At 63.3% G+C, this 57,671-nt stretch carries 41 protein-coding genes and 1 tRNA gene (2 of these 42 only partly in view); 16 read left to right on the plus strand and 26 right to left on the minus strand.

The features are described from left to right. A protein-coding gene (locus tag BUS42_RS34630) for a TolB family protein (protein ID WP_074314749.1) crosses the window boundary here: on the plus strand, positions 1–1,163 show its 3' portion. It extends 127 nt beyond the left edge of the window; 1,163 of the gene's 1,290 nt are visible here — the last part of the coding sequence; its start codon lies off the left edge, out of view; it ends in the stop codon at positions 1,161–1,163. Positions 1,164–1,229: 66 nt separating this feature from the next. Here the strand turns inward: BUS42_RS34630 and BUS42_RS34635 are convergent, their stop codons facing one another. Next, complete coding sequence (locus tag BUS42_RS34635; RefSeq protein WP_074314751.1) at positions 1,230–1,685, minus strand: winged helix-turn-helix transcriptional regulator; 456 nt, start codon at positions 1,683–1,685, stop codon at positions 1,230–1,232. A 232-nt stretch (positions 1,686–1,917) separates the two neighbouring features. On the opposite strand from BUS42_RS34635, the gene BUS42_RS34640 reads away from it, so the two are divergent. Further along, complete coding sequence (locus BUS42_RS34640) at positions 1,918–3,186, plus strand: MFS transporter (RefSeq protein WP_410001732.1); 1,269 nt, start codon at positions 1,918–1,920, stop codon at positions 3,184–3,186. A gap of 174 nt (positions 3,187–3,360) precedes the next feature. On the opposite strand, the gene BUS42_RS34645 is transcribed toward BUS42_RS34640, so the two are convergent. The 4 genes from BUS42_RS34645 to BUS42_RS34665 form a co-directional block, all read right to left on the minus strand. Then, positions 3,361–4,620: an MFS transporter gene (locus BUS42_RS34645; RefSeq protein WP_074314758.1), complete on the minus strand. Its 1,260-nt coding sequence runs from the start codon at positions 4,618–4,620 to the stop codon at positions 3,361–3,363. Between the two features lie 370 nt (positions 4,621–4,990). Further along, positions 4,991–6,700: a group II intron reverse transcriptase/maturase gene (gene ltrA, locus BUS42_RS34650; protein ID WP_074314761.1), complete on the minus strand. Its 1,710-nt coding sequence runs from the start codon at positions 6,698–6,700 to the stop codon at positions 4,991–4,993. A gap of 376 nt (positions 6,701–7,076) precedes the next feature. Beyond that, positions 7,077–7,265 (minus strand): hypothetical protein, encoded by a 189-nt coding sequence (locus BUS42_RS34655; RefSeq protein WP_074314763.1) that lies wholly within the window; start codon positions 7,263–7,265, stop codon positions 7,077–7,079. Between the two features lie 549 nt (positions 7,266–7,814). Further along, positions 7,815–9,215, minus strand: coding sequence for a carboxypeptidase-like regulatory domain-containing protein (locus BUS42_RS34665; RefSeq protein WP_074314772.1), 1,401 nt, complete (start codon positions 9,213–9,215; stop codon positions 7,815–7,817). 318 nt (positions 9,216–9,533) lie between these two features. On the opposite strand from BUS42_RS34665, the gene BUS42_RS34670 reads away from it, so the two are divergent. Continuing rightward, positions 9,534–10,433 (plus strand): hypothetical protein, encoded by a 900-nt coding sequence (locus BUS42_RS34670; RefSeq protein WP_074314774.1) that lies wholly within the window; start codon positions 9,534–9,536, stop codon positions 10,431–10,433. A 437-nt stretch (positions 10,434–10,870) separates the two neighbouring features. Here the strand turns inward: BUS42_RS34670 and BUS42_RS34675 are convergent, their stop codons facing one another. Beyond that, positions 10,871–16,798: a cadherin domain-containing protein gene (locus tag BUS42_RS34675; protein ID WP_074314776.1), complete on the minus strand. Its 5,928-nt coding sequence runs from the start codon at positions 16,796–16,798 to the stop codon at positions 10,871–10,873. Positions 16,799–17,113: 315 nt separating this feature from the next. Between BUS42_RS34675 and BUS42_RS34680 the strand changes: the two genes are divergently transcribed. The 4 genes from BUS42_RS34680 to BUS42_RS46780 all read left to right on the plus strand — a co-directional run bounded on the left by BUS42_RS34680 (position 17,114) and on the right by BUS42_RS46780 (position 24,033). Then, positions 17,114–17,797, plus strand: a complete 684-nt coding sequence (locus BUS42_RS34680) for an RNA polymerase sigma factor (RefSeq protein ID WP_254053984.1) — start codon at positions 17,114–17,116, stop codon at positions 17,795–17,797. Continuing rightward, positions 17,794–21,441, plus strand: coding sequence for a protein kinase domain-containing protein (locus tag BUS42_RS34685; RefSeq protein WP_074314780.1), 3,648 nt, complete (start codon positions 17,794–17,796; stop codon positions 21,439–21,441). The genes BUS42_RS34680 and BUS42_RS34685 overlap by 4 nt, the downstream gene beginning before the upstream one ends. Positions 21,442–22,312: 871 nt before the next feature. After that, the gene (locus tag BUS42_RS34690; protein ID WP_074314782.1) at positions 22,313–23,866 is read left to right on the plus strand and encodes a serine/threonine-protein kinase; all 1,554 of its coding nucleotides are present in this window, start codon (positions 22,313–22,315) and stop codon (positions 23,864–23,866) included. 5 nt (positions 23,867–23,871) lie between these two features. Continuing rightward, a complete protein-coding gene (locus BUS42_RS46780; RefSeq protein ID WP_410001723.1) occupies positions 23,872–24,033 on the plus strand; it encodes a hypothetical protein in 162 nt (53 codons plus the stop codon). Between the two features lie 181 nt (positions 24,034–24,214). Here the strand turns inward: BUS42_RS46780 and BUS42_RS34695 are convergent. The 9 genes from BUS42_RS34695 to BUS42_RS43245 all read right to left on the minus strand — a co-directional run bounded on the left by BUS42_RS34695 (position 24,215) and on the right by BUS42_RS43245 (position 31,675). After that, positions 24,215–24,297 (minus strand) — tRNA-Leu (locus BUS42_RS34695). Between the two features lie 218 nt (positions 24,298–24,515). Continuing rightward, the gene (locus BUS42_RS34700) at positions 24,516–24,854 is read right to left on the minus strand and encodes a hypothetical protein (protein ID WP_074314784.1); all 339 of its coding nucleotides are present in this window, start codon (positions 24,852–24,854) and stop codon (positions 24,516–24,518) included. 29 nt (positions 24,855–24,883) lie between these two features. Continuing rightward, on the minus strand, positions 24,884–25,834 hold the full coding sequence (locus BUS42_RS34705; RefSeq protein WP_074314786.1) for a type II secretion system F family protein: 951 nt from the start codon (positions 25,832–25,834) through the stop codon (positions 24,884–24,886). A gap of 5 nt (positions 25,835–25,839) precedes the next feature. Beyond that, positions 25,840–26,808: a type II secretion system F family protein gene (locus BUS42_RS34710; RefSeq protein ID WP_074314788.1), complete on the minus strand. Its 969-nt coding sequence runs from the start codon at positions 26,806–26,808 to the stop codon at positions 25,840–25,842. Between the two features lie 26 nt (positions 26,809–26,834). Next, positions 26,835–28,331 carry a CpaF family protein gene (locus tag BUS42_RS34715; RefSeq protein ID WP_074314790.1) on the minus strand — a complete coding sequence of 499 codons (1,497 nt, stop codon included), beginning with the start codon at positions 28,329–28,331 and terminating at the stop codon, positions 26,835–26,837. A 53-nt stretch (positions 28,332–28,384) separates the two neighbouring features. Next, positions 28,385–29,569, minus strand: coding sequence for an AAA family ATPase (locus BUS42_RS34720; protein ID WP_074314792.1), 1,185 nt, complete (start codon positions 29,567–29,569; stop codon positions 28,385–28,387). Between the two features lie 138 nt (positions 29,570–29,707). Next, positions 29,708–30,583, minus strand: coding sequence for a Flp pilus assembly protein CpaB (gene cpaB, locus BUS42_RS34725; RefSeq protein ID WP_074314794.1), 876 nt, complete (start codon positions 30,581–30,583; stop codon positions 29,708–29,710). Positions 30,584–30,626: 43 nt separating this feature from the next. Then, a complete protein-coding gene (locus BUS42_RS34730; RefSeq protein WP_074314796.1) occupies positions 30,627–31,169 on the minus strand; it encodes an A24 family peptidase in 543 nt (180 codons plus the stop codon). A 317-nt stretch (positions 31,170–31,486) separates the two neighbouring features. Next, positions 31,487–31,675 carry a hypothetical protein gene (locus tag BUS42_RS43245; protein ID WP_143206612.1) on the minus strand — a complete coding sequence of 63 codons (189 nt, stop codon included), beginning with the start codon at positions 31,673–31,675 and terminating at the stop codon, positions 31,487–31,489. Between the two features lie 638 nt (positions 31,676–32,313). Here BUS42_RS43245 and BUS42_RS34740 point away from each other — a divergent pair. Continuing rightward, a complete protein-coding gene (locus tag BUS42_RS34740) occupies positions 32,314–33,231 on the plus strand; it encodes a prenyltransferase/squalene oxidase repeat-containing protein (RefSeq protein WP_074315720.1) in 918 nt (305 codons plus the stop codon). Next, entirely contained in the window at positions 33,224–34,225 is a 1,002-nt protein-coding gene (locus BUS42_RS34745; protein ID WP_074314801.1) for a DUF362 domain-containing protein, read from the plus strand. The genes BUS42_RS34740 and BUS42_RS34745 overlap by 8 nt, the downstream gene beginning before the upstream one ends. Positions 34,226–34,447: 222 nt before the next feature. On the opposite strand, the gene BUS42_RS34750 is transcribed toward BUS42_RS34745, so the two are convergent. Continuing rightward, the gene (locus BUS42_RS34750; RefSeq protein WP_074314804.1) at positions 34,448–34,813 is read right to left on the minus strand and encodes a hypothetical protein; all 366 of its coding nucleotides are present in this window, start codon (positions 34,811–34,813) and stop codon (positions 34,448–34,450) included. 551 nt (positions 34,814–35,364) lie between these two features. Then, on the minus strand, positions 35,365–35,994 hold the full coding sequence (locus tag BUS42_RS34755) for a hypothetical protein (RefSeq protein ID WP_083670992.1): 630 nt from the start codon (positions 35,992–35,994) through the stop codon (positions 35,365–35,367). A gap of 795 nt (positions 35,995–36,789) precedes the next feature. On the opposite strand from BUS42_RS34755, the gene BUS42_RS34765 reads away from it, so the two are divergent. Further along, positions 36,790–39,138, plus strand: coding sequence for an FG-GAP repeat domain-containing protein (locus tag BUS42_RS34765; RefSeq protein WP_254053986.1), 2,349 nt, complete (start codon positions 36,790–36,792; stop codon positions 39,136–39,138). Positions 39,139–39,175: 37 nt separating this feature from the next. On the opposite strand, the gene BUS42_RS34770 is transcribed toward BUS42_RS34765, so the two are convergent. Next, positions 39,176–39,679 (minus strand): hypothetical protein, encoded by a 504-nt coding sequence (locus BUS42_RS34770; protein ID WP_074314813.1) that lies wholly within the window; start codon positions 39,677–39,679, stop codon positions 39,176–39,178. Between the two features lie 248 nt (positions 39,680–39,927). Here BUS42_RS34770 and BUS42_RS34775 point away from each other — a divergent pair, with 248 nt between their 5' ends. After that, positions 39,928–40,233 (plus strand): hypothetical protein, encoded by a 306-nt coding sequence (locus tag BUS42_RS34775; RefSeq protein ID WP_074314815.1) that lies wholly within the window; start codon positions 39,928–39,930, stop codon positions 40,231–40,233. A 178-nt stretch (positions 40,234–40,411) separates the two neighbouring features. Next, complete coding sequence (locus BUS42_RS34780; RefSeq protein WP_074314817.1) at positions 40,412–41,479, plus strand: Gfo/Idh/MocA family protein; 1,068 nt, start codon at positions 40,412–40,414, stop codon at positions 41,477–41,479. 27 nt (positions 41,480–41,506) lie between these two features. Here the strand turns inward: BUS42_RS34780 and BUS42_RS34785 are convergent, their stop codons facing one another. The 4 genes from BUS42_RS34785 to BUS42_RS34800 all read right to left on the minus strand — a co-directional run bounded on the left by BUS42_RS34785 (position 41,507) and on the right by BUS42_RS34800 (position 45,047). Beyond that, positions 41,507–42,247, minus strand: coding sequence for a tyrosine-protein phosphatase (locus BUS42_RS34785; RefSeq protein WP_254053987.1), 741 nt, complete (start codon positions 42,245–42,247; stop codon positions 41,507–41,509). A 239-nt stretch (positions 42,248–42,486) separates the two neighbouring features. Continuing rightward, complete coding sequence (locus BUS42_RS34790; protein ID WP_074314819.1) at positions 42,487–43,098, minus strand: HAD-IA family hydrolase; 612 nt, start codon at positions 43,096–43,098, stop codon at positions 42,487–42,489. Positions 43,099–43,215: 117 nt separating this feature from the next. Beyond that, complete coding sequence (locus tag BUS42_RS34795) at positions 43,216–44,034, minus strand: HD domain-containing protein (RefSeq protein WP_074314821.1); 819 nt, start codon at positions 44,032–44,034, stop codon at positions 43,216–43,218. A gap of 269 nt (positions 44,035–44,303) precedes the next feature. Beyond that, on the minus strand, positions 44,304–45,047 hold the full coding sequence (locus BUS42_RS34800; RefSeq protein ID WP_254053988.1) for a class I SAM-dependent methyltransferase: 744 nt from the start codon (positions 45,045–45,047) through the stop codon (positions 44,304–44,306). Between the two features lie 292 nt (positions 45,048–45,339). Here BUS42_RS34800 and ispG point away from each other — a divergent pair, with 292 nt between their 5' ends. Then, entirely contained in the window at positions 45,340–46,494 is a 1,155-nt protein-coding gene (ispG, locus tag BUS42_RS34805; RefSeq protein WP_074314825.1) for a flavodoxin-dependent (E)-4-hydroxy-3-methylbut-2-enyl-diphosphate synthase, read from the plus strand. A 138-nt stretch (positions 46,495–46,632) separates the two neighbouring features. Here the strand turns inward: ispG and BUS42_RS34810 are convergent, their stop codons facing one another. After that, entirely contained in the window at positions 46,633–48,087 is a 1,455-nt protein-coding gene (locus BUS42_RS34810) for an NAD-dependent succinate-semialdehyde dehydrogenase (protein ID WP_074314827.1), read from the minus strand. Positions 48,088–48,694: 607 nt separating this feature from the next. Between BUS42_RS34810 and BUS42_RS34815 the strand changes: the two genes are divergently transcribed. The 3 genes from BUS42_RS34815 (at position 48,695) to BUS42_RS44170 (ending at position 51,544) form a co-directional block, all read left to right on the plus strand. After that, a complete protein-coding gene (locus BUS42_RS34815) occupies positions 48,695–49,006 on the plus strand; it encodes a PEP-CTERM sorting domain-containing protein (protein WP_074314829.1) in 312 nt (103 codons plus the stop codon). 234 nt (positions 49,007–49,240) lie between these two features. Beyond that, on the plus strand, positions 49,241–50,821 hold the full coding sequence (gene metG, locus BUS42_RS34820) for a methionine--tRNA ligase (RefSeq protein WP_254053989.1): 1,581 nt from the start codon (positions 49,241–49,243) through the stop codon (positions 50,819–50,821). Between the two features lie 564 nt (positions 50,822–51,385). Further along, positions 51,386–51,544 carry a hypothetical protein gene (locus BUS42_RS44170; RefSeq protein ID WP_173878279.1) on the plus strand — a complete coding sequence of 53 codons (159 nt, stop codon included), beginning with the start codon at positions 51,386–51,388 and terminating at the stop codon, positions 51,542–51,544. A gap of 48 nt (positions 51,545–51,592) precedes the next feature. On the opposite strand, the gene BUS42_RS34830 is transcribed toward BUS42_RS44170, so the two are convergent. The 3 genes in view from BUS42_RS34830 to BUS42_RS34840 are tightly spaced (each overlapping or abutting the next) and all read right to left on the minus strand, a layout consistent with a single transcriptional unit that may run on beyond the window. Continuing rightward, positions 51,593–53,359 (minus strand): hypothetical protein, encoded by a 1,767-nt coding sequence (locus BUS42_RS34830; RefSeq protein ID WP_074314833.1) that lies wholly within the window; start codon positions 53,357–53,359, stop codon positions 51,593–51,595. Then, entirely contained in the window at positions 53,356–56,943 is a 3,588-nt protein-coding gene (locus tag BUS42_RS34835) for a DUF5682 family protein (protein WP_074314835.1), read from the minus strand. Before BUS42_RS34835 ends, BUS42_RS34830 begins: the two co-directional genes overlap by 4 nt. Further along, on the minus strand, positions 56,940–57,671 hold the 3' portion of the coding sequence (locus BUS42_RS34840; protein ID WP_083670998.1) for an ATP-binding protein. It continues 486 nt past the right edge of the window; only the last 732 of its 1,218 coding nucleotides appear in the window; the start codon falls outside the window, past its right edge — the gene reads right to left on this strand; the stop codon is at positions 56,940–56,942. The genes BUS42_RS34835 and BUS42_RS34840 overlap by 4 nt, the downstream gene beginning before the upstream one ends.

Raw genomic sequence — 57,671 nt, forward strand, 5'->3', positions numbered from 1 at the left:
ACGGAAATCCCCCAACGCCCGCGCGGTTGTTCTTTACGTCGCAAGGGAAGACAGCTCTGGTGCACGCCGACGGAACCGGGCTCCGCTATTTCGCCTTCGACAAGCTCGACCAGGCGACCTGGCAACCCGGCCCGATCTTCCCCGACGGTCGCCGCGTCCTCTTTCTGAGCATGGAACCGCGGCGTGACGGCCCCGGTCGGTCGTTCGAGGAATACTACACGCAAACGCCAACGCACTTGTGGGTGCACGACCTTGCAACCGGATCATTGGAAGAGGTCTGTACCAAAGAGCGAATGGCACCTTTCATGACTCCGGCCCTATTGCTGGGCGAAGACCGGATCTTGGTCCAGGTGGTCCGCAAGCAGGTCGGCCAGATCTTCAGTGTCCGGCTCGACGGGTCTGACGCGCACGCATTCACCCAACCGGGTGAGGGGCTCCCCTACGGACTCAGCCTCAGCCCCGACAGCCGTCGGGTTGCCTTTCATCTGGCGAGTCCGCAAGGCTACCAGGTCTGGACCAGCGACGTTGACGGTTCGCAACGTGTTCGAGTCGCCGCAGCTCCCGAACACCTCTATTTCGGAACCAGTTGGTCGCCGGACGGCCGGTCGATCCTCTACGTCGACTGCATCTCTGGCAAGGATCCGGGTCATGACTGGGCCGACGTCTGTATCGGCCGCGCGGATGGCAGCGAACACTGCGTGCTCACGAGCGGCCAGGCGATGTGGTTCGCCGCGACCTACGGTGACCCCAAAACGCGGGGAGGCGGGTCCAACGTCCCGGCCTGGACCCGTGACGGAAACATCCTCTTTCCGCGCCGTCTTCCCGGCTCAAAAGTTCCCTGGGAATTCCAGTCAAACCGCCCCGACGTTGACCATTTCAACCGCGACTACAAGCCCGACCGCGCTCGGGGCGGCACCGAAATCTGCCGGCTCGATCCGCGGAACGGTCGCGTGACCGTTCTGACGCAGAGCGATCCGCCGACCTGGGATTTCCGCGCCAGCGAATCGTCCGACGGTAAACAGATCGCGTTTTGTCGGGCGACAACCGGCGGACCACCCGCGATCTGGGTGATGGATTCCGACGGCAAAAACCCAAGACAAATCACCCGAGGACTCGACAACCAAGGGGCGGACCACCCGCGTTGGCTTCCCCAATTGCCTTGAGAAGGCATGCTGATGCGTCCACTCCAGCGTTTCCTACCTTGATCGTTGAGCGATAACGCACGCCAATCACGGCAAATCCGCCACCTTCTTCACGACCGCATCCTCAGGTCCGAGGATGCGTCCGTCCTCCGATCGAAGCTCCAGCCTTCGGACGGGACGACCGGTCTTCCGGTCGACCAACACGGAGTGCGCCTCCTCCTGCTCGTAGCACGCGTCTTCGCCCCATTGCCTCAATCCGACGATCACAGGGAAGAGCCCACGCCCCTTCGCCGTCAGGACGTACTCCTGATAGGCGGTCCCATCGGAGGCCGGCCCAAGCTCAAGGATGCCCTGCGACACCAAGGTCCGAAGTCGGGCCGCCAGGATATTCTTCGCGACGCCCAAGCTCTTCTGAAATTCGCCGAACCGGCGCATGCCATCCAATGCGTCGCGAATGATCAAGAGCGACCACCAATCCCCGATCGCGTCCAACGACCGCGCGACCGGACACTCCGCTCCTTCGAGACTCGTCCGCTTCACCATCTTCCTCCTCCGAGTGCCGGCAGAATCGAACGTGCGCGGCAGTCGCGGCCAGAGCCACCCGCCCACCGCGAAGCAAATCAAGTCGTCCTTATCGCAATTCCGGTTGCATTATAAAACCAAATCCGCCACAATCCAACTGGTTTCATTATGCAACCAAAAAGGCTTGAAGGAGCTGAGGATGTCGATCGAGAACCGACAGGGGTTAGTTACCCGGGGAAGTTGCGGGATGAGAATGGAGTCGGCACGCGGGGGGGCCGTTGGGATCGAATCGGCTCCGGCTACTGCGCTGCCACGCTCCGTGGTGGTTCTCTTCGCGGTCGCGGCCGGGTTGAGCGTTGCGAACGTCTACTTCGCACACCCGTTGCTCGATGCCATCGCGCGTGAATTCCAGATCAGCCATGCGTCGGTGGGCCTCGTCGTCGCCGCCACGCAGACCGGGTATGCGCTCGGGCTGCTCTTGCTGGTGCCATTGGGGGATCTTTTGGATCGGCGTCGGCTCATCGTCAGTCAGTTGCTCCTGTCCGTGCTGGCGCTCTTCGTCGTGGCCCTTGCCCCCACCGTCGGGGTGCTGTTGGTGAGCATGGTGGCCGTCGGCCTGCTCGCCGTCGTGGTGCAGACACTGGTGGCGTTTGCGGCCACCTTGGCTCCACCTGCCGAGCGCGGGCAAGTGGTCGGTACCGTCACGAGCGGCGTGGTGCTCGGCATCCTGCTGGCACGCGTGGTGGCGGGTGCATTGGCGGATCGCGCCGGCTGGCGGGCGGTCTATCTCTGCTCTGCGGTTGTCACGCTGCTCATGGCCGGGGCCTTGTTCCGGGTGCTGCCGCACCATGAACCCGCGGGTTCGCGTCCCGCTTATCCGCAGTTACTTCGCTCGGTGTTCATGCTTTTCATGGAGGAGCCGGTCCTGAGGATCCGCGCTGGAATCGCGCTGCTGATTTTCGCGGCCTTCAGCGTCTTCTGGACCTCCTTGGTGCTCGTGCTCAGCGCTCCGCCTCTTGCAATGTCCCAAACCGCGATCGGGATGTTCGGCCTCGCGGGAGTGGCGGGAGCGCTCGCGGCGGGCCGGGCGGGGCGACTCGTCGATCGCGGGATGGCGCACTGGACCACCGGCCTCGGCTTGAGCCTGTTGCTGATTTCATGGCTCCCCATCGGCTTCACCCAACAGTCACTCCCTGCATTGGTCGTCGGCGTCATCCTCCTGGACCTCGCGATTCAGGCCGTCCACGTCACGAACCAGAGCCTGATCTTCACCCTCCGCCCGGAGGCTCGCAGCCGACTCGTCGCCGGCTACATGGTCTTCTATTCACTGGGCAGCGGTCTGGGCTCAATCACATCAACCGCCACCTATGCCTGGGCCGGCTGGACTGGGGTCTGCCTGCTCGGAGCCACTTACAGTGCCCTCGCACTCGTGTTCTGGGCACTCACCGCCCGACCTGCGGCGGTAGCATCGACGTCGGCCCTCGGCTCACAACTCGCTCGCGAATCATGCGTCAAGGCATAACCTTGTCGCAACAAAACATTTTACGCATGCAAATTAAAACAACAACACATGTCTCAGCGAGGTCGACCAACTCCTGGAGATCATCCCCGGAGTCGACTCCACTTCGCGATGGGTCGGCGACTTCTTCCCCCTTGTGGAATCGCCGTCGCCGGGTGAGGAGGCCACATGCCACCCTCACACCAGACGATCCGCGTCCCGTAATCGCGGGAACAGCCTGGCCCAGACTGCCGTGACCACCATCGCCCCGGTGCCGCCGAACGCGACGGCTCCGACCGGTCCCAGCACCCGCGCCACGACCCCGCTCTCGAACTCCCCCAGCTCGTTCGACGCGCCGATGAACAACGTCGACACCGCCGACACGCGCCCCCGCATCCGGTCCGGGGTAGCGATCTGCACCAAGCTCTGCCGGGTAAACACCGAGACCATGTCGGCTCCGCCGAGCACCGCCAAGGCGAGCATCGACAGCGGGACCGAGCGGGAGAAGGCGAATACCACGGTCATCAGACCGAACACGCCAACCGCCACGAGCATCTTCACGCCGGCGCGGGCGCGGATCGGCCGGTGTGCCAGATAACTGGCCATGATCAGGGCTCCGACCGCGGGCGAGGCGCGGAGCAGGCCGAACCCACGCGGGCCGACTCCAAGCACGTCCCGGGCGAACACCGGGAGCAGGCCGGTGGCGCCGCCAAGCAGCACGGCGAAGAGGTCGAGGGAGATGGCCCCGAGCACCAGCTTGTTCTGCCACACATACCCGAGTCCTTCGCGGATCTGAGCGCTCCTCGACCGCCCCGCTTCAAAGGTCGGTTGGGTGTCCGCGCGGATCCGCAGCGCACATGCCGCGGCGGCCGCATAGAGCCCGGCACTGACGGCGTAGCCGAGCTTCGGGGAAACCACGCAGACGAGACCGCCGACGGCCGGACCGAGAATACTCGCCAGTTGGGCGACCAGAGAATTGGTCGCGATCGCCCGTGGGAGTAACCGGAGCGGAACCAGCATGGGGCCGAGGGCACTCGCCGTCGGGTGAAAGAACGCGCGCGTGCATCCGAAGAGAGCGGCCAAGGCGAAGATCGGCCAGACCCCACCCCCGAGCGACGACCGAATCGCCAGCCCCACGGAAGTCAGAAGCTGAGTCAAGTAGCAGAGGGCGAGGATTCGGCGGCGATCGTGCCGGTCGGCCGCCTCACCCGCGACGAGCGTGAGCGCAAACAGTGGGAGAAACTGCGCCAGGCCGATCATCCCGACCACGAACGAGGCCTCGGCGACGGACATGCCCCGACGCGCCAGTTCGTACACCTCCCACGCGATGACGACCGACTGCGAGCCGGTGGCCAAGGTGCCAAGAAACCGCCCGGCCAGGAAAAGCGCGTAGGGACGGCGGACCAACAGCGATCGCGAATCCTCGGTTGGATCAGGGGGGTGAGTCGTGACGGACATTCTTCCTCGGGAATCGCCTCGGTACAGTCGTCATCGCCGAAGCGACCCAGAGCAGCGGCGGCCCGGTGAGTCGGTCGACCTCACCGACGATAGCCTGCGGATCGAACGCCACCGCATAATGAATTCTATGCAAGTCCGCACAAAAACGAGAATGGCGATTCGATCGTTTGGGCGCAACTCGGGGTGCAAACCGTCAAAAGGGTCGGAATTCAAGGCACAAACGGACACTGTAGCAAGGACACCGGGTTGATAGATCTGGGTGGCCCGGTCAACTTGCTTGTCCGGGTCGGCCGGGTAAGGAGGTGGCGTTACCGCCACCCCCTCCCCTCAGAACTGGACGTGAGAGTTTCCCCTCATCCAGCTCAAGCGTTCACGAACGCCCCTCGCGGGACGCGGCCGCTTTCGTCGGTCGTTCTTGCGCGTGGATCTGCCGGTGACAGTTGGCATGCAGCAACTCCAAGTTGTCAACCTTGTCCGGGCCGCCTCGGCTGCGCCACATCCGGTGGTGGATCTGGCAGTCTTCCTCTGCGAAACGCAGGGGTTGACCGCAGGCCACACACCGGCCCTCTTGACCCTTCCATAGGTATTCGATCCGGCCGCGACTCGTCAGCGTCTGGGCCCATTGCCAGCCCATTCGTGCTTCCAGGTACGCTTCCCACTGCGGATCGTAGGGATTGACGGCGCTCCGGATCTTCACATAGCGAATGATCCGCACCTGCGCCGCTGTCATCAACTCGATCGGATAGCCGTGGCCGTTCCGACCCTGCAGCACGCCGGTGAAGACCCAGTGGCGGTGGCCCGATCGCTGGAAGTAGTTCCTCTTGTTCCACTCCCCGCTCTTGGTCCGGTGCCGTCGCCGACACCAACGCCACAGCATCTGAAAGACCCGATGATCCACGCGGCTAAAGGTGCGTTTACTCGCCGCATAACGGTGATACATGGCCCAGCCCTTGATCTGTTGGTTCAAACGCTGGATCACCTCTCCCGCCGTCAGGCTGCCCGAGTTGTCGATCGTTTCCTGGATCTTGGATAGGAACGTCTTCACGTTATTCGAGGACGGTTTGGTCAAGACCTTGCCGCAGCGATAGCGTCGTACGTTCTGTCCCAAGAAATCAAAGCCTTCCTCCACATGCGTGATCCGGGTCTTCTCGTGCGAGAGCTCGAGCCCTCGTTCCTTCAAGAAATGCACCACGAGAGGTTGGACTTGATCGCGAAGGAGTGCCTTCGATGTGCCGGTGATCAAGAAGTCATCCGCATAGCGGACCAGGTGGACCTTGGACTTCCCTTGTCCCATCGGCGTGTCCGCGAAGTGTTCCGCGAGCAGTCGTTGCAGCCCATCCAGGGTCCAATTCGCCAGCGCGGGTGAAATGATCCCGCCTTGAGGTGTTCCTTCCGTGGTGGCGAACCAGGACTGCTTCTCCAGGAAACCCGCTTCCAACCATCGGCGCGGCAATTGCCGGTCGATGGGGACGTGCGTCAAGAGCCATTCGTGGCTGATGCGATCAAAGCACGCTTTGATGTCCCCTTCCAAGATCCATCGTGGGCCGTGCCGATTGCCCAGCAACAGATGGGTCTGTTCCAGGGCGTCGGCGCAACGGCGTTCGAGTCGAAAGCCATAGGAATGACCGTCGGCTTGCGATTCCGCGATGGGATCGAGACCGAGCAAGTGTAATGCTTGCATGGCCCGATCGGTCATCGTGGGGATCCCGAGGCCGCGCAATTTACCGTCGCTCTTTGGTATGTACACCCGGCGGAGCGGTTGCGGTCGGTAACCGTGCCGACGCAGGGTGCCGAAGGCGGTTGACTTGGCTTCCGGTGTGTCCCAAAGAATCCCGTCCACACCGGGAGTCGTTGCACCCGAATTACTGACGACTCGCAAGATGGCTAGGGCCCGGCCACCGAACGAGTGCGTGAGCAGATAGACCAGAGCCTTGACTTTATTCCATCTGCCCTCCGCGACGGCCTTCACGATACGTGCCTGGAGCCGACGGACCGTCCGCCAGACCTGCCTCCATTCGATGGAGTGCCAGTCGGGCGTACGCTCGGGAGCCGCACCAGCGAGCATTTCTGCTGCCGACATATCTGCTTGTCTCCCTTTGTCGGTTGGCCGAGGTTCTCTCGTGACGGAACACCCGAGGGAAGTCAGCCCGATTTCGCGGTGAAGGGATGTCGTCCGTGGGCGGACTCACCTTCTATCCGCTCGATTACCGAACGGCCTTCGCTTCCTCCCTCATCCCTCCTCCGCTGTCTCATCAGCGTCCTTCACAGTCCGCCTTCCCTCACGGGGAGACAACGGGGTTACTTCGTTCACCTCCTCGATCGCCCCGGGGGTTAGGTTGTGCGTCTCGGCCGGTGGTGCACCATCCGCGACAGGGGAGCTTCAAGCCCCTGTGCCTGACCACATACCTTTTGGTCCAAGCCTGACAGCATCTGTGGCTTGTTTCCTGTCACGGCCTTTATCCGTACTTCACCTGGGTTGACCTTGTCCCGGACTGCTGGCCCCCGACCGCCGTGATGCTGGCAGTCGCCGTGTCGGCTCGCGCGTCCACGGCCGATCCGAGGATCGAGGTTTCGTTGTCCCCCAGGCTCCGGACCCCGCCGTTGCCGGCGACGCCCGCTGGGGTAGCAGACCGATGGCGGAACATCGGGTAATGTCAGAAGTCCTCCTTTACAAACGCATTACAGATCGAGAAGATGCGACGAATCGCAACGAAGCGACAAGAGGCTTTGGGTTTGGCCCGGCCCGAGCGAAAGTCGCGGCCGACCGGACGCCTCTTGCGGCTTCGCCGCCCGGACAAGCAAGTTGTCCGGGCCACCCGGGTTCGGGCGGAAAACCCGGAACGTGGCGACAGTCTCCACAAACGTCGTTTCTTCACGACCGGGATCGTGATGACAAGTCCGGCCGCGCGACTCTTGTTGGTTGTACGACCCGGCAAATGACACTTTTCAGCCTTCGGGCGCACGCAAGCGGTCCCGTCGGAATTTCGGGCGATTTTTGATCCGATCGATCACGGACGTGGTGATCTGGGTGGCTGGGGTCCATACTCGGTCCCCGTGCCATAGCCAGAAGCCTGGGGGCCGAATACGGACGCCAGCCACCCAAGATGTGAGCCACCCGCAGTTGAACCGCTCTTGGCCCTCTCAAAAAGGGGAATGGCACCCCGGCGGAGGAAGAACGTCTGACGCTCTGGCGCTTACTTTGGCTTCAGCGTGACCTCGAAAACCTCGCCGCCCTTCAGGTCGACCGTAAACGGTTCGGTCTGCTCGTTGCTCGAGCCGGGATTCGGCTGGCCCCGGAGAACATACCGGCCCGGGGGCACGCTCTCGAAAGTTATCTGGTTCTTGACGTCGATGTTCCCCGACCCACCGTAGGAACCGACGACCTCACCGCCCTCGGGCTTGATCGAGACCATGTAGCCGTCGGGGCGCACCTTGCCGGTAAAATCCACCGTGACGTGAACGCCGGAAGATTTCATCATTTGAAGATCGACATCGGCACTTGGCATCGTAATCGAAAGGCCCCGCCCCGGGCGGCAATAGCCCGGCTTGTGGAGCCAGACCGTGGCCGAGCCCGCCGGGATCGGCTCGGCCCGGAACCAGCCCTCGGTGTCCGTCTTGAACGTGTACCCCCCGGGCGCTTCGTAGCGGCCGCCGGTGGGCGGCAAGACGTTATCGAGCCGGACATCGACGTCCCGCAATGGCTTGCCGTCCTCGTCGGTCACTTGCCCCGCGACGTGCGCGGAGCGTGCGAGGCCACACTCATGCGACTGCCATCGGGGCTGCTCGTCGAACCTGGCATAGCCGGCGACTCGAGCCACAAAGCCGTCCGCCTCGACGACCACACGAACCCACCCCGCCGGTGCCTGCTTCAGAACTGCTCGGCCTTGGGCGTCTGCCTTGGTTTCGGCGATCACCGGGTAGAGATACCCGCCCTCCTGCCGCGGCTCGACGCGTTGCAGCTTCATCGTCGCGGCGATCGGTTGTCCGGTCCCGAGCTCGGTGAACTTGCCCTCGATCACGACTCCGTCGGCGGCCGAGAACCCGTGGGCCCCCAGCCGCTGGTCCACGACCTCGATTCCGTTCGGGACGGTCACATCAGCCCAGTTGAGCTCGGCGGTGAAGACGTCGATCTGCGCGGGTGGGGAGTTGTCACCGGGATCGGTCGGGTTCAGGTCCGCGGGCATCGCGTGCAGGCGTTCCCAGTTGGCGGGTTGCCAGACCATGAAAATCCAATGGATCTTCGCCGCCTCCCGCTTCTCCGGCTCCTGGTTCGGGGCGAGCCAGAAGCTCTGACCGGTGCCGTCATGCACCACAATCCGCTTGCGCTTCGCATCTAGCTTGGCAAAATTCCCCAGGACGGCGGTCAACGACTTGGCGTCACCGCGGCATTCAGCATGCCATTGTCCACCGCCGAACGGCGGCCCCTCCCACCAGGCGATGCGGCCTGCCTGATTGAAGATCGCGGCGGCCCCCTGGGGCCAGCCCGGGTCATCAACCGGCTTGCTTCCAACCCCACCCACGATCAACGCCGACGCTTCCCGCGGAACGGCAAACGCCAGAATAGCAACCAGCAGAGCGGCCGAGAATCTGGTCATGGGAACCCCTCGGGAAAAGCACGCGGTGAAACACACAGAGGATCAACGTCCTGGATCCGAATTTCTTAGCCTGATCGTAGCCGAGTGGCGGCCCTTCACCGAGCGAAAACTCGGCACGATGATCCCAATAAATTCGTTGATCAAAATTGTTGCAGACGTCTCCCTCCCCCCGCGTCACCGGCCACGACGCGAGTCGTAGCTTATTCCGGGAGTCAACCGAGAAAGTGGACTCGCCGCTAACCCGCCACCGCAAGATCAATATACCTAAAGCGTTCGCACGCTAACATCTCCGTCAAAGCAAACTAAGAAAGCTTAGCAATGGCTTCATTCGTGCAAGTCGCGGACTTCATGGGTTTCGACGGCACAGACCCCACCTCGCCCTGGCAAATGGTTCCGCAAAACCTGACTCGAGACGTCAAACTCGTTCAGGGTCACGAGGATCTGGAATTCAGGGTGACCGGAGGCTCCGAGGCCCCCGCCCCTCCCCCGGTTCCCGCTCCACTCGGAACCAACGGCGAAGGGAGGAGGACCGCTGTCATCGAGGGCGCGAAGCCAGCGCAAGATGGCGGGGCGGGGCTGGCATTAGAACGAAAGCGGATCAGCGCGACCGACCAAATCGTCGTTCTTCGCGGGTGGCGGGTCGGGTCGTACGAGGTGCAAGCCATCGACCCGAAGTCGAGTAAGGTGGCGGCGCGGCTGCTCGTGGACGTGGTCAAGCAGCGGACCGTGCCGATCGCCTACTACCGCCTCGTCAACGCGGCGAAGTGGGACACCAGGGTCCTGCATGATGAGGCGAACAAGATCATCTTCGACCAGGCTGGCATTTCCTTGGAGTGGTTAGGGCTATTTGACGGCAGCGAGGGGAGCACCCCCATCAAACTCCCCCCCGGCCCGGCCAACCTCGAGCAAGCCGTGACCCGGAACGAGCTGCGTTTCTTCGGTAACCATCCCGCCGCGGGCCTGATGGTTTACCTCTTGAATCAACCCGTGGATGACGCAAACGGAATGACCCTTGGCGATCAGACCATCATCGAATCACGCAAATGGAAGCAGCCCAGTGAAACGCCTCGGATGATTGAGACGCTGGCCCACGAAATCGGACACTTCCTCTCGAACGGGAAAAGCCACGACGGCAAGAAAGATGATTTGATGTACAAGGAGTCGCCTCACGGTAGGAGGATTCGGAAGGATCGGGCGATGATGTTCGTTCGAGGCTGATGCATGGCTATAAAATCAACATTTTTAAATTTATAGTCTGCGACAGTGCCCCGGCGATTGACGGTAGTGCCTGAGAGTCATCGCGAGCAAGATCGCGTGGAGGCATCCTCGGCGGGACTCAGCTCGACTTTTCGGTTGCGAGACCTTGTTGGGTTCCGAGTGTGGTCCGCGTAAGCTTCGCGAACTGTAACATCGGCAATTTCAAAATCTCCAGTCGTCGCGATTTGATTGCATTGTTGCGGCGCGTCGCTCTCACGTAACATGACACTCGCGTTCCTAGCCCGGAGTTCCTGACCATTTTTTTGAAGTGGAGAGACTGGCCATCGAGACCGTGTACGACCTGGCGTCCACCTGGTCACCCAGGTGCAGGCGCACCGTGCTGGCATTCCGGGCGCGGGATGTCCCTCGCCCGGACGGGCCACACCGGAAGTGCGGAATCAGATGCCACCGATCTCGTTGATCAGACCGAACACGAGGTCGGCGATCAGCCGCTTGACAGTGTCACCCTTGAACAGCACGCCGACCGCCGAGCGGTCGTCGACCGCGAACAGCAGGTCGAGCACGGTCACTTGGGTGTTGTTCGCGACACCGAACACAGAACCGTAGCTGCCGACGTTGAACAGCCCCGTGGCCCCGAAGCCGTACTGCGTCACGGTGAACCCGTAGCGTTCAGCCACGTGGCTGCTATCGAGGGTCGCGTTGGTGACGTACACCGACAGCGCGGAGGCCAGCACCTGCGCGTCGACCTTGGTCCCCTTGAGCACGAACCGGCTCTGGTAGAAGGCGGCGACTTGTGCGTTTGTCTTGCCAGCGAGACTGCATGCCCCGGCCGTTGCGCCGTACAGGTTGGGGAGCGTGACCGCCAGCCAGTTGCCGAGCTGGGTGCTGGTCGGTCCGTTGTTCAGCGACTTGATCAGCGCCTGGCCGTTCTTGTTGTTCCAGAAGCCGATGCCCGCCGTCTGACCGCGCTGAAGCGAGCCGGTCGCGGCGGGCCGCTCGCCGAAGTTGTAGTTCAGCCCGGTCAGGTCGGCGGCCAGGGTCACCGCAAAGGCGTCGCCCGAAGTCGTGCCGCCGACTGTCCCCACCGTGTTCGTCCCCTGGGCATACCCGGCGGGCTGCGTCTCATTAACACGATAGTTCCCGGGCCGGAGGAACCGGAAGACATAGGCCCCGTCGAGGTCGGTCTGCAAGACCTGGTCCACGGCACGTCCCAGGTCGTCGGTGCCGGTGAGGTGGACGGTCGCGCCGGCGATGCCCTGCTCGCCGAAGTCGACCTGTCCGTCGTTGTTGAAGTCGACGAACACCGTGCCCGAGAGGCTCGAGGTCGCGACCGTGATGACCAGGTCGGCCCCGGCGAAGCTCATCGCGTAGTTCGGTCCCGCGTCGAGCGTGCCCCGGCGAATCGCGTAGGTACCCGTGGTATCGCCGGGCTCGCGCGACAGGCGTCCTGTGAGGCCGTCATCGCCAACGAGACTGCCGGCACTGATCCGGTATGTTAGGTCGGGATCGGCTTGGCCGGTGCTCTTGGTCTGCGAGTCGGCCGTGACGGTGATCGGCCGCTGGGCGATCACAACGTCTTGCGTTCCGCTCGCGTCCCGGTAGTTCCGATCACCGGTGAACGTCCACCCGACCGTGCTCGTGCCGGCATTGGCGCGACCGGTTTCGAGGACCAGCCCACCGAGCGGCTCGCCATTCACCCCATGGGCCGTGCCCACGAGCCCGTGCGCCACCGCATCGTAAATGCCGCTGTAGCCGGCGACGGAAACCGTCGCGTCGGCCTTGGCGATGGCGATGGCGACGTCGCCCGCCTGGTCGTAGTAGTTGGCGCCGCCGGTGAGGCTCCAGTGCGCGGTCCCACCCGGCGCGTCGGTGAAACGCGACCCCAGGCTCAGGCCCGCGCCGAGGTCGGCGCCGCCCACGCCGAAGGCGGTTCCGGTGGCGCCATGCGACGCCGCGTCGTACTTGCCGCTATACCCGGAGACCGTCACCACCGCGTTTGCCTTCGCGATGCCGGCGGTGACCAAGAGACTGGCGTCGTTGTAGTTGCCCGTGACGTCGGTGAAGCTAACGATGTCGGCGTGGGCGGCGATGGCGTCGGTGTGCGTCGTACCACCGAAGTTCAGACCGCTCAGGACCTCACCCATCACACCGATGGCGGTCCCGGTGGCGGAGTGCGCGGTGCCATCGTAGGTCACGGCGTAGCCGCTCAGGGAGAAAACGGCGTCAGCCTTATTGACCGTGATGGTCGTCGTGTAGGTGCTGGAACCGCCGTCTTTGTCGATGATGCGGGCATAGACCGTGTATGAGCCCGCGTTGAGGATGCCGAAATTCGCCGAAGATGACGTACTGCTATCTGCATAGGTGATCGATCCCGTGGTGTCGGTGTCGATCGAGAAAACGAAGTGGAGGCCGGCCGCTGTGTCGACGATCGACGGATCGAACATGTCGGCGAAGGCAGCGGTTACCGCGGTGCCGTACCTGATCCCGCTGTTGGTCAGAATCGCTGCGGTCGGGGCCACGTTGTTGACGGTCACGCTCAGGCTGCCGGCGAGGATGTCGAGGCCGTCCTCGTCGGTCACTGTCACGGTGTAAGTCTGGGTGGAGGGGCCGTCGGTGTAGGTATGGGTGGCCGTCGTGTCAGCGGGATTGCCGGTGAAGCTGTCGATGACGCCGTCGCCCCAGTCGATCCGGTAGCACGTGATGGTGTCCTGGCCGGGGTCGGTGACGGAGCCCAGGTGGAGCGTGTAGGCTGAGCCTTCGTCGACGGTGGCGTTGCCGCTCAGCGAGATGGTCGGCAGGACGTTGTCGACCGTGTAGATGAAGGTGGCGATCGCCGTGGCGTTCTGGCTGTCCCTCGCGGTGATGGACACGGTGAGCGGACCCGAGGGGCCGTCGGCCGCGTTGAGCGACCAACTCCACGTCCCGTTGGTGTTGTTCTGCGTGACTGTCCCGATGCTGGCCGTGACGACGACGGTGGTGTTGCCTTCGATGTCGGAGAATGTGCCGCTGTTGGTCGCGTCGCCCCCTTCGTCGACGGTCACGGCCGCCACGTCGGCCGTGATCGTCGGCGCCTCGTTCACGTTGGTCACAGCGATTGGGAAGACGCGCTCGACGAACAGGCCGCCTTGGTCGGTGCTGCGCACCCGGATGGAATAGGTACTCCTGGTCTCAAAATCGAAGCTCGCCGCCGACCTCAATTGCCCGGCCGGGTCGAGGCTGAAGCTCGCGTTGTCGGTGTCACCCGTCCCGCTCACCAGTGTGTATATGAAGCTGTTTCCGTGGTCCGGGTCACTCGTTGTGAACGCGCCGATCGTGGTCCCCACCGGTAGGTTCTCGGGGATCGAACTGGCCGACAGCGCCGTGTTCGTGGGCGCCTCGTTGACGTTCGTCAGGAGGATCGACACCGTGTTGCTGGCGAACAGGCCGCCGCCATCTGTGACCTTCACTTGCAGGTAGAACCCTGGGTTCGTCTCATAGTCGAGCCGAGTCGAGTCGGCCACGGTGATCACGCCCGCGGCGCTGATCGCGAAGGCTCCGAGACTATTCCCCAGAGTAATGCTGAAGGTCTTCGTGTCCGCCACGTCCAGATCACTGGACACCACCGTCCCGACGATCACGCCGTTCGCCGTATTTTCCGGTACGAGAAAGTCTTGCATGGCGATGGCCGGCGGTTCGTTAACGTTCGTCACACTGATCGTGAAGACCTGTTCGAAGAAGAGGCCGCCTTGATCCCGCGTCCGGACTCGGATCGAATAGCTGTTCTTCACCTCATAATTGAAAGTGAACGGGGCCATCAAATGCCCGGCAGGGTCAATCGAGAAGTTGAAGTTGTCGGCGCCGCCAGTTCCGGCCACCAGGCTGTATGTGAAGACGTCTCCGGGATCCTGATCGACCGTACTGAATGTACCAACGATAGTGCCGGGAAGGCCGCCTGGCTGGTTCTCGGGGATCGTGCTATTAGACAACGAGAGATTCGTGGGCGTGTGATTCAGGAACCCACTCAACTGCGAGCCAACCCGTACGCGGCCGCCGCCTTCGGTAAGAAACCTTACGAAATAGGTATTGTTGATATTATCCAACACAACGGCCTGGAGGCCGGAGGAGGCGCCGGTACCAATGGCGCTGTTGGAAGCATTGATCGCCCCGAAGACTCCCGTTGCCCCGCTGCCCCAGGTCGCGGCCCCGGCATCGGCGAAGGTGCCGTTATCCCAGGCCGAAATGGCGACCACGTAGTTGCCGTTGCTCAGCACCGTCACCCCAAGGTTGGCGACACTGTCGTTGGCCTTGCTACCGACAAGGCTGTTGGTGACGGAGATGGTCCCCGTAATTCCCGTGGTGCCGTTACCCCAGGTTGCCGCTCCGGCGTTGACGATGGCGCCGTTGTCCCAGCCCAGAGTACGGACTACGTAATTGCCGTTGCCAAGTGCAATCACGCTGCCGCCGCTGCTGCCGTCGCTGGCGGTGGAACCAACGAGGCTGTTGGCGACCGAGAGGATGCCCACGACCCCCGAGGTACCGTTGCCCCAGGTTGTCGCTCCGGCGTTGACGACGGCGCCGTTGTCCCAGCCCGTACTGGAGACCACGTAATTACCGTTGCTGAGAGCCGTCACGACCGCCCCGACATTGTCGTTGGCCTTGTCTCCGACAAGGCTGTTGGAGGCGGAGATGGTCCCCGTGCGTCCCGTGGTGCCGCTGCCCCAGGTTGCCGCTCCGGCGTTGACGACGGCGCCGTTATCCCAGCCCGTACTGGTGACTACGTAGTTGCCGTTAGTCAGTGCGGTCACACCGCCACTGCCTGCGCTGTCGCCGGTTTGGCTCCCGACAAGGCTGTTGGAGGTGGAAACGGCCCCAACAATCCCCGAGGCACCCATTCCCCAGGTCGCGGCACCTGTGCCGTTGAGCCAGAGCGAACTCGCGACCACGTAATTGCCGTTGGACAGCGCCGTCACCCCAACATTTCCGACTCGGTCGCTGACCGTCGTGCCGACAAGGCTATTCGTGGAGGAGACGAGCCCCACGACCCCAGAGGTACCGCTGCCCCAGGTCGCGGCACCGGCATTAGCGATGGCGCTGTTGTCCCAGAACGGGCTGGCGACCACGTAATTGCCATTGGTCAGCGCCGTCACGCCGCCATTGCTGACGTTGTCGCCGGTCTTGCTCCCGACAAGGCTGTTGAAGGCGGAAATGGTCCCCACGACTCCCGTGGTACCACTGCCCCACGTCGCGGCACCGGCGTCGAGGCTTCCAAGTGCATCATTGTCCCAGTACACGCTGGCGATCACGTAGTTGCCATTGCTCAGCGCCGTCACGCCGCCACTGCCGAGAGCATCGCCCGCTTTGTTCCCGACAAGGCTGTTGAGGGCAGAAATGGTCCCCGCGACCCCTGAAGTACTGCTGCCCCACGTCACCGCCCCGGCGTCGGCTTTGCCGGGACCGTTATCCCAGGACGAGCTGGAAACCACATAATTGCCATTGCTCAACGTTGTCACCGCACTGGCGCCAATCGCATCGCCGGTGGTACTGCCGACGAGGCTGTTGGCCGAAGACACAACCCCGGTAATCCCTGTGGTTCCGCTGCCCCAGGTTACTGCTCCGGCTCTGTCGGCAGCGCCGTTGTCCCAACGCTCACTGCGAACCAGGTAGTTGCCGTTAGTCAACGCTGTCACGCCACTGCTACCGATCTGATCATCGACGGTAGTGCCGACGAGGCTGTTCGAGGCGGAGACTGCCCCCGCAATCCCTGTGACGCCACTCCCCCACGTCACCGCACCTTTGGTAGCGGACCACGTCGAGCTGCGGACCACATAGTTGCCGTTGGTCAGTGCCGTCACACCGCCGTTACCGACACTGTCGCCTGCCGAGACGCCGACGAGGCTGTTGGCGGCGGAGACGATCCCCGCGACCCCCGCAGTACCACTGCCCCACGTCGCCGCACCTGCGTTAAAGGTGGTCCCGTTATCCCAACCCGAGCTGGCGATCACGTAGTTGCCGTTGCCCAGCGCAGTCACACCGTCGCTTCCGACATTGTCGCCAGAATGCGAACCTCGCAGCGTGCTAATCAGGGTGCCGTTCGCACCATTGAACAGATAGACCGCGCCCGCGTCTGACCCCCCGGCGTCGTCAAAGGGTGAGGTAATGACCACATTTCCCGTGCTCAGCGGCACCACGACCGCCCCGAACTGGTTGCCCACCACCGGGTGTGGGTCGACGAACTCCGGGAACGCGGCCGAGAGGTTCAGGCGGGCTTCCAGCGGTTCGAGAAACGCCCCGCGATTGACTCCGAACGCCCGATTGCGGCGAACGGCCTTAACTCGCGAGCGACCGCGGGGCGCGATCAGGGAGGAAATCCGTGATGCGAACGACATGGGAGTGTTCTCTCTGGGGGGTGGAGCTCGGCGATGAGGGCCCGGCTGGAGCGGACGGTCCGAGACCAACGCCCTGTGTGGGACGCGGGGTCAGCCGCACGGGCGGCGAGAAGGAGTTCGGCCCGGGACTCGCATCCCGGACCGGTTACGACTTCGGAACGATCCCTCTCTTCTGAAAACTGGGAAACGCGACGGAACGTTACCGATCGGACTGAAGATTTCGAAAAAAACTCGGGAGGCTCATTTCAAGACGCCGCGATTGGGATGTCGCAAACGAAGGTCATGGGCTATCCCGGGCGGTGGGGCGAGCGTATCTTGAGACGTGATGACATCGAATCCAGACGACCAGAGTGGGGTGATCCGGCGATGGCCATCCGCGACGAGGAGACGGATTTGCTGATCGCCAGGGTAGAGGCGGGCGACCTCCGTGCTCGCGAAGAGTTGCTGGCGCTCCACCGGCACCGGCTGCGCCGGATGGTTGCTGTCCGGCTCGATGACCGGCTGGCCGCGCGGGTCGACCCTTCCGATGTGGTGCAGGACGCCTTGCTCCTCGCCTCCCGTCGGCTCGACATCTTCCTGCGCGACCGACCCCTGCCGTTCTATCCGTGGCTGCATCGGCTGGCCACCGAGCAGGTCGTACAGGTCCACCGGCACCACCTCGGCACCCAGTCTCGCGACGTCGGACGGGAGACCAACGGCCGGGCGATTTCGGAACGTGCGACGATCGGCCACCTCTTCGAGTTCCTCGCGGCCAGCCAGACCAGCCCCAGCCAGCGGGCAAGCCGGGTGGAACAGAAGAGCCGGATCCACGAATCGCTCGCCCTGCTCTCGGAGACCGACCGCGAGATCCTGGTGATGCACTACCTGGAGGACCTGGCTTTCGGGGAGATCGCTGCCGTGCTCGGCATCACGCCGGGGGCGGCGAAAGTCCGGCACTTCCGCGCTCTCGAGCGCCTCCGCCCGTTGCTAAGCGAGGACGGCGCGGGCGTGGGCCCATGAGCGGGCTGGACGGCTCGAGCAGCGCGTTCACGCCCGACACCGACATCGTGGAGTGGGCGGCGGAACTGGCGGAACGGGTGCGGGCTGGTGAACACGTGGACCTAAGTACCCTGGCCGTCGAACATCCCGAGCGAGCCGAGGTCCTGAGACGCCTGTTACCGGCCATCGAGGCCATGGCCCGCCACGCACGTTCCTTAGCAGGACGGCGGCCCTCCCCGTCATTCCCCGGCGGGCGCCGGACTCTGGGCGAATTCCAGTTCGTCCGCGAAATCGGCCGAGGTGGGATGGGAGTGGTCTACGAGGCCATTCAGTCGTCACTCAACCGATCGGTCGCGTTGAAAGTCCTGCCCGTCGCCGCGGCGTCTGACCCCCGCCAGTTCGAGCGGTTCCAGCTCGAGGCGCGCGCCGCGGCGTGCTTGCGACACCCTCACATCGTGCCGGTCTTCGGCGTCGGTTGCGAGGACGAGGTCCCCTACTACGCCATGCAGTTCATCGAAGGGCGCAGCCTCGCCGAGATCCTTCTCGCCCTCCGCAGGGTCGAGGGACTCGCCGTCCCCGACGGAGATCGGCACAACTCCGGGCCTGATGCGCTCGCCCTGGCACTTGCGACCGACCTGACCCGCTTGTCGCACGTGTTTTCCGCCCCGAAAGCTCCAGTCACGGGGGCTCCGAAGAGCGATTCGCCTGGAACTGCGCCCGCCCTACCGGACCCGACCGCGACTCGTTGCCGTTCGTACCCCTGGACGATCGCGGGCTTGGGACTCCAGGTGGCGGAGGCGCTGGAGCACGCGCACGAGAACAGGGTCATTCACCGTGACATCAAGCCGGGCAATCTGCTTCTGGACGGGCGAGGGCACGTCTGGGTGTCCGACTTCGGCCTCGCGCGGTTTCTCGGCGATGCCCGATTGACCCTGAGCGGAGACCTGATGGGGACGCTCCGGTACATGAGCCCTGAGCAAGCCCTGGGGCGTCACGTAGTGATCGACGGCCGTACCGACGTCTATTCGCTCGGTGTCACGCTGTACGAGCTCCTCACCCTACGCGCGGCCTTCGAAGGGTCGGACCGGGCGGACATCCTCCAGGCGCTCGTAAGGGGCGAACCCACCGCGCCGCGGCGACTCAATGCCGCCATCCCTCGTGACCTGGAGACGATCGTCCTGAAGGCGATGGCCCGAGAGCCAGCCGACCGCTACCAGTCGGCCCGAGACCTGGCCGCCGACCTGACCCGCTTCCTCGACGGCCGGCCGGTCACCGCGCGGCGCCCGAGCCTCGTTGATCGGACGGCAAAGCTGGCGGCGCGAAACCGAGGGGTTGTGGTCGCCGTCACTTTGCTGTCGGCGCTGGTCCTCATCGGCTTGGTGGGCGGCCTCGCCTGGTCGAACAACTGGCTGAGGCGGCACAACGAGCAGTTGAGCCTTGCGCAGAACCGCAGCAGTCAGCTCGCCCGCAAGGCCGAGGGGCACCGGATCGACGCCGAGCACCAACGCGACCTGGCCGAGCGCCGTCGATGGTTCGCGGAGCGGCATTTCCACGGAGCCCAACTCCGACTGGCCGGGGAGGCCCTTGACAACGGGCGATTCGAGCGGGCTCAGGACATCCTGCACGACCTTGAACCCTCTCCCGGCGGGACCGACACCCGCGACTTTGCCTGGCACTCACTCTGGCGCCTGGCTTGCCGAACCGTCGAGCCGATGTATGGGCACGATCGCGGGATCAGTGCCCTGGCCATCTCCCCGGACGGCCGGACGCTTGTCACGGGCGACCACGGGGGCACGATCCGGCTCTGGAACGTTGCCAGCGGACAGTCCCTCGGATCGCTGGTCGGACACAGAGTGACCGTGAGCGGCTTCGCCTTCACGTCCGACGGTCGCTTCCTGGCCTCGGCCGCGAGTAGCGATCTGACCGCTCGGAGCGAGGTCTTGCTGTGGGAACTCTCGACCCGCCGCGTGACGACAAGACTGGCCGAGCTCGACGGCTGGCTGGTCAACGCTCTCAGATTCGGACCGGGTGACACGGCCCTGTGGACGCATATCAACTCCGACACGCGGCCCGGATCCAAGGTGGTCGGGTACAACCTCGCACACGATGCTTCGAAAGCACACGAGGTCCATCGCTGGGATTCGCGCGATCAAGTGAACATGACGCCCGACGGCCACGTCGTAACGATCGTGCCGGTGGAAACCGGGGAGGGGGATCGCTGGTTGATCCGGGACACCGGGACCGGCCGCGTGGATTGGGTCATGAGCGGGTCTCACAACATCCTGATCCCCTTCGCCGCCTCGGCCGACTCGCGGATCGTTGCGGCGGCGATCCCCGGTGGAGACGTCGTCTGCCGGGACACCCGAACCGGGTCGGAACTGGCACGGTTGGCAACGGATGCGGCGGTCTTCAAGCTCGCGTTCAGTCCAGACGGACGAACGCTCGCGGCGGGGTGCGAATCCGGTCATGTCCATCTCCTCGACTTTTCCAACAAGACAGAGCGGCGGCTCCCCGTCGGGGAACCCGGGCGCGCGAAGCCGACGTTCGTCCTTGCGTTCGCGCCGGGTGGCTTGACGCTGGCCACAAGTGTATGGGCGGTGCCAGGCGGGTCCACACGCGTGACCATCTGGGACGTCGCCACCGGGCGCCGCCAGGCCGAATATCCCGGACGGCAGGACCGGGTGTCCAACCTCGCCTTCGCGCCCGACGGCCGCTCGGTGTTCATCGTCTCCGGGGCGACTCTCCGGCGCTGGAGGCTGCTGGATCCCGAGCCCGAGTTCGCTTCTCCCTCTGGGCACGCCGACGAGGCATGGACCGTGGCATTCAGCCCCGACGGGCGCCTCCTTGCCTCGGGCGGCGACGACACGGACGAGTTGAACACGATCAAGCTGTGGGACCCGGTCACGGGCCGGTTGATACGGCAATGGAGCGGCGGTCGTGGCACGGTCGCCTCACTGGCGTTCTCGCCTGACGGCCGTTTGCTCGTCTCGGGGCATCTGGAGCCGACGGACAACGTGCGGCTCTGGGAGACCGGTTCCGGCCGCATGGTAGCGACCCTCGTGGGGCACACGGACTGCGTTCGCTCGGTGGCCTTTCATCCCGACGGAGCCCTGCTCGCCTCCGCCGGGTCGGACAGGACAGTCCGGATCTGGGACGTGGTCACGAAACGTTGCAGGAGTGAGTTGCCGGGTCACACCATGACGGTGCAAGGACTGGCCTTCGCTCCCGACCGGAGTGCGCTGGCATCGGCCAGCTCCGATGGCAGTGTGCGTCTCTGGCACGTCGGCTCGGGACGTCTATTGCGCTTGCTCCAGGGACCGCAGAAGCTCACCGCGGTCGCCTTCGCGCCGAACGGCGAAGTGATCGCGGCTGCCGACGAGGACGGCACCCTCACACAGTGGGATCCGGCCACAGGCGAACGACGCGGGGTCATTCACAGCGAAGACGGCATCGTGCGCGCGCTGGCGTTTACCCCCGATAGCCAGGCGTTGGCCGCCGCTGGCGAAGGGGGGATGATCGAAGTATGGGACGCCGTCACCGGTCAGCGGCTACTGACGCTCCCCGGGCAACACCAACTTGTCCATTCTCTGACATTCTCTCCCAACGGTCGGATCCTCGCCTCGTGCGACCATGGAGGAGGTGTACGGATCTGGCGGGGACCATAGCCTGACCACCGCTGGGCATCGCTCAAAAAAATGCTCAGGTGCCCCTGGTGCTAGAGCAAGGGCCTGCGCTGTTCTTGTGGGCGGAGCAATCGTGACCAGAATGCCGTGATTCCCCGAAGAACACGGATCACTCGGCGGTGCGAGAATGAGCGAGCTGTTCGAGGTCATCCCCGCTCCTGGGGTGTCGGCTCCGGTGGCTTGAGATTGTGGGTGGTCGGCATGGGTGCATCTCCTTCCGGAAGGACACTCGCTCCTTGGTCCGGTTCTCGCTTGACCGAGCCGGTGCGGTCTCGTCCAATGGCGCACCGATGCTTGACGAGGGACCGAGATGCACGAGAAGGCCTCATCCAATAAATCCCATACGATGTGGAGTGCCTCGGCGATGAGAGCAACCTACCGCCATCCCCCAAGTCGAGCTGCGACACGAACTCCCTGCGATCCGCGGGAACGGGTCGTGGTTCGCTGTGCCGGGGGTGAAGACCGAGCTCCCTGGCTTCGGTCGTGGTCGCGTCGCTGGCCAGAGCGATGTCGATCGACGCGCCAATGTTGATGGGCGGTTCGACCGAGACGATTGGCGGTTCTGGTGCCGGGGATGGAGCGAGTCGTCACCAGCCCCCAAGGTCTCCCTCGCAGGTGGGAACCCGGCCGGAGTCGAGATCGCCGGACACACCCTCCCGAAAGACGAGTCCATCGATACGCGTGCAACCAAGGGGGAGGGCCACGTGCTGCCCATGCTTTCGCCGGAGCTGAGCGCGGGCACGGAGCGACCTGGAGCGGAGGAGTGCGGAGGTGCACCTCGACTCGAGGGTGCCCCTCAAGATCCCGGGATGTCAGACGAGATTTCGCACCGGATCAACCAGGGGAGAGGTCCATGTCAAGCGCCCGGCCCGCACCGGTGGAGCTCGTCGCGGACGGCGACAGGCGGTTCGCCGACGAGGAGCGGACCTTCCTCCACGTCCGGCTCCGAGCGGTCACCTTCCTGCTGTCGGCCGGACTGGCCCTGGTCCTGGCACGCGACCTGACATTCGGAAGGGGCCCGGCCTGGCCGCTCCAGGCCGCCGCAACCGTCGCGATGGCGTTCCTGGCCACGCTGCTCTCAGCCGCACGGACGTTCTCGACCCGCGGGCTCAAGCTGATGGAGGTCGCCGCCTTTGGCCTGGCGGCGGTCGTGGTGATGATCCACCTCTGGCACGCGCAGCTCTCCGCCACGGTTCGAGGCGACCCCACGTCGCTCGTGGCGGGGTCGAAGGACGCAGTCATCGGCGCGACGATCGTGATGTTCACCTACGCCCTGCTGGTCCCCGCCCCGTACGGCTGCGCCTGGCGGGCGATCGCCGCGATCGCGGCCTGTCCGGTCGCGACGGAGGCGCTCCTGTTCCTGGTGCACCCCGAGGTGTTCCGCCTGGCACGCCGGGTGGCGACAGACCAGCGGATCGGAGAGACGATGTCCCTCCTGGCGACCTCAGCCCTGCTCGCGGCCTACGGCGCCTACCTCGTCCACACCATGCGCGTCCGGGCGCGTGAGGCCCGGCAATTCAACCAGTACCGCCTCCGGGACGAGATCGGGGCCGGGGGAATGGGCGCAGTCTACCTCGCCGAGCATCGGCTGCTGAAGCGTCCCTGCGCTCTGAAGGTGATCCTCCCGGAGCGGGCCGGCGACCCCCGCTCGCTCGAACGCTTCGAGCAAGAGGTCCGCGCGACAGCCCAACTCTCGGACCCGCACATCGTGGAGGTCTACGACTACGGGCGAACCGAGGACGGCACGTTCTTCTACGTGATGGAGTATCTGCACGGCCTGAGCCTCGACGGGCTGGTTGGCCGCCACGGCCCGCTGCCGCCCGGCCGGGTCATCTACCTTCTGCGCCAGGTGTGCCAGGCGCTGGCGGAGGCCCATGCGGCCGGCCTGGTCCACCGCGACCTGACTCCGGCGAACATCTTCGCCGCCCGCCGCGGCCGTCAGTACGACTTCGTCAAGGTGCTCGACTTCGGCCTCGTGGAAGCCGTGGTCGCGCGGAACGAGGACGGCTCGAGCCGTAGGGGAGCCGCTCCCGGCACGCCGCAGTACATGGCCCCCGAGCAGATCACGGGCGACCGGGCGATCGACGGGCGTTGCGACCTGTACACCCTGGGGGGCGTGGCCTACACCCTCCTGACAGGCCGGCCTCCGTTCGTGGGCGAGACCGCAGACGAGGTCAGGACGGCCCAAGTCCGCGAAGCGGTCGTGCCCCCGTCCCACCACCGACCCGAGATCCCGCCGGATCTCGAAGAGGTCGTGCTCCGTTGCCTGACAAAAGACCCCGAGGCGCGCTTCCAGAGCGCCGAGGACCTGGAGGCAGGCCTCGCTTCCTGCACGTCGGCCAGCGATTGGGACGCCCGGAAAGCAGCCGATTGGTGGCGGGAGATCGGGCGCACGCTGGCGACATGAAGAACATGCTCTGGCTCCGCGTCAACGGTCAGAGGCATGCCCTCTTGTATAACCATGCCCTGAATTGCATTGAGGTCCGTGAGCAAACCATCAAGACGCCGTCTTGGCGTCATTCTCAATCGCCACCCCGATCGGTCGGGGCAAGCAAAGTCTTCGCTGGACTATAGGCCGACACCTGATCTGCAACCTGTCAATCGAGTCTCTCGTTGCGGTGGAGCGAACGACAAAACCGGTCAACCGCCCATGGGTAGGGAAGTTGCCGGTTTCATTGCGTCTCGATTATCGCAAGTCACAGCAGGAAAATGACGTGCTCAGGAGCACTTACTAACTTACTACCAAAACCTTCAGTACCGAAGGTGGGACTTGAACCCACACGGGTGTTACCCCACCGGATTTTGAGTCCGGCGCGTCTGCCATTCCGCCACTTCGGCTACTTGCAAACCTACGAGTTAACGACTTCCCCGGTCGGAGCCGACGTCGTTCGTAGGACACTATCATCCGTTCCTCGGTGCGATCCGTCAAGATGTCTGATCGAAACTCGGCGCAAACCCAATTGAGGGCTCCGTCAAAGTCGCTACAACTCGGTCAAAAGGAGCAGGACGACGGCGGTGCTCCACATCACTGCGAAGGCCAGCTTCACGAGAGAAAATCAGTTTTTGCGGAGGAGCAGGGCGAGGACGCTGGTCCAGATCAGGGCGAACGTCAGGACGTACGACGGATTCCAGGGAGTTCGTCGGAAGACCCCGGAGAACATCTGCTTGAGGTCGTGGCTCGTCGTCTCGTAGCCGCCGGTCAGGAGGTCGAGGACGGGGGTCTGAACGTGCGGGTAGGCTCCGAACAGGCCCTGCCAGGAAGCATAGCAAAGGCGAGCCGCTTCGTAGAAGACCGGTGAGAGAATCAGGACAAGGGAAAGCACCACGAAGGCCGTGAGCCGGCCTCGGCAACTTTTGGGGCGATCCTCGAGTGTGACGGAGGCGACTTTACGCATGACAAGAGCTCGTGTCGGGCCGACTGACCTCAACCTTTACCCAGCATCGTCTTGGCGATCTGGATGCCCGCGGGACCGACCAGGATCACGAACACGCCCGGGAAGATGAAAAGCACGAGCGGGATCATGATTTTGACCGCCGTCTTGGCCGCCCGTTCCTCCGCCAATTGACGGCGCTTCAAGCGCATCGAGTCCGACTGGACCCGGAGCGCACCTCCAATGCTCGAACCGAACTTCTCCGCCTGGATGACCACCGCGGAGAGCGACCGCATGTCTTCGACCCCCGTCCGCGTTCCCAGGTCGCGGAGTACGTCCTTGCGGGCTCGGCCCATCTGCACCTGGAAGTTGGCGATCGCGAACTCCTCGCAGAGAACCGGGCACGAACTCGATAACTCGGACGTCACCCGACGCATCGCCGTGTCCAGGCCGAGACCCGCCTCGACACAGACGACCATCAAATCAAGCGCATCGGGCAGGGCAAGGAAAATCGCCTCCATGCGTCGCTTGCGGATCTGGCCAACGTACATGTCCGGCAAGTAAAACCCGACCGCACCGACCAGAACGCTGTACGTCAGGCCGCTCTGAGTCACGCCATAACGCGTGATGAAAACGGGGACCGCAATCGCAAGGGCCACCAAGAGTCCGACTAATTTCCAACCATAGTAAGCCATGACGGCTTGCTCGCCGCGGTAGCCCGCGTTGAGCAAGTGGAGTCGAATCTTGCCGAGCTCGAGTTCATTGGTCGGCCGCAAGGACTTGCCAAGCTTGGAGGCGGCGACCGAGACTTTCACCTGAAATTTCGCCTGCTGCTGTTGCTCCAACAGCTTCAGGTCCTTTTGCGGCATGACCGGGTGGAGCACTCGCTTCAGCCGCTCTTCGGTCGAGGAGGGCCGTCGGTCGGCCATCGTGGAGAGGAAGCCCCAGACTCCCAGGGTGATCGTCAGAAAGACCGCAACGGGAACGAGCGTTTCCCAACTCATCGAGTTTACACCTTGATCGCGACGATCTTTTTGATCATCAACGCTCCAAGAAGTTGAAGGGCCGCGGTGATCGCCAACATCTTGGTCCCAAGCGGCGTTGTATATAAAACGCTGACATAATCATAGTTTGACACAGATAGGAAGGCGAGCAACCCCGGGGGGAGTGCCAAGAGCACGATCCCGGAAAGCCGCCCTTCCGCCGTGAGCGACCGCACGTGACCGAAGAGTTCGAACCGCTGGCGGATCAACTTGCCGATCTTGTCCAAGACTTCGGCGAGGTCACCGCCGGTCGCACGCTGAATCACCACGGCGATCACAAAGAACCGGACGTCGACCGACGGCACGCGATCGGCCAAGCCGCGAAGTGTGACCTCGAGCGGAATGCCCAGGTTCTGTTCGTCGAACACGCGGCCGAACTCATCGGCGACCGGCCCTGTCATCTCTTCGGAGACCAGATGCAGGGCCGAAGCCAAGCTATGCCCCGCGCGAAGCCCGCGGCCAATCAGTTCCACGGCTTCGGGCATCGCCTCGAGAAACAGTTTGATCCGTCGTTGCTTGCGATGCACGAGCCAGAGAAACGGCGTCACTCCCAGGACCGCGGCGCAGACGGGCAGTACGTAGAGGGGAAGCTTGAACAGGAAACCAATAGCCGTCCCAGCAAGCGACAGCAGAACCACAAGGCCCATGAACTGATCGAAGGGAAGATTAACGTCGGCCTGCTCGTAGAGTCGGCTCAGGTTCTCGAGGTTGGGGATGAGCTTGGTCCAGAACAGCGGCGTCTCGAGGTCGATCGCCGGCGGCCGGAGCAGAATTCCGGTACGCATGTCCGCATCTTTTTTGGGCCTTGAGGTCAGGTCGTCAAGCCGCTGCTCCGCATGCGATCCCACGGTTTTCCGGAACGCCAGGCTCAGGCCCATGACCAGGGTGATCACGGTCAATCCGGCGAGTAGAGAGACGATCATTTGCTCATTCATTGCACGTCCCTCCGTTGGTCCCGGGCTCAGTCCTTGAGCAAAACACGCTGGCGGAAGACGTCGGCCGTGATTTGGTAGCCGGCGTATTCGAGACGGTCCATGAAGGTGGGCCGGATCCCGGTCGCGACGAATTCGCCGAAGGCGCGACCATTCGCGTCGACTCCCAATTGCTTGAACGCGAAGATCTCTTGCATGATGATTGTTTCGCCTTCCATGCCGATCACTTCGGAAATACTGGTCACTTTTCTCGGCCCGCCCTGAAGCCGGCTGGCCTGGATGATCAGGTCGACGGCCGAGGCGAATTGCGACCGCAGCGCCCGGATCGGCAGCTCGAGACCGGCCATGCTGATCATGGTTTCGAGACGGCTCAGTGCGTCGCGCGGGGTGTTGGCGTGAACGGTGGTCATCGAGCCTTCGTGACCGGTGTTCATCGCCTGGATCATATCCAAGGTCTCCGCGCCACGACACTCGCCGATGATGATCCGGTCAGGCCGCATCCGGAGCGCGTTCTTGACCAGGTCGGTGGCGGACACCGCCCCTCGCCCTTCGATATTCGCGGGGCGAGTCTCGAGCCGCACCACGTGGTCCTGCTGGAGCTGCAACTCGGCGGCATCCTCGATCGTAATCACGCGATGGTCGGACTGAATGAAGCTTGAGAGTGTGTTCAAAAGTGTCGTTTTACCCGAACCGGTTCCTCCCGAGATGATCACGTTCAAGCGTGCCTTCATCGCTCCTTCCATCAGGGCGAGCATCTCGGGGGTGAACGCCTTGAACCGGAGCAGGTCGTCCTTGTTGATCGGCTTCGAGCCGAACATCCGGATCGTGACCGCGGCGCCATCCAGGGCGAGCGGGGGAATGATCGCATTGAATCGCGAGCCGTTGGGAAGTCGGGCGTCGACCATCGGCGACGTTTCATCGACGCGCCGGCCCACGCGGGAGACAATCCGATCGATGATCTGAAGCAAATGCTCGTTGTCGCGAAAAACGACTTCTGACCGAAGAATCCGCCCTTCTTTCTCGACGAAGATCTTCTTGGGCCCATTGATCATGATATCGGCAATTTTGTCATCTTTGAGCAAGAGTTCGAGCGGCCCGAATCCGAAGGTCTCGTCGAGGATCTCACTCACCAGCCGCTGCCGCTCGTTGCGGTTGAGCAGCGGATTCTCGGTGTCGCAGAGATGCTCGACGACCACGCGGATCTCGCTCCGGAGCGTGTTCGGATCCATCTCGCTGACCCGATTCATATCGAGCCGATCAACCAATCTCATGTGAATATGACGCTTTAGCGTCTCATACGCAACCTCCGCCGGATCCGGTTCCTTGGGGACCTCTCGGCCTCGGTTGACGACCGGAACCGGAGGGGAGGCGGGACTGGGCATCGGCGGCGGCGACAGCTTGCTCGGTGCGGCGTCGATCGTGGCGGGGACGGAGACCGGGACAGAGTCAGGGATTGGGACGGGAACTGGAGCAGAGAGCGGCGTCGGTCGAGGTCCGAACGGGTTTCGTCCTAATCCTTTAATCATGGCGCAACTCTCCGGGAGCTGTCACAGTTCAACCTTGAAATGATCAGCGTCGATCAGAAGAAGGCCGCGAAAAGGCCTTTGCGGGGCTTGCTCGTTTCGAGAACGGGAAACGGACGCAGTGAGCGTGCGATCTCGAGGATCGCTTGGTGAGCCTTGCTGCCGGGCGCAACCTCGTCGAGAGGGACACCACGGGCCCGCGCGGTATTGAAGGATTTCGATGCGTTGGGAATCTGCCAGGAGACCGGCAGCTGGAGCGTTTCTTCGGCCTTCTTGAGGCTGATCTCCGATTCGTGAGCCCCCGTACGGTTGACGACGAGGCGGATCCGCTCAGTCAAGCCTTCGTACTGCTGGAACAGGTGCAGCAACCGGGCGGTGTTCCGCAAACAGGTGAGGTCGAGCTGAACGACCAGGAGGATGACATCGGACATTTCGAATGCGAGGAAGTCGGAGGACTGGAGGCCTTTGCTGGTATCGATGATGACGGTGGGGAAAGACGCTTTGAGCATCATCATCACCCGGCGCAGGGCCTCCGGGTCGATCTGGGCCGATTCTTCCATCGCATTCGGATGGGGAAGCAAATAGAGTCCTGACGAGTGGCGTGTGAGCGAGCGTTTCAAGAGCGTCTGGTCGAGTCGGTCGACGTTCTGGACGACCCCCATCAGCGTATGGTCGGTGACGAGGTCGAGGCAGGCATCAATGGAGCCGAACATCAAGTCAAAATCGACGAGGATCGTCTCGTGGGTCGCGGCTTTGGCCAGGGTCGTCGCCAGATTCACCGCCAACGAAGTGCAGCCAACCCCTCCCGCGGCCGCCGTGACAGTGATGATCTGCGGGCCTCGGTTGACCTCTTCCGGTTTCTCAGTCTTGCGCGTGATGATCCGATTGACGGACTCGAGAAGTTCCTCGGGGCGCGTGGGCAACGTCAGGAATTCGCGGGCCCCGGCGCGGATGACTCGGAGAATGACGGACGTGTCGTGCTGCTTGCTGGCGGGCAAAACGACGACGTTGGGGCACTCTTGAAGGATTTGCTGGATCAGGCTGAAGGCCTGCTCGGCATCGGAATCCATGACCACCAACGCCATGTCGGGGTTGATCTCGGCGATGCGCTTGGCCGCCCCTTGATACGATCCACAAACCTCGGCAAGCCAGAGTTCGGGCACACTGCTGATCACGCGAAGAAGCGTCAGCCGAGACTCTTCGCTCGGATCCACAAGGATGACTCGGATCGGGTCCTTCATGGCGTTTCACCCAGCAGTGCATCGTGCGTAGGAGAGCGGTGGATTCCAGCCGGAAAGCTCGTTGGATCAGCCCAGGACCGCCCCGTGCACGTCAAGGGGTCGGGTCCGCGGTTCTCGACGGCGCCAGTGAAGTATGGATTACGGATTGCTTGATGGAAAGGCTTGGTCATCCCGGGACGGTTCCCTGTCATCTTTGTCGAGCGAGATTCTCTCTGACTGTTGAAGCCCGCGGTAAATCCAGACATAACGCCGCACCGGCTCCGGCTTCGGAACGGGCAATTTGGCGACGGGCGGAGGCTCGGCCGGTTTCACGCTGACTTCCACTGGCCCCGGAGGGGGGTTGCGTTTGACAGACGCGAACCGGAGATGGTCATTGATTCCCCGGAGGGCCAGTGAGAGTGATCCCCTGATCCGCGCTGCGACCAGGATATCGACTTGCTCCGGGCTCACCTCGAGAGTCACGGTTCGAGACTGGATCGAACGATCATCGGGACGAGTAAAGACTTGCCCCGAGGCCAGGACAGGGATGTCCTGAAGGATCGTTTCCGCCTCCTCGGGCCGACCGTTCTGGCCCTGGAGGCTCAAGACCACGTCGACCCGGTGGTCCGGCAGGATGAAGCCGGAGACTCCCGTGTGTTCGTTAACCTCGAGCGTAAATGCCCGCATTCCTGAATGGATGCGCGAGACAAGGCCGGCCGGGCTCCCCTTGGGGGCGAGCTTGCGGTCGAGAATCGGCTCGCCCTCGAGGGTCCTGATCAAGACCCAGCGATCTTCAACGTCTTTGTAGGAGGTGAAGGTCCCGGCAGGAACGCTCGCCTTGGGCATCGAGACCACTTTGACGTACTCGGGCTTGAGGACCTCTTCCACTTTCAGGTCATGCGCCGCGACGAGAACCTCCTGCGTTTCGATCACGACCTGGCTTCGGTTTTTCGCGAGCATCTGGCTGGTGCCGTACATGGCGCCAAGCCCGCTCAAGGCGGCCAATCCCAACATCGCCAACGACTTGCTGTTCATGGGCGTTCCCAGATTCCTCCGCCGTCAGGCGTGCCTTGATGGATCAGACGAGAATCCCGATCCAGGCGAAGTAAGCGATCGAGCCCACCGCGATGGGAATTCCGTAGGGGAGAAGCATCATCGTCGGCTTACGTGCGGCCGCGGTCTCCGCGAGTTTTTCGGGATTGCGAACCGTCAGAATCTCGTGGCCGATCGCCTGGAACTGAACCCAGTGCTTCACGAGTTGGCCCGACCAAACCACCATCGCGATCGCCATCAGCCCCCCGACCAGCGCGGAGACCACAAACGCTCCCAGAGTCACGGAAGGTCCCATCCACGCACCGATTCCGGCCATGAGCTTCACGTCTCCGGCCCCCATGCCTCCGATCGCATGCAAGGGCAGGAGCAAGGCCAGGCCGACCACGGCTCCGCTGAACGCCCAGAGCAGCCCCGCGCTTCCTCCCGTGTAGGTCGCGAACGCAAGGCCACCGAGTACCATGTGGAAGGTCAACCAGTTGGGCACCTTTAACTTCCAGCCGTCGATCAGGGCCGCTTCCACAAGGACGGCCGAGACGAACCAGGCGACTTCCTGAGAGACCGGCGACATGAATCGTTGTCCTCGCAACAATGGGGTGAGTCGAAAAATCCTGAGACGGCTCGTTGGTGTCGATCCGTGACGGGCCGCCTTGGAAACCTGGATCGAATCCCGACCGCTGTCAAATCAAAACGAGGGCTTCCACGGAAGTCGTATTCACCGAGACCCACAGAGGGATGGCGCGGCGATCCTCGACACGGCAACGAACCGGTTCCTCATGCGATCGGGGAGAAGTGGCGAGGTCGGCTTGGATTCCCGAGTCATCGAAGGCCAGAAACGAAAAAATCCGGACCCAGCGGGAGAACTTACCCCCCAACTTAGCCCGGTACTCAAAATCTGTATTTTTTCCGCGTTCGATCGACGCCTCGATAGATCAGCAAGCCGGCGAGCTTCAAGCGGCCGTGGATCCAGCGGCCTGCGCTCACCGAGCGGTGGAACGTACCTCGGGGGTGGGTGCCTGGTAACGAAGGAACCGTATCCCAGACTCCCCAATCGACACCGGCAAACAACAGACTCAAGAGTCGTGCCTTCTTCGGGGATCAGGAACGAGCGAACTCTCGCCAACGACTTATCGACAAGCCAGCTTTCATTATCATTCGCAGCCGCAAACGCACGGCTGATTTTGACTCACTCGCATCCACTCTGATGAAGTGGTTTCGGAAGCGGCGCCTTCCAAAAGCACGGCGTCGAGACCGCCTGAGTTGTTATCCATGAACGATCTCGATGACCATGGCCCGAGGGTGCTTGCTTGCAACCGCGACCACCGAGAAATCGAAATCCAATGGGACCAATCGCCTGGACCTCGCTCTGCCTTGGAGATTCGCCGGCTCGAATATCCCAAACCTAGGTCATGTTGCTCGCGGATTGGGAAAAAAATGCGAGAAATCCTTGAATGCCTCGGGGCTGATCCTCCACTGACGGATTTGAGCCAGCGATCAAATATGTCCTATAACTCTGAAGAGGAAGGTGGTCAGGCTTCCCCTCGTAAAAAAGCAAAAGGGAACCATGGCCGTCGCTCTCGAACTGGAATGATCGCGGGGCGAGGCTGGTGACATCCCCACCAAGCTGATTCCCGGTAAGGAGGACGCGATGGCCCGGACAACTCGCCATTCGTTGTCGATCTCACCTGGGTTTGGAGCCGCTGGAGAAGCCGTTGATGCCAAGCGAATGGAGCGGAACCGCTCGCGATGAGTTGCTTGCCCTGAGAGTGACCTCGACTGGCTGGGGTTATCGGAAGGGGACAAGGCCGTGCGTCGAGCCGACCGCACTTGTCGGCCTGGGCCTGGTCGCCTCCACCGAGGTCTCCCGCGGCGAGGACTCGAGCGTCCGACTTGCTGCCGATTGGCTCGTCTCGATCCAGAACCAGGACGGCTCACTCGGGATTTCGGCAGGGCTGCCCGCGCCCTGCTGGACGACTCCCTACACCCTCCTGCTCTGGAACGCTCTCAATGGCTATGAAACGCCGCGGCGACGCGCCGCCGCCTGGCTGCTCCAGCAGCAGGGTCAGACGAGCGCGAGCGAATCCGACCCCGACCACGTCATCGGCCATGACACGACGCTCGTGGGATGGCCGTGGGTCTCGGACACCCATTCGTGGCTGGAACCGACGGCGATCGCGGTGCTCGCACTCGGTCGCGAAGGTTATGGCGACCACCGTCGGGTTCGCGAAGGGATTCGCTTGATCGCCGATCGCGCGCTTCCCAACGGCGGTTGGAACTATGGGAACAAATCCGCGTTCGGCAACGTGCTCCGACCTCAGCCCGGTCCTACCGGCCTCGCCCTGCTGGCACTGGCGCAGACGGACGATCCCTCGAGTGTCGTCGCGAACGGGATCAAGTATTTAGTGGAAACGCTGCCCAACACCCGTGCTCCGGCTTCGCTCGGTTGGGGTGTGCTCGGGCTCAGACGCTGGAATCGAGCCCCGGCGAAGTCATACCTCTGGCTGGACGAGTCCTATCGCCGCACCGTCGGCCGGCCCGACGCCGCAACCCGGCTGGCACTACTGCTGTTGGCCGTCGGTGACGCGTCGCTCCCGCTCTTCTTGGGAACTCAATCGGGAGGTCGCCGTGCGTGAACCTGGACATCTGAAGCGTCGCGCTCTCCTCACCGGCGCGGGGGCCGCGCTGGCGGGGGGGATGGCCTCGAAATTGCTTTACGACCGGAACGAGCGTTCCCTGCGCGGTGATGTCTTCATCGCCTCGGCTTCGTCCTATTCAGTCGATCTGGAGGCGAAGATCCGCGACGGTTTGAGGGAGCTCGGAATCGGTCCCAAGCAGGTTTCGGGAAAATCGATCCTCCTCAAACCGAACCTGGTGGAACCCAGTCGCCAGGCGCCGCAGATCAACACGAATCCCGTCTTGATCCGCGCCGCGGCCGCGGTCTTCAAGAGTTGGAGTGCGCGTGAGGTCTTCGTCGCGGAAGGGCAAGGGCACTGTCGGGACACCGACTTTGTGCTCGAGCAGTCGGGGCTTGGACCCGTGCTCGACGACGAAGGGATCGAATTCATCGACCTGAACCACGATGAGCTCGTGATGACGGCCAACCGGTTCGGTTGCACGACGCTGCGCCGGCTCGCCCTCCCAGCCACCTTGTTGCGCCGGGCGGATCTGATCGTCTCGATGCCCAAGCTCAAGACGCACCACTGGGCGGGTGTCACGCTTTCGATGAAGAATCTCTTCGGGGTCATGCCAGGGATCTTCTACGGCTGGCCCAAGAACGTCCTCCACCACGCCGGCATCGCGGAATCGATCCTCGACATCAACGCCACCGTCCGCCCCCACCTGGCGATCGTCGACGGAATTATCGGCATGGAAGGGGACGGCCCGATCATGGGAACCCCTCGGCAGTCGGGCGTCATCGTCATGGGCACGAACCTCCCTTCGGTCGACGCCACCGCGGCACGACTCATGCAGATTAACCCCTGGCAAGTCGCCTACCTCGCCGCCTCCTCCGGCCGGCTCGGCGCGATCGGCGAACGGCACATCACCCAGCGGGGCGAAACCATCACGTCACTCGCCCAACCGTTCAAACTGCTCGACCACCCGAGCTTCGCCAGCTTGCGAACCTGATCGGTTCCAGGGCGGAGCCCGCAAATCTCGCGTCGCCCTCATCTTGATCGATTTGATCGATGCACGATCCGCTTGCCAGTCGAGGCCATCCCGAAGCTCATCGGGAGGCCCGACGTTTCGCCACCGGACGCACACCGAAGACCGCCATCGCCATCAAAGTCCACAACGGGAAGCAAGGTTGTTGCATCGCTCGTTCCCTCGAGCAGGTCGGCACCGCTGGCCTCAAGGATGGTAGCCGTTGGGCCACATCTTGAGCGTCTCAGCGATCAGGGTGCGATAGATGACCATTCCCAGGATCGCTGTGGCGATGGCACAAACCATGAGCCATGCCCTGCAGACAAGCCAGGCGAATCGGAATTCGCCCAGATACCTGAGTCGGAGGGGACAGATCGCTGCCCGAATGCCTGCTGCCAGCGTCACGAACATGAGACAGCCGATTACCGCCATCCCACCTGACCAAACCCGATAGATCGTCAGTCCGAACGGCCAGCCATTCGCCCATCCTGGTGCGAAGTAGAGGGAGACGCCGATCCAGGCTTCGAGCATGAGTGCCGACAAGATCAGCGGCCACCGCTTGAATTGATTCATGCGTTGCCTCGATCGCGTTGGTCCAGGCCGGGTTCCAGACCGATCTAGGGAATTCTACGCTGACGGTCCGCGCCACGTCTCGATGAGGGATTGGGACCAACTTCCCGATTCGCCGATCATCACCTCTACGTCGCAATGACGAGCAAGTGCTGCCGAAACTGAACATCCTTCAACAGTCGCCCAGAGTGTGAAACCGTTTCATTGAACCAGACCTTGACCTGCATTTGCTGCCCGGAGAAAGAATCAGCCAAATCCGCATACAATGAATCTTTGAGTGATTTAAGTTGCTTTTGGCACTTCAATCCGAGATTCTCATCTCCAAATGCTTCACAAGTGACCGCTCGAATCGGAGTTTCGGAGGCAGATCGAACTTGGACGGCCAGGTCATAGTGACCGTCACCTACGGCGACGAAGAGCGAGTCGTTTAACCAGAGTATTCCGGCAAACCCGGCTCATGCCCGATCCTGCCACCCAGCCCATCGTTCGCCCCCTTTCGGCCATGCACCGATCGTGGCATGGGCCGCGAGCAGGGGTTCACGGGACGCAGACGGTCACTCGATTGAGGCAATGTCGTCAACATCCACGATGCGCGGGGCAAATTCGCCATCGGCGACGAATTGAATCACACTTCGTTGATTGCTTCCCAACTGGATCGAGAAGGGAAGGCCCTGAAAGGTATCGCCATTTCGCAACGCAATCTTTGACGGGTGGAGAATCCCTGGGCCCCGGTTCATCAGACTGACCAGTTCTCGGAGCACATCCTCCTTGGTCATCTGACGCCTATCCCCAATTTCATAAAAGTGTTCAGGATAAACATAAGCCTCTTCGATTGTCATGCTACCAAGTTGCTTCCCGCCATAGCGAAGAGCCAGACGACTGGGGTGACGGCTGAGAATACTCAACACGTCTCTTGTGATAGGGTTGGTGCCCCCAATGAGTTTGATATCAGAAAGAGACAATGGGATGCCCTGCAATCGTTGCAGAGAGGCTTGCAACCCGCGGTAAGCTTCGGCCAACCCCCGCTGCTCAATCAAGGGAGTGGAAATGTACAGAAACCAGAGGCCTTCTTCGGTCGTCTTGACCCAGAATGCGGCGCGTACCTCGAACTCGTCTTGCACGAGTTGACGTATAAGACGCTGACCCGCATCAATTTGGAATTCTACCAATGCATTTGAATCCATGGGAGAACTCCGTTCGGGTCGTTTGTAATAGCCTCGTAAATTTCCCGTGCTTCGTTCTCTGCCTTTTGCTGATATCTGCTTGCCTCTGTCCAAAGGCTTGCGACTCCCCAGAATCCCGCAAAGGCCGGGTTATTCTGGAGCAGATTTTGATGTATATCTCCAAGTCCTGAAAGGTGAATTAATTCAATTGGCTTATGAGTAAAGCATTTCTCCGAAAACCGCTTGTCTCTGAAAATCTCGCCTGTCCGCCCTACAAATGCAAGCACACATGCTTTGAGGCCGCACTCGATCGCATATCCCGCCAAGTAATATGCGCCCGACCACCGATCCGCACTTGGGGAATCGAGTAAAACCCTCGCGTCACAAACTCGGTCTTTGGCGAGTTGTTGCAATTCGCTTTGATTCACGGCGACGATCCACTTGAGTGTGGGGGGTCCCTTTACAATCATACCGAACGTGGGTTTGTTGGAATACACCCGATCCACTCGGCCGTCAATGATCTCGCGCTACGCCCAACTGCCTAGACGTAACAATAACCCCGGCGTCCTACCGAGAAGCAGAAGGCGTGTCCCAGATCCGCGAACGTCCTACTCCGTGGAGAGGACTGTGGAGGCCGGGGGGCTCCAGGGTGGGAGTCGTGACACCTCATCACCGCAAACCAGCACATCAACATGCTATCGTTACACAATGCCGCGATTCTCCCCTGCCCCATCTTGCCGAGGTTGCAGCCCTTTCGTACCCTGTTGGTTGATTATTACGTGATTTGGCGGGATTAGATAACCTGGGGCGAACGCGATGAGCGCAGCGCTGCGATACCGAATGGGATGGATCCTGGCCACAGTCCTGACCCTCTCCGGCGGGCAGGCGCGCGGAGACGAGCCTCGACTGGCGGACTACTTCGGGTTCCTGCCCCTGGAAGTCTATAAACTCGACCCGAGGGTCGGGAATCTAATCCTCAAGGACCTCGATGGCGACAAGACCGACGATATCGTCGTCGTCAATAATGGCCGCTCGCGGATCGACCTGCTCCTGAGTGGCAAAAAGGTCGGCAAGGAGGTCGAGACGGCCCCCGCCGACGACCAGGAGCCGAACCAGATTTCGAGCGACCGCCGGATGAGGCTGGTCAGCGTGCCGGTGAACAAGGAAGTCGTCAGCCTGCAAGTCGCCGACTTCAATGGGGATGGTCGTCCCGACCTCGCGTTCTTCGGCAACCCCGCGGAGCTCGTCATCATGCTGAATGACGGCCAAGGGGGCTACTCGACCGGAAAACGGCTCAACGTGGGGGAGGCGGTTGAGAACTCCAACGCATTGACGGTGGGCGATCTCAACCGAGACGGTCGCGCCGATCTGGCCCTGCTGCAGGCGAACGAGGTCGAGATCGTCTACCAAGGCGAAGGGGGGAAGCTCGGTGAACCCGAGCGGCTGCCGCATACCGCGAGCAATCCCCAGATGCTCAAGGCGGTGGACCTCGACGGCGACGGTGGCGACGACCTGGTGATTCTCGATGGGGGCACGGACGACCCGATCCGGGTCCGGTTCTCGGCACCGGGGGGAAAGCTTGGTCCCGAGCAACGCTTTTTCGTCGAGTCGCCGCGGGCGATCACATTCGCCCAGATCGATGGGAAGGCTGGCGTCGAGCTCCTCACGATCGAGGCTCAATCGGGTCGGGCCCGGGTCCTCAAGCTCGATGAAGCCGAGAAGGATGAATCGGGGACACGGGGTCGGCTCATCTTCTACCCGCTCCCGCCGGGCAACGAACGTGGGCGCTCGCTTGCGCTGGGGGACCTGGATGGGGATGGCAAGACGGACGTGGTGGTGACCGACCCGGCCAACGCCCAGTTCCTGCTCTATCGTCAGTCAGGGCGAACCGGTCTGGGCGCCGGCCAAAGTTTCCCCGCGCTGGTCGGTGGGCGGACGGTTCGACTTGCCGACCTGGACGGCAACGGAAAAGCCGAGGTCATCGTCCTCTCCGAACAAGAGAAGCAGATCGGCCGAAGCGTCCTCGAGGAGGGACGGCTGACATTCCCCACCCCGTTGCCGATCAGTGGGGAACCGGTCGCCCTCGACGTCGCCGACCTCGACGGTGACAAGACTCCCGAGGTCGTCTACGTCGCGCGAACCAAGCCGAACGGCAACGAAAGTTTCTCGTTGCGGGGCGTGAAGCGCGAAGCCTCGGGAACGTTTGTTCCGTTCCGTTGGGGGCAGGAGGATGAGGTTCCCTTGAAGGGCCTGACGAGCGCCCCGCCGGCCCTGCAAGTGCTTGACGTCAATCGCGATGGTCAGCCTGACGTGCTCGTCTTCAACGCGTTCGGCCCGCCGCTGCTCCTGCTCGGTCGCGCGGGGGGAGAGCCCCCTGCCCCGGCGGGTGGCAGCCTCGGCCCGCTCGCGGGGGTCACGCCGGCCGGTCTGACCTTGGCGGACCTGAACGGCCCGGCCTTGATCGTGGCCCAGAACACGTTTGCCCGCAACTTGGTGCTCGACAAGCAGGGAGTCTGGGAGGTCAAGGATCAATACAATTCCGGTCGCGGCTCGGCTCAAATCCTCGGTGCCGCCGCGCTTGATGTCGATGGGGACGGAACCAAAGAGATCGTCCTGCTCGACAAGAGCTCCAAGTCGCTCCTCTTCCTCGAGTACCGAGACAAGGTCTACCGCCCGAACGGATCGCTCGCCGTCGGCCCGATCGACTTCCAAGGGATGCATGTCGCCGACCTCGACGGCGATGGTCGCGATGACCTGCTTCTCGCCGGAACCGACCGCTTCGGCGTGGTCCTGACCGGCCAAAAAGGCCAGAGGCTGAGGCCGATGGCAAGCTATGAGTCGAACCGGACCGAAGCCAAGCTCGCCGACCTCGCCGCTGGCGACCTCAATGGAGATGGTCGCCCCGACATCGTCCTGACCGACATCGCCGAACATTTCATCGAGATTGTCACGTGCTCGAGCCCGACCGACCTCAACCGTGCGTTCGCGTTCAAGATTTTCGAGCGCAAATCGTCCCGTGGCCTCAATGACATGGTCGAGCCCCGCGACCTGGCCGTCGGTGATGTCGATGGCGACAAGCGGGCCGACCTGGTCTTGATCGTCCACGACCGCATCCTCGTCTACCGGCAGGATCCGGGCAAGCCGGCCGACGAGAAGGCGAAGTAAACCGAAAATCGACCGAGCGGAGCGCCTGGGCGAGTCGTCAGGGCTTGCCCTTGTTTCCCTCGATCACCAGGTCGACCGCCGAGAAGTGTTCGTGATCGCTCTGCGTCTGCTTGCTCTCCACTCGGATCAAGTAGACGCCGGGCGTGTCGATCCGCACCGTGTTCCTCTGGCCGGCCTTCGACCCCGGCTTGAAGTCCATGTCGAATGCGGTCTCAAGCACGACGTCGCCGCTCAGGTCGGGCAGGTCTTTCTGGCCGACCTTGTCCTGGCGCGCGATGAAGAAGTGCACGACCACATTCTCCAAGGTCTTGTGCGGATAGACGTTGGTCATAACCCACTCGATCCGGATCGGGTCGCCGACCTTCGCCTTGAGCACCGGGCGCGGATTCTTGCCCGATTCGGGCGGGGTCTGATCGACGAACGCCGTCTGCTTGGTGTTTCCAGGGCCGGTCACGTCGAGGTGGATCTTGGCGTGTTCCGCCCGCGCCCACGGGCCAAAGCAGGTCAGGCCCAAGGTCGCGAGCACGATCGAGCGCAGCATCACCAGATCTCCTGGTTTGGAGGGTTCGTCGGATCACGGGGAACGTGTCCGATCGGGTCGCATCGTAACGAGGAACAGGGTCGCCATCCATCGTTTGGAGGATTCCCCGACTCGTTCTTGCTCGTCGCGACGACCGATCTCTCTTGTGTGATAACCTTGAATTCGGGTCCGCTCGCCCTCCGTCAGGGAATGCGCCGCGTACAATCGCTACGACCCGCAAGGCCCCCCAAAGCTTGGGAGTGCGACACATGAAACTCCGGACTGACTGCTCGTTCCTCCTCGCGAGGATCGTGACCCTCTCGCTGGCCTTGACCCTCCTCTCCGCCTGTAGCGCCACGGCGGGGAACAACCGTTGGGCCGATCCGGCCTGTCCTCCCGGCACGGAGCCGTCGCGAAGCATTGTCTATCGCCCGATCCTCTCGAGACTTCCGACTCGGACGTTCTATCCGTCGGGCTACGCGGGCGCCACTTACCCGCCGCTCGGCCAAGGCGACCGGGCCGCGGTGCGCACCGCGCGGCGGCCGAACTATTCGGGTTGGTTTGGGGGCCGCTGAGTCGGTCGGGCGGGTAGGCCGGGTCCACTCCAGGAAAATCCGGGAACGTCTTTGGACGCGATGAGCAGAAACGGATTACAATCCGTTGAGCGTGGAGAACGATGCAAATCGACCGAGAAGACGCCACGCTGTTCGTGCCGCCTGTCCGCGCTGAGGGGTCGAAAGGACGGTCCGTTCGATGAGTGCGGGCGATTTGCGAATCGGGATCGTGGGCGCGGGTCAAGTTGCGCGCAAGCGGCATCTCCCCGGCTTCATGGAACTGCCAGGCGTCCGGGTCGTCGGCGTCTGCAACCTGCGCCGGGAGTCCGCCGGGCGAGTGGCCCGCGAGTTCAACATCCCGAAAATCTATGGCAACTGGGAACACTTGATCGAAGATGACGAAATCGACGCGATCGTCATCGGCGCCTGGCCTTATCTCCACTGTCCGGTCACACTCGCCGCGCTCGATGCCGGCAAGCACGTCCTGACCGAAGCCCGGATGGCGATGAACGCACGCGAAGCCGGGCGAATGTTCGACCACGCCAACGAGCTGCCGAACCTCACGGCCATGGTCGTTCCCAGCCCCTACGGCCTGACGGGCGACGCCTTCATGCGCTCGCTCATCGATGCCGGATATCTCGGAACACTGCGCGAGGTCCACGTGCGGGGGCTTTCCAGCGATCTGGCCGATCCTGAGACCCCGCTCGGCTGGCGGCAAACGACCAAGTATTCCGGCTTCAATATGCTCGATCTGGGCATCCTCTACGAGACCGCACTCCGCTGGGTCGCCCCGGCCAATCGCGTCTTTGCGTTCGCCTGGAAACACATCGGTAAACGGATCGACCCCGAGTCTGGCGAGCTTGCCAAGACGGGCACCCCGGATAGCGTCCAGGTGTTAACCACGCATACGGACGGATCGAGCGGCGTCTACCGGCTGAGCGGCGTCGTCTTGCACGACGTGGGGATGAGCATCAGTCTGTACGGCAGTGAGGGGACCCTGATTTACGACCTCACCCACGACGTGATCCGAGGCGCTCGTCGCGGCGAGTCCGCACTCGAGCCCCTGCGAATTCCGTCCAAGCTGCGCGGGGGATGGCAAGTCGAGGCCGACTTTGTCGCCGCCATCCGCGGTGAGAAGCCGGTCACCCGGACTGACTTTGCCACCGGGGTCCGCTACATGCAGTTCACCGAAGCTGTCGCGCGGAGCTCACGACACCAATCGCCCGTCGCGCTCCCCTTGAAAGAGTTCTCCAACCCCAGCCTTTGAAACGGCTCGATCTGGATCAACTCCTGCTTATTTTTTTGGCTCGACCACGGGTCGCGCCGCGCCGCGACGGGCCGCGAGGCCCGCGCGGAGCACCGCGCGAGGTCCCTTACGAAGGGGTTGAACTTCCTGGACCGGATCGTTGGCACGATATTCGGTTTCCACCCAGGCGCGGAACCGTTCGGGGGAATGGACGAGCCACTTCCGCTTCAACCAGTCGGCGTACTCGAGAAACGGCTCGTGGAGATTCTCCGGGCCCAACAGCGGCACGTGCCCGTAAAAGAGCGAGAACGCTTCGAGCGCCTTCTCCGGGGGCGTTCCCGACCGGACCATGAGATAGAGTCCGCTTGCCAGTCCCGTGCGATCGGACCCTGATTTGCAGTGGATCAGGAGCGGATAACGACAGCGCTGAAAGAGATCGATCAGGGTCAGGAGATCGCGACGCTTCGGCCGTTGGGTCGCACTCATCGGATAGTCGTAGAAGTCGACCCCCTCGGCGCTCACCAGTCCCACTTCGTCCGTATAGAACGGGTCGGATGACCCGCCCCCTCTGAGATTCAGGATCGACCCAAGCTTGTAGGTCTTGATCAGCCCTTTCAGGTTCGCCTCCGGCTGGGCCGACCGATAGACAAGCCCCTTGGCCACGACCCCGAAATTCCGATGAAATAGAGGGTTTCGGAACAAGAACGCCACGCCCCACGCAACCACGAGCAGGAGGCCGACCACGACGAGGCGTCGCTGCCGACGCTGGCGGGTTCTTGATTGAGTCAAACCAGGACATCCTCAGCCAAAAAGAACCAGAGTACGCTCGGCAGCCAAATCCGGCGGCCCGAAGCGGCTGAAATCTATCGCCAACGAGGAATGGGTCAACCCCAGTCCTCGCTTCCAGCCGTTGGCAACAATCCTTCGCAACTCGTTTCTCGGACGGTCGCGGTGCCTCGCTCCCGTCAAAGGCGACCAGCCGCGTGCCCCGGAACCCCGGTCGATCGCCCTGACGTCATTACTGAGGCTTAGACGCTGACGCCGCACTCCTTGAGGAATGATCGAAGCGGGTCGAGTCCTTTGAACTGGACCGCCTTGAAACCGAGCGCCAGCGCGGGTTCCACGTTAAGGGCGCGGTCGTCGATGAAGATGGCATCCTCGGGATGACACGCGGCAATCCCGAGCGCATTCTCATAGATTCCCTCGTCGGGCTTGACCTGACCGAGGTAACACGACACCAGGAACCCTCGAAAAATCTCGTCGAGGCGAAACATCTCAACCCGATGCTCGTGGAGCTCACGCGACTCGTTGTTGAGAGTGTAGAGCCGGCAGTTCTCCGTCTTGGCGAGCTCTCTGACCCAGTCCAACGTTTCGCCTAACACCTTCGACTGTGCAAACATGAATGCCTTGAACTCGTCGGGAGTGAACCGGCGAGGATGCGAAAAGACCGCCTTCCTGAGGTACTCATCCAGGCTCAACCGGCCGGTCTCGACGGCCGTTTTGAGCATCTCGTGCCGGGTCTGAAATTCCTGATAATCGAGGTCGAAAACCTCCGCGGCGGTTCGGCGCGCCGAGGTGTCCCAGCCGTTGGTCAGGAGCACGCCCCCGAGGTCGAAAAACAGAGTCGGGACGCGGACCATTGCTCACTCCTTGTCGTTGACGCCAAGGCTTTCGAGACTCACGTAAGAGGCCGCCAGTAGAACGTACGACTCTCGCTTTACGCCAACCGGAAACCAACCGGGCCGCGTAAGCTCGGTTTAGCCGTCGAGATACGCTTCGTCCTCCAGCCCGCGGAGGTAAGCGAGGGCTTGGTCGAGCGTCTCCACGGGAGTTCCCGGGACGCGTCCCGCCTCGTCGAGGTCGCGAAGCAGTTTCAAGTCGTCGAGATATTCCGACGCGTCGAGAATTCTCCGACCGCGCTGGCTCAAGGTTCGTTCGCGGAGCGCGACCAGATCCGGAAGGTGCTCGATCAGCCAGAGGGTCCGCTCGGTGACTGCCCCTCGAAGCGCTTCCACTCCGGCCGCGACGTGCGCCTTGGGATCGATGGCCTTGCCCACGTCGTGGAGCAGAGCGGCCAGCAGAAACTCCTCGTCGTAAGGGCGCGCATGACGCGCCCGCTCAAAGACCTGGAGACTATGGAAAAGGGCGTCTCCCTCGGGATGCTGAAACGGATTTTGCTTGACTGACTCGAGCGGTTGCAAGCGCATCTTGTAGATGGCGAACCGGTCGACGTGATCGGCCAGGGCCTCAAGGGTGGGTTCCTCTTCGGCTTCATCGTCCTCGACCACCGGCTCCTCAATGCCGGATCGGGAGTTGGCGAGGAAGATCACCTGCTCGCGAACCTCGGCGTCCGAGGGGAGATCGCCGGGCCTGACCCGGTGTCCCAGCACGGCCGCCGCCTTGCGCTTGGCCGAATAGTATTCGTTCTCAGTGGCATCGCCGATCCGGATCGGGACCTCCCCCGGATTCAGGGCGAGAATGTCGTACATCCGTCTGGCGGCTTCGACGGCGATCTGGTTCCGTACGCGAGCCGTGACACGCGGCGTTTGGTGGGGCTTGCGAAATCGATCCTGCATCGGTAGCGCCCGGTTGGAGCATGGAATCCGGCAAGGGTTTACCGGAGCGAAAAATCAGGACCGGATGATCCGGTTGCTTCAGCCTCAGCGCCGCACGCGGAAGCCTTCCTCTTCCGGAATCATAGGCCCTCGACCCCTGAGACGGAACGGCAACGCACCCGACCTTCCTAACATTAGGCATCGCCCTCAACTCGAGAGAGCCCGCATCGTCTTCCCCGGATGTGGCGTATCAAGGGGAGGGTGCCCCGGTCGATTCGACCGCGGTGAGCTCAGCTCTTGCGGCAGACGAAGACCTGGGTTAACTCCTCCCCGCTCGCAGTCCCCAGCGAGACGGTCGTCTCAAAGCCGGCGTCCCTCAGGAGATCGGGCCAATCCGCGCCGAACTCGGTGAACACGGGATACCCGTGATCCCCACCAGGATGGTGGATCAGCGGACCGCGTGAGACAATCGTCCCATCGGGCATGAGCTGCGCACGAGCATAGGTCGCAGGCACGTCGGGCAAAACCGGCACCGTGAAGATGTGGCGGCCCCCCGGAACCAGGATGCGGCGAATCTCGCGAAGTGCGGCATCGAGGTCGGGGACGTGCTCGAGCGTCTCGGATGTCAAAACAAGGTCGAATGACTCATCCGGGTAGGTGAGACGCGTCAGATTCTCGCAACGAATCCCAGCCACCACGGTCCCCGGTTCCGCCCCTTCTTGATACTCGGAATAGGCCAATCCAGGGAGTCTGCGCAGGACATCGTGAAGCCCTTCGATCTGGTTGATCTCGGCCACCCGTAGCCGTTGCGCCTCGGCTCGGCGCACCCAGGCCGCAACCGAAGCCGCCGACGTGGGAGGGTCCCCCGTGGGATAGGTCTCAAGGAGAACGCGGGCGATCCGACGCGCCCGCAGCTTCGCCCCGCACCACGCGCAGTTGCATGACTCCCTGCGTGCAACAGCTTCGATCCAGTGCGGGGCAAGTCCCCAGAGTTCGGCCAACCGGGATGGAACCAGGCTGGCCTGATAGAGCATCGGCCCGAATCGACCACACGCCGCACACCAATCACAACGTCCCTGGATGATTGCCGTTGCGCATTGCTGGGTTCGTCCCACGAGGCGATGAGCTCGATTCCAGACGGGGACCAGCCACGCTTTTAACCAACGAGGAATTCGCGGCATCTCGAGCAACGTTCCTCTCGGGTTCAACCGGGCTTGCGGGTCGCCTTGACCCTCTCCGCCCGCTTGGGCTACGATAACCTCAAATTCGGCCCATGTGTGAATAAACGCGCGAAGGTCGACCCATCTAGAACCCAGGACGGCGGCGATGGCGTACAGCACGGTGGTGAAGCGACACAAGACGCGGGTTGTCAGCGTCGGCGATCACCTGGTCGGAGGCGACCATCCGATCTCGGTCCAGTCGATGACGACGACGAATACATTCGACGTCGAAGAAACGATCGCGCAAATCCAGAAGTTGGAAGAAGCGGGTTGCGAGATCATCCGCGTGACCGTCCCCAAGAAGGAGGACGTCGAGGCCTGCCGCCTGATTCGCGCGCGGATCAAGATTCCGTTGATCGCCGACATCCACTACGACTACCGGATGGCCTTGGCCTGCCTTGAGGCCACGACCGACGCCGGCCGTCCCGCGGTGGACAAGATCCGGATCAATCCCGGCAACATCGGTGGCACGGACCGCTTCAAAGAGGTGATCCGCAAGGCCAAGGACAAAGGGATCCCGATGCGGGTGGGGGTCAACTCCGGGAGCCTCGAAAAAGACCTGATCGAGAAGTATGGCTTCCCCTGCCCCGAAGCCCTGGTCGAAAGTGCCCTGAGAGCCATCGAGACGGCGGAAAGTCTTGGTTACCGAGACATCATCGTCTCGCTCAAGGCGAGCCACGTGCCCACGGCCGTGGAGACCTACAGCCAGTTCGCCGCGAAGTGCGACTACCCGACCCACGTCGGGATCACCGAGGCCGGCTCGCGGGAATATGGGACCCTCAAGAGCGCGGCGGGCATCGGGTCGATTTTGCTCCGGGGGATCGGCGATACGATCCGGGTCTCGCTGCTGGGAGACCCGGTTCCCGAGATCGCGGCCGGCTTCGACATCCTCCGTGCCTGCGATCGCCGGGTCAATCGCCCCGAGGTCGTCGCCTGCCCGACTTGCGGCCGGCTCGACATCGACCTCGAGCGGATCGTCGCCGAGGTCGAGGCCAAGATGGCGCATCTCAAGAACCCGCTCCGCATCAGCATCCTCGGCTGCCTGGTCAACGGCTTCGGCGAAGCCAAGGAGGCCGACCTCGGGATTGCCGCCGGAGCGGGCAAGGGGATCATCTTCAAGAAGGGGGTCCCGATCCGGCACGTCACCGAAGCCGAGATGGTCGAAGCCTTGCTCGAAGAAGTCGGCCGGTTCGACGAGGACACCCCCGCGTTGAAGTCGTACCAAGAGAAGAAGAAGTCGGCCCTGCCGATCCTCAACTGACCGACGAACAACTCACACGCCTCGGCACTTCGATCCACGATTCCAATGCCACAAGGCCGCCTTCCGACCTCAATCAAATGAGTCGGAAGGCGGCCTTGCTCGCACTGAATCGTCCCACCAGTGCGTCGACGACTCGAATCAGACGCGAAGGCCGACGGAGACGTACTTCGTCTCCTGGTAGGCCTCGAGCCCCTCCTGGCCAAGCTCACGGCCCAGGCCCGACTCCTTCATGCCACCGAACGGGCATTGCGGGGTCGCGGGAACCGGGTCATTGATCCCGATGATCCCCGCCTCCAGGCCCTCCGCCATTCTCGTGGCGATGGTCAGGTCATTGGTAAAGACGTAGGCAGCCAGGCCATACGGGGTGTTGTTCGCGGCCGCGATGACGTCATCGAGCTTCGAGAAGTCGAGCAGCGGCATCACGGGTGCAAACGGTTCTTCGGTCATGATCCGCATCTGGCCGTCGACCTCGCGGATCACGGTGGGCTCGAACCAGTACCCCTTGTCGAACCGGTCGGACCGCGCTCCACCCGTCAAGATTTTCGCGCCTCGGCTGCGTGCGTCTTCGATCAGCGCCGCCGTTTTGTCGAGGGCGCGAGACTCGAACATCGGCCCGACCTGCACGCCCGCTTCAAGACCATCGCCCAATTTGAGTTTCTTGGTCAGTTCGACCGCGACCTCGGTGAACTGCTTCGACACTTTCTCGTGAACGTAGAACCGCGAGGGAGCGATGCAGACCTGGCCGTTATTGCGGAACTTGCCGATCACGGCGGCTTGCGCCACCTGTTCGATGTCCGCGTCGGGGAAGACGATCAGCGGCGCGTGGCCACCGAGCTCGAGACTGAGCCGCTTCACCCCGTCGGCCGAGCGGCGGATCAGTTCCTTGCCGACGGCGGTCGACCCGGTGAAGCTGATTTTTCGCACCGCCTGGTTTTCGAAGAAGGCATCGGCGATCGGTCGGGCTTCGCCCATCACCAGGTTGGCCACACCGGGCGGAAGTCCAGCGTCTTCCAGGCATTGGAACATCTGGAGCAACGTCAAAGGGGTCTGATCCGCCGCGCGACTCACCACCGTGCAGCCCACCGCCAGCGCGGGTGCAATCTTGCGACTGGGCAGGGCCGCGGGAAAATTCCAAGGGGTGATCGTGCCCACGACCCCGACAGCATGCTTGATCACGTAATGTCGCTTGGCCGTGTTCGCCGAGGGGATCGTCCGGCCATACGAACGCTTGCCTTCTTCGGCGTACCATTCGAACGTGTCGGCGGAGTGGAGCACCTCGGCCTTGGCCTCGGGAAGTGGTTTTCCCTGCTCTTGGGTGAGCGTCCGGGCGATCGTCTCGACCCGCTCCCTCATCAATTCGGCAGTCTTCTTGAGGATTTTGGAGCGGTCGTAAACCGAGGCGTCCCGCCACGCCGGAAAGGCGCGAGTCGCCGCCTCAATGGCGCGGTCCGCTTCAGCCCTGCCTCCAAACGCAACCTCCGCAATGGTCGACTCATTTGCCGGATTGATGACCGCGAGCGTGGTGCCACTCAGGGCATCGCACCAGACTCCGTTGATGTACATTTTGGTAGGAAGACTCGCGGCTGTCGCCATCAGTTTCGCTCCTCAAACCCGATAATCGTCATACTCAGCGCTTGACTCTGAGCAAGACGTTTGGTCATCATCCACCCTTTTGCCAGACCCACACGATACAGGTCACTCCTCGGACATTCAACCAAACCCCCCTGTCGCCTCTCGTGAGAGGCCAACGATTAGTTTCCGGTTAGCTCAGTATTTTACGTAGGTCTCCTAATGCCTCATTATCGGAACTTCGGTAGGCGCAAATTCGGAATGAGCGCACAATCCCACTCAAGCGGTTGAACCGGTGGTTCCGATATTTGGATGTGGAGCCGCATAACTCAAACAGCGATTCTGCCGTACGCGATCGCGAGTTGCCCCTGACGGCTTTAGCTGGTGTGCCATGACTCGATCGACCTCAGCAAGATGGATCTTCCAGCGACGACGCTGGCTTGAGGCACTTTTCAGTCTGAGTCTGCTCGGATGCTTCGCTTCCTCCGCGGAAGCAAGCCCGATCCGACAGTACCGCATCACAGCAAGGGGTGCGCGAGATCTCAGAACATGGACGTCGTTTCTCGCGGGTGGCAGTGGACTTTGGTCGCAGGCCAAGGCCCCGCACATCTCGGGGGCCGTCCACCGAGCGATGGTCGTTGCGCTCCAGTCGGCGGACCCCAGGTCGACACCCTGGGTGCAATACCTGCTCTGGCGCCAAGGCCTGAATATCGCTCGATTTAACCACTACCATCCGGTCCTTGGTCCGGTCCTCGAACAGCTTCCGCCACCGGTCGCGCCCCCCACGAACCCACCGGCGAGTGGAGAAATCATTCCGCCCATCGAGGTTCATCCGAACGGACCCGAGCCGAGTTCGATCATCGTCGCGCTCGGCCTCGCCGGAGCCGGCATTTGGTGGCGATCCCGCTCGGGCCGTTCGCCGACCGTGCTGGCGCCCACTTGAGCCGGGTTCGGGTGCGGCGTCGAAACCAGGTCCAAGGCAAGGAGGTCGCGACGCCGCGACCTCCCTCCTACCATCTGGGCCTGCGCAACGTGCCTCGGATGGACCTGTTTGCGTTGCTGGTCCCGACCTTGGTTTTTGTTACACTGAGGTCGGGTGTGAACTCCTCGGATGCAGCCCCTGTCTAGCAAAGGGCGAGGGGCCGCCGACGGAGCACCAACAAGGCGTAAGGTCTCGATGATGCGCGAAGCGAAGACGTTCTACGTGACGACCGCGATCGACTATCCCAATAGCCGCCCGCATATCGGCACCGCGTTCGAGAAGATCGGTGCCGACGTCCAGGCGCGGTTCCGTCGCATGGAAGGGTACGACGTCCACTTCCAGATGGGCAACGACGAGAACACCAACAAGGTGACTCTCCGCGCTCGGGAACTGGGGATGGAGACCAAGCCCTACGTCGACGACATGGCCCACCAGTTTCGCGAAGTCTGGAACGCCCTCGAGATCTCGTTCGACGACTTCATCCAGACCAGCGAGACCCGGCACCACAACGGTTGCCGCAAGTTCATTCAGGCCGTCTACGACGCCGGCGATATCTTTAAAAAAGCCTACACCGGCCTCTATTGCGACGGCTGTGAAGAGTTCAAGACCGAGAAGGTGCTGGTGGAAGGGCGATGCCCGAACCACCCGCACCTCACCCTCAGGGCGGTCGAGGAAGAAAACTACTTCTTCCGGCTCTCGGCGTTCGGCGATCGTCTGCGAGCGCATTACGACGCTCACCCCGAGTTCATCCAACCCGAAAGTCGGCGCAACGAGATCATCAACCTCGTCGAAGGGGGCCTCCAGGACGTCGCGATCACCCGCAAGGGATTCACCTGGGGGATCCCCGCTCCCTTCGACCCCGATCAGACGATCTACGTCTGGTTCGATGCGCTCCTGAATTACATCACGGCCATCGGCTACGGCAGTGACGACGCCCAGTTCCAGGCCATTTGGCCAGCCGACGTCCACGTGATCGGTAAAGACATCACCCGGTTCCATTGCGCCCTCTGGCCGGCCATGCTGATGTCGGCGGGACTCCCCCTGCCCCGTCGCGTCTTTGGCCACGGCTTCGTCTACAACAAGGACGGGTCCAAGATCTCCAAGTCGACCGGCACCGCGGTCGACCCGATGGACGTGTCCAAAGTCCATGGCGCCGACGCCTTTCGCTACTACTTCATGAGAGAATGTCCGTTCGGCGGCGACGGCAACTACAGCGAGAAACGATTTGCCGAGGTTTACAACTCGGACCTCGCCAAGAACCTCGGCAACCTTTACAGCCGCACCTTGTCGATGTGCATGAAGTACTTCGAGGGCCAACTCCCCGACGCGACCGCCGTCGATGCCACCGCCTGGCTCGCCGGACTCGACCTCAGCGCCTTGGTCGAGGAACTCCGATCCAAGGTCGCCGCCTTCGAGTACAACCTCGCGCTGCAACGGATCTGGCTCGAAGTCCTCGACGCCGCGAATCGCTATATCGACGTCACAGCCCCGTTCAAACTTGCCAAGATCGACCTCGAGGCCTGCAAGGCCGTCATGGTCAACCTGGCCGAGGCGCTTCGCGTCATCGCCATTCTCATCAAGCCGTTCACGCCCAAGACGGCCGAGATCTTCTACCGTTCGTTTAACTTTGAGCAGGCCCAACCGTGGGAGCAGGTCGGCTACCGCGATGCCGCCACGCGACTCGCCGTGCCCGACTTGCACGTCACCGCGGAAATCGTCGCGGGCAAACCGGTCCCGCTCTTCCCTCGAATCGACGACGAGCCGGCGCAGTCTTGACCCCTCACTTCCAACATTGGGGCTCACGAATCGGCACTCGGTCGAGTGCCGATTCGTTTACAACCACGCAAACAGCCCTTGCTGCGCAAACAACCAGATTTGCGGTAATGCGCAGCGCAACTTGACCATCCCGCGGACCTTTCTTGCCAGACCTCCGCCCGGGCCCGCGATCGGCCAGGCCTCGCCCGTAACTTCCCTGGATTGACCAAGACGTTTCGGCCCAATGGATTGCAACGAGCCCCGGTGCGGCCTCGCGCGACGGCCCCGATTCGAAGCAACGCCCAGTCCGGCCACTTTGGCCTGATTGTCCTGGTCAATTCAGGTCTTGAAAGAGTTTGGCACCGAATCTGCACTACTCACTCAGCCGCCAATCCAGCTCAGTCCTTGAAGATTGTGCCGATTGGTTAAGGTTTGCCACTAGAAAACGTCGAAATCATATCTGCTGATACTTACTCAATTTTGATGAAGCATTCCCTTCATCAGGTTTCTCACTTCGTCCATTCAGCGGCTCACGCCTCGTTCAGGGTGGTTCTCCTCGACTCTTGGTTCTCGGGAGGGACGGCGATGAAGCACAAACGAGAAGTCGCAGTGACCTTGACCCCCGAACTCTTCGATCGTCTCCGGGTCGAGGCCGAGCTGCTCGGCGTCTCGATCACCTGGCTGGTCGCATCCCTCATCGTCGACACCGTCGATAAGGTGCCGATTTCACTCACCTCTCTCTAACATCGGGTTACCGACGAATCGCTCCCGGGCTCTCGGAAGCAATGGCGATCAGCTCGTCAGCGTCGCGCGGAACCTGGCCCTCTCGTGTGCGCAGGTCCGCAAGTAGATTGCCGTGGCCATAAACGTATCAGAGCTGGTTGGCCCCTCGCCTGAAGGCGTATGCGCGAGCGCGTCCAGGAGCGCCGCGCCCGTGGCAAATCCGCTACGGTTGAGGGTCGCCGTTTCTGCGGCGATCATGTTCGAGCTTGTCGGGCGCTGAGAGGCGATGCCGGACAACATCGTCGCGATCCAGCGCCGTCGGAGTGGGCCGAGAGGGTCTTCCTCAAGGGGCAAGCCCTGGACGTTCAGGACCACGGCCGTTGCCCGGGCATTCCGGAGGAAGTGGCGTTGAAGCTCGTCGAAACCGAGGCAGATTCGGCCGCCCCAGGACTCGGGGAGCTCCAACCGTGGCTCGGCGTCGGCCCGCGAGTCGTCGGCAAGATTGGCGACCGCAAGCGGAGCGACGATCCTCGGCTCCAGCAGATTCACTCGGCCGATGACTAGCAACCGCAACCCCGGCGCGTGGCTCAGCATGCGCAGGTTCTCGCGGAAGCACAGCGTTTCGCTTTCATTCTCGATCGCCAGGCGGATCGTCGCAGCCTCCGCGGTGGGTTGGAAGAGCAGTTCAGGCCCGACTGCGCCCAAGATCGCCCCTTCGAGGAAAACGAAATCCCAGCCGGCAGACTTCGCGTCGGCGGGAACCGCCGCCTGCGCATACACCGCGTTCCACTGGTCCGGCAGCGGTCGCCGGAATCGCTCCGCGATCGCTTCGGTTCGCCAGCTCGATGGCCCCTGTTCGGCAATCCGAATGCTCTTGCCTCGGCCAAGGCGGCCGTCCTCAGAGGCGGTCAGGTCGGTCCCTAGGTACAGGCCGCGGGCGAGTTGCTTCGCCGATTGGATCATTGGGCCGATTTCGATGCCGCCCAGGTAGGCGTCGCTGGCTTGCTGAGACTCGCCCGGGCGGACATCCGAAGCCGAGTAGATCCGACCGTCTTCGCCGAGAAAATAAACCGCGGCCCCGGCGAAGCCACTGCGAGTGACGATCGGCTCGGCGAACAAACCGTGGAGCTTACGCGGGCGGACCGGCCTCTGCTTGCGACGCGCCGTGCCGATCCAGAAACCGGCGATCGGCTTCTCGCGGAGCACATGGTGGCTGGTTTCCAGCACGTCGGCGATGTCCTCGGCAAGCTGCCCGGGATCGGCGGCCGGCGCACGCGCCCGAATCTCGCTCGTACCCGCGATCACGCGTAGCCCCAGCGCGGCCAGACGATGCAGCCCTTCGGCGCGGCATTGATGGACCGCGCGGAGGAGGCTCGATTGCACGACGACCCCGCTGCTCGCGACGCCGACGCGCAAGAGGTGGGTCACGCTGGTGCCGAGCTCGCGCGCGGCTTGCCGCTGACTTTCCGCGGGCTCCACGAGGTGCTCCACTACGTCCAACGCGTCCGACACGTCCGACGCGACTTGTTCTTTTTCATCCGCCCGCGGAGACTCGACGAGCGCGACCTCCAATCGCGTCAGACAGGCCAGCACGTGGAAACAATGGGGCGACAGCAGGCACGTGCATGCGATCTGCTCCACGACCAACACGTGTCCGTGCGGTAGGGTGACGGTTTCCCCTCCGGTCTCCACCGACCAGGTCGCTTCGCCCGCCTGCCAATTCCAGCTAGCGGCGGCGTCGGGAGTGCGGTCGAGGCGGCGGCGGACTCGATCGGGTGTCGATTCGATCATCACCGCGACGAGGTCGGGGGAAACGGTGGGGCGATCGGCGCTCATGATGAAGCCTTGCGAATATGATCGCCGACCCATTGGGCCAGCCGCTCGGGGCTTACGGCGGCGACCGACATGCCCGCCGACACGACTCCCGAGGCATTGCCGGCGTGGTAGCGCGGCCTGGCGTCATCATCCAGGGCCGCCAGCCCGAGCAGCTTCGCGCCCGAGTCTGCCAGCATCCTGATCTCGGCCAGCATTTCCGGGACGGACACACCTTCCTCGAAGTCGGTGACCAGGACGACCAGCGTCCGCGACGGGTTCCGGATCGCTTCGCGCGCGGCCCGCAGCCCCAGGCCGATGTGCGTCCCACCGCCCACTTGCACTTCCAAGAGCAGCGTGAGGGGATCGTCCACAGCGCCGGACAGATCGATGACCTCGGTGCTGAACGCGAAGAAGCGAACATCAATGGCCGGCAGCGCCGAGAAGATGGCTGATGCCAGGGCACTGTAGATGACGGACGCTTCCATCGACCCGGATACGTCCACCACGAAGATCAGGTGCCAGTCCATGTGCCGACGCGCCGCACTGCGGTAGATCAGACGCCGCGGCGCGAGGGCCACGCGACCGTCGTCCCGGCGATAGGCCGTATTGAGATTGGTGGCCACGGTTCGGCCGAAATCGAGCCGACGACTGCGCCGGCGCGTCGGCCGAGCGGTACTCAGTCCCGACAAGGCCGGCCGCAGGCGATCCGACAATTGCTTGGCCAGGCGTTCGGTGATCCCGCGTGCCAATTGACGCAAACGCCCCAGTTCCCGTTCGGGAAGCGCCCCGCGAAGGGAGAGGACCTGTTCGAGCAGGGCGACCGACGGCCGTACCGTGCTGGGGTCGAGATGCTCGAGCATCGCGGACCGGCCACCCGCGGCCGCCTCGCCGAGCACCTCCTCGCAGACCTCTTTGCCGAACAGGCCGTTGACATCGTTGACCCATTCCCGGGCCGACGGCGAGGCGGCCTCGGTCCCGCCCTGCCCGGCGAGATCGTCCCGGTGGCCTCGGCCCTCGCGGGCGCTGGCGCCGTAGAGTTGGTCGAGAGTCGTCGCGGCGCGCTTCCCTTTCGCACTCTTGCAGCCTTGCACGCCCAGGACCAGCCGCCAACGCTCGGCCAGCGTCAGTTCTCCCGGCGGTTCGCTGACACGAATCGAGGCGGCGTGGGGATCGGATTTCCCGGGCCCACGCAGCGAGAACTCGGGCAGGAGGTGGGCGATCGCGGCCCTCCCGGCGCGGTCGGCGGCGGTCGCGCAGGCCAACGCGACCGGGTCGTCGATCGTGCGTGTGCCGGCGGCCGCCGATCCGCCCGGCTCGAGGACCGCGAGCCGGTCGATCAGCAGTCGGGCGCGATCCGCGGGCGTCAGCGTTTGGAATCCGCCGCGCAGCGCAGGCAGCCTGGCCAAGAACTCTTCATCCGACGACGAGGCCAAGCGCTCATCCAGGCCACTCAACCAGACGGGATCGGAGGAAACGAGCGGCGACAGCGGGACCATCAAGCCTTGCAAACGCGAGCGCAATTGCACGCGTCCTTCACTCATTGACGCTCCGTCGTACCAGCTCGCGAGCATGGCGCCGAGCCGGTCCGCCGCGACCTGCCCGAGCATCGCCAGGGCTCCCCAGGCCGCCCCTTGCATCCGGGGCGATCCCTCGCCTTGCAATCGTGCCAGGTGGGACCTCAAGGCCGGCAGGAGCGGCGACGGCTCACGCCCCTGCTCGCCCTGGCGGAGATCGCCGCGAACCATGGCCGTCAGGTCGACGAGGGCGACCACATCCGCGGGTTCGTCCGAGCCGCGCAGTCCATCCAGGCCGCGTAGAGCCGCCTCGAGCAACGGTAGGTCGTCCAGCAGCTCGGGATTCGCCTCGAATCGCTCGACGTCGGGCGAAAGGACATCGTCGTCGTTCAGCGGCAGGCCGAGGATGTGGCCGGCGGCGATGCGCTGGAGAATGGCCGCCGATTCGATCAGATGCGCGGCGGACGCGGTCTGAAGGAATGGGCCGTCGAGCTGGACGAGCAAGGCCTTGACCGAATCTACCAGGCCGCACTCCGCCGCGGCCGACAGGCGTGCGAGGGTGGTTTGCGGATGCTGGTGCTCGAGATGATCGTCATCGGCGTCCGCCGCATCGGGCTGCCGGAGCCGCCGCACGGCGGCCTCGCACACTTGCGTCAAGGTCACGCCGTGAATGCCCACCGCCTCGACCATGGCCGTCGTGGCGCCGGTCCATTGCACCTGCCAGACTTCCGTCAGGTTCTCGCGATTGCCGAGTGCTCCGGCATCCAGCCGCTCCGCGTAGCCGATGCCAACCAGATTCAATCGCCGAAACAAGACCGCACGGCCTCGATCGAGCCGCGACCGCAACGGATCGAGCCGTAGTTCGCGTGCCTCCTCACCGCTCGCATCTGGGCCGGGCACCCTGAGCCGCGCTGTCGCGGCTTCGATCTGCGGGGCCAGGCCGCTTCGCGGCGTCCCCTTCGGCAGTCGGCCACGCCGCGATCCGACGAGTACGGCCTGTGCGGCGGCGGCCACGGCCCGGCCTCTGCCGAGCAGGTCGCCTTGCACCAGTGACGTCTCGATCGCTTCGAGCAGCTCACCGCGACCCGGCGCGGCGTGACCGCGGAGCCGACTTAGGTCGCGTGCCAGGCGCACGATCTCGATGGCGTCCGGCGTCCCGGCCGCATGTCCGGCTTTGCGCAGATGGCGGCAGAGTGCGACGGCCAGATCGGTCGCGAGTTGACCGGCCGTCTCGGAATCGGTCGCCGCGAGCATGGTCTGCTGCCAGACGGGGTCCATGACACCGGCCGGATAACCACTACGTTGATCGAGCTGGTCGAACGAATAGGGGATGAGTGAGGTCGCGAGCTTTGCGAGCAGGTCGCCACCGCATGCGAGCGGAGTCGGCGCCGACCAGAGCGCCGGCTCCGGCAACAGTGCGGCGGCGTGAAAGGAACCGACCACGGCGACCGACTTCCGGGGCGCTGCGGCCACGGCTTCCCGCATGGCCGCCTCGCGATAGCGGTCGGCGGGCGACGGTCCGTTCGAGGAATGGCGGACCATCCAGCCGAAGGTCAGCGCCGCCCGGCGGATCGCCTCGGGGGTCGAGTTGAACGCCGGCGTTTCCACCAGCTTTTCCCAGAGCTCACCGCTATCGCGTGCGGTATGGCGCCGGAGCAACCTCCCGAGCGCGGTCGGCCCATCCGGCTCCCGATCCTGATTGGCGCAGGGCGTTTCCAGCCGGCCCATGGCCGTCAGGCCCAGGTCGCAGGCAATCACGGGCACCTTGTGCTTTGCCGCCCAGCGAATCGCGACAAGCTCCGGCGAGAAGTCCGCGAGCGGATAGAACGTGATCAAGCGGGTGTCGTCGCAAGCGGCGAGGGCCACCGGGGCTTCCAGGTCCCCCTTGCCCAGGTGTTCGAGCCAGGGTTGAAAGTCGGGCGGCATCTCGACCAGCACGGCGTCTGGGTTGACATCCGCAAGCAACCTGGGCATGACGCGTGCCAGCGCCGCCGAGTGATGACGCACACCGATCAGGTAGGGTGCGCGACTATCGGCCAGCCGCTTGGGCACGTCCTCATCAGGATGAACCGGTTCCGTTGTCACGCTCATTCGCGTTCCAGCTCTTCGAGGACGTCGCGCAACGCGTACATTCGCTTCCACAGGGCATCGCCTTCACCGCGACGGCGGATCGGGCCGTCCCAATAAGCGAGCAGGCGGGCGCGATCTTCCTGATTGTCCTTGAGCACCACGCCCAGGAGATAACCCGGCAGCAATGACACGGGGTCCTTCTGCGTAGGGAAAAACGTCCCTTGACGCGTGATGGCCGCCGCGACCGTAACGGCCTCGGCCGTGCTCATGGCGGCGGCGGGCCGTTCGACGTTCCAGCCCTCCTCCGTCCGTCCCGCGCGCAAGTCGCGGAATGTCCTCACGAGGATGTCGAGCAGGCGGGCGTCGACGTCGGCCTCGGTCCCCGATTCGCTCAGGACCACCCGCGCCCGCCTCCGCACCAGGTCGATCTCTTCCTGGGCGTCGGCGATCGGCGGCACCGTCTCGAAGTTCAGGCGCCGCTTCAGGGCGGCGGACATCTCCGACACGCCGCGGTCGCGGAGATTGGCGGTGGCGATGACGTTGAATCCAGGCGCCGCGAAGACGCTGCCATCCGGGCCTTCGAGTTCCGGGATCATCAGGCGCCGTTCACTCAGCACGCTGATCAGGGCGTCCTGGACTTCCGGCAGGCAGCGCGTGATCTCCTCGATGCGCACAAGCCTACCGGTCCGCATCGCCGTCAGCACCGGCGATGGGACGAGCGCCTCCGGGCTCGGCCCCCGGTCGAGCAG

The organism is Singulisphaera sp. GP187 (genome assembly GCF_900129635.1).
Classification (GTDB): Bacteria; Planctomycetota; Planctomycetia; order Isosphaerales; family Isosphaeraceae; genus Singulisphaera.

Coding starts and splice junctions, on each gene's coding strand:
- BUS42_RS34720 (WP_074314792.1), bottom strand. CDS start 29,569: ATGAAGGACCCGATCCGAGTCATCCTTGTGGATCCGAGCGAAGAGTCT.
- BUS42_RS34770 (WP_074314813.1), bottom strand. CDS start 39,679: ATGCTGCGCTCGATCGTGCTCGCGACCTTGGGCCTGACCTGCTTTGGC.
- BUS42_RS34640 (WP_410001732.1), top strand. CDS start 1,918: ATGGAGTCGGCACGCGGGGGGGCCGTTGGGATCGAATCGGCTCCGGCT.
- BUS42_RS34670 (WP_074314774.1), top strand. CDS start 9,534: ATGGCTTCATTCGTGCAAGTCGCGGACTTCATGGGTTTCGACGGCACA.
- BUS42_RS34835 (WP_074314835.1), bottom strand. CDS start 56,943: ATGAGCGTGACAACGGAACCGGTTCATCCTGATGAGGACGTGCCCAAG.
- BUS42_RS34655 (WP_074314763.1), bottom strand. CDS start 7,265: ATGTTCCGCCATCGGTCTGCTACCCCAGCGGGCGTCGCCGGCAACGGC.
- BUS42_RS44170 (WP_173878279.1), top strand. CDS start 51,386: ATGAAGCACAAACGAGAAGTCGCAGTGACCTTGACCCCCGAACTCTTC.
- BUS42_RS34790 (WP_074314819.1), bottom strand. CDS start 43,098: ATGGTCCGCGTCCCGACTCTGTTTTTCGACCTCGGGGGCGTGCTCCTG.
- BUS42_RS34740 (WP_074315720.1), top strand. CDS start 32,314: ATGCCAAGCGAATGGAGCGGAACCGCTCGCGATGAGTTGCTTGCCCTG.
- BUS42_RS34645 (WP_074314758.1), bottom strand. CDS start 4,620: ATGTCCGTCACGACTCACCCCCCTGATCCAACCGAGGATTCGCGATCG.
- BUS42_RS34730 (WP_074314796.1), bottom strand. CDS start 31,169: ATGTCGCCGGTCTCTCAGGAAGTCGCCTGGTTCGTCTCGGCCGTCCTT.
- BUS42_RS34765 (WP_254053986.1), top strand. CDS start 36,790: ATGAGCGCAGCGCTGCGATACCGAATGGGATGGATCCTGGCCACAGTC.
- BUS42_RS34690 (WP_074314782.1), top strand. CDS start 22,313: ATGTCAAGCGCCCGGCCCGCACCGGTGGAGCTCGTCGCGGACGGCGAC.
- BUS42_RS34755 (WP_083670992.1), bottom strand. CDS start 35,994: ATGGATTCAAATGCATTGGTAGAATTCCAAATTGATGCGGGTCAGCGT.
- BUS42_RS34685 (WP_074314780.1), top strand. CDS start 17,794: ATGAGCGGGCTGGACGGCTCGAGCAGCGCGTTCACGCCCGACACCGAC.
- metG (WP_254053989.1), top strand. CDS start 49,241: ATGATGCGCGAAGCGAAGACGTTCTACGTGACGACCGCGATCGACTAT.
- BUS42_RS34815 (WP_074314829.1), top strand. CDS start 48,695: ATGGTCGTTGCGCTCCAGTCGGCGGACCCCAGGTCGACACCCTGGGTG.
- BUS42_RS34635 (WP_074314751.1), bottom strand. CDS start 1,685: ATGGTGAAGCGGACGAGTCTCGAAGGAGCGGAGTGTCCGGTCGCGCGG.
- BUS42_RS34750 (WP_074314804.1), bottom strand. CDS start 34,813: ATGAATCAATTCAAGCGGTGGCCGCTGATCTTGTCGGCACTCATGCTC.
- BUS42_RS34705 (WP_074314786.1), bottom strand. CDS start 25,834: ATGAGTTGGGAAACGCTCGTTCCCGTTGCGGTCTTTCTGACGATCACC.
- BUS42_RS34830 (WP_074314833.1), bottom strand. CDS start 53,359: ATGAGCGCCGATCGCCCCACCGTTTCCCCCGACCTCGTCGCGGTGATG.
- BUS42_RS46780 (WP_410001723.1), top strand. CDS start 23,872: ATGCTCTGGCTCCGCGTCAACGGTCAGAGGCATGCCCTCTTGTATAAC.
- BUS42_RS34795 (WP_074314821.1), bottom strand. CDS start 44,034: ATGCAGGATCGATTTCGCAAGCCCCACCAAACGCCGCGTGTCACGGCT.
- BUS42_RS34775 (WP_074314815.1), top strand. CDS start 39,928: ATGAAACTCCGGACTGACTGCTCGTTCCTCCTCGCGAGGATCGTGACC.
- ispG (WP_074314825.1), top strand. CDS start 45,340: ATGGCGTACAGCACGGTGGTGAAGCGACACAAGACGCGGGTTGTCAGC.
- BUS42_RS34700 (WP_074314784.1), bottom strand. CDS start 24,854: ATGCGTAAAGTCGCCTCCGTCACACTCGAGGATCGCCCCAAAAGTTGC.
- cpaB (WP_074314794.1), bottom strand. CDS start 30,583: ATGAACAGCAAGTCGTTGGCGATGTTGGGATTGGCCGCCTTGAGCGGG.
- BUS42_RS34800 (WP_254053988.1), bottom strand. CDS start 45,047: ATGCTCTATCAGGCCAGCCTGGTTCCATCCCGGTTGGCCGAACTCTGG.
- BUS42_RS34675 (WP_074314776.1), bottom strand. CDS start 16,798: ATGTCGTTCGCATCACGGATTTCCTCCCTGATCGCGCCCCGCGGTCGC.
- BUS42_RS34710 (WP_074314788.1), bottom strand. CDS start 26,808: ATGAATGAGCAAATGATCGTCTCTCTACTCGCCGGATTGACCGTGATC.
- BUS42_RS34715 (WP_074314790.1), bottom strand. CDS start 28,331: ATGATTAAAGGATTAGGACGAAACCCGTTCGGACCTCGACCGACGCCG.
- BUS42_RS34810 (WP_074314827.1), bottom strand. CDS start 48,087: ATGGCGACAGCCGCGAGTCTTCCTACCAAAATGTACATCAACGGAGTC.
- ltrA (WP_074314761.1), bottom strand. CDS start 6,700: ATGTCGGCAGCAGAAATGCTCGCTGGTGCGGCTCCCGAGCGTACGCCC.
- BUS42_RS34665 (WP_074314772.1), bottom strand. CDS start 9,215: ATGACCAGATTCTCGGCCGCTCTGCTGGTTGCTATTCTGGCGTTTGCC.
- BUS42_RS34780 (WP_074314817.1), top strand. CDS start 40,412: ATGAGTGCGGGCGATTTGCGAATCGGGATCGTGGGCGCGGGTCAAGTT.